Here is a 57,258-nt window from a genome sequence, read left to right as displayed (position 1 = left end):
TTGCCACGGCTTCGGACCGCAGGCGCCGCGCGACATCTCGATGACCCGCGGCAGCAACGGGCGGATCTTCAACATGGCCCCGCCCGCCTCCGAGCTGAACCTCTGCAACATCCACACCCATACCAATGCCGAACATTCCGGCCCCGGCTTCTCGATCAGCGCGGGCACGGGCGAACATGGCGGCTTCAGGTGCAACGAGACCGCCAGCCTGACCGAACAGGAGCTGAAAGACCCAGCTGCCGGGCAAGGCGCCTTCCACGGCGCGAAGCCGGGCGACACCATCGAGGTCCACTGGGTCTACAGCTCGTGCGACGTGGCCCCGGGCAAGGGGCTGGGCTCGTGCATGTCGGAAACCTGCCAGAACCCGCAACTGCGGGTCGAGGCGCAGGTCTTCCTTCTGGTCAACGATCACAATGCGCTCGACTTCAAGGACTTCATCTATCGCGGCACCCAGGTGAACGGGCTGCACCAGCCGCGCGCCCTGCCCCAGGGCACCGGCACGCCGGTCCTCTACGCCGGTTCGACCACCGGCCCGAAATACACCGAAGCCACCTGTTCGCCGCTGCAGGTGACCTGGTCGGTGCGCCCGTCCTGCGCCAAGCTCGATATCAATTCGCTTTACGAATGGGCCGCCGTTGGCAACGTCTTCCAAGAGGATCACAGCCACGGCGTGCGTCCGCTCGTGACCGCCGAAGAACTCTTGTCGCCGATCCGCTGACCGCCCCCGCCGGGGGCCGGTTCCGGCGGGATTGCCACGGCGCATGGGGTCGCATATTGAGACCCCATGAGCACCCATGACCGCCTTCTCATCGTCGATTTCGGAAGCCAGGTGACGCAGCTGATCGCGCGCCGCCTGCGCGAGCTGAACGTCTATTGCGAAATCCATCCCTACCAGAATGTCACCGACGCCTTCCTGGCCGACTTCGCGCCCAAGGCGGTGATCTTCTCGGGCGGGCCTGCCTCCGTGCTGGACGGAGGTTCGCCGCGTCCGCCCGAGAGCGTCTTCGCCCTTGGCGTGCCGATCCTCGGCATCTGCTACGGCCAGCAGGTGATGATGCAGATGCTGGGCGGCCGGGTCGAACGGGGCCATGGCACCGCCGAATTCGGCCGCGCCTATGTCACCCCCTCGGCCGAGCGGATCGACCTGCTGTCGGGCTGGTTCGCCCAAGACCGCGAACAGGTCTGGATGAGCCATGGCGACCATGTGGCCGAAATCGCGCCGGGATTCACCGTCTACGGCACCTCGCCCAACGCGCCCTTCGCCATCACCGCGGACCTCTCGCGCAACTTCTTCGCCGTACAGTTCCACCCCGAGGTGCACCACACGCCGAACGGCAAGACGCTTTACGAGAATTTCGTGCGCCTTGCGGGCTTCACCGGCGACTGGACCATGGGTGCCTATCGCGAAGAGGCGATCCGCAAGATCCGCGAGCAGGTGGGCGATGCCAAGGTCATCTGCGGACTTTCGGGCGGCGTCGACAGCTCGGTGGCGGCGGTGCTGATCCACGAGGCGATCGGCGATCAGCTGACCTGCGTCTTTGTCGATCACGGGCTTCTGCGGCTGAACGAGGCCGAAGAAGTCGTGGCAATGTTCCGCGACAACTACAACATCCCGCTGATCCATGCCGATGAATCGGACCTGTTCCTGGGCGCGCTCGAAGGCGTCAGCGACCCCGAGGTCAAGCGCAAGACCATCGGCAAGCTCTTCATCGACGTCTTCCAGAAGCACGCGGCCGAGGTCGGCGGGGCCGAATTCCTGGCCCAGGGCACGCTTTACCCCGACGTGATCGAATCCGTCAGCTTCTCGGGCGGGCCATCGGTCACCATCAAGTCCCACCACAATGTGGGCGGTCTGCCCGAGAAGATGGGCCTCAAGCTGGTCGAGCCGCTGCGCGAGCTCTTCAAGGACGAGGTCCGGGCGCTGGGCCACGAACTGGGCCTGCCCGCCAGCTTCATCGGCCGCCACCCCTTCCCCGGTCCGGGCCTCGCGATCCGCTGCCCCGGCGAGATCAGCCGCGAAAAGCTGGAGATCCTGCGCAAGGCCGATGCCGTCTATATCGACCAGATCCGCCGCCACGGGCTGTACGACGAGATCTGGCAGGCCTTCGTCGCGATCCTGCCGGTGCGTACCGTGGGCGTGATGGGCGACGGGCGCACCTATGACTATGCCTGCGCGCTGCGCGCCGTGACCTCGGTCGACGGCATGACGGCGGACTATTATCCCTTCACCCACGATTTCCTGGGCGAAACCGCGACGCGGATCATCAACGAGGTCAAGGGCATCAACCGGGTGACCTACGACATCACCTCGAAGCCCCCGGGCACCATCGAATGGGAGTGACCGTCACCGGTTGGATCGAGGCCCCGCCCGAACGCCGTGCGCAGCTGCGCGCGGCCGCCGCCGAGCATCTGCGCCTGACCCGCGCCGAGCCCGGCTGCGTGCGGTTCGAGATGCACGAAGATCCCGACCGGCCGGGACGGTTCCTGCCGGACGAGGAATTCACCGATGCCGCGGCCTTCGACGCCCACCGCGCCCGCAAGGCGGGCACCGCCCGTGACAGTGCCGCCGACGGCCCCCCCAGAGACCTGAAGATCGCGGGTCTGCCCGAATGAGCGCGCCGTCATGACCCCTGTGCTCCGGGCGGCCCTGTGGATGACCGGAGCGATCACCGCCTTCTCCTCGATGGCGGTTGCGGGGCGAATGGTCTCGGTCGAGCTCGATACCTTCGAGCTGATGCTCTACCGCTCGCTGATCGGCCTCGGGCTGGTGCTGGCGGTCGGCGGGACCTTGGGGCGGCTGGGCGAGATTTCGCGCCGCCAGCTCGGTTTGCATGCGCTGCGCAATGTCTGCCATTTCACCGGACAGAACCTGTGGTTCCTGGCGCTGGGCCTGATCCCGATGGCACAGGTCTTCGCCCTGGAATTCACCTCGCCGATCTGGGTCGCGCTGCTGGCCCCCGCCATTCTGGGCGAGAGGCTGACCCCGACCCGGGCGCTGGCGGCCTTCATCGGCTTTCTCGGCATTCTCCTCGTGGCCCGGCCGAACCCGGCCGCGCTGGAACCCGGGGCGATGGCCGCCGCGGCCGCCGCGATCTGCTTTGCCGGATCGGCGCTGTTCACCAAACGGCTGACGCGCAGCCAGTCGATCGTCTCGATCCTCTTCTGGCTGACGGCCATGCAGACCGTGCTCGGCCTTGCCTGCGCGGGCATCGACGGCCAGATCGCCTGGCCCTCGCCCGCCGCCTGGGTCCCGCTGACCGTGATCGGGCTGGCCGGGCTCACCGCGCATTTCTGCCTGACCAGTGCGCTGGCGGTCGCGCCCGCCAGCATCGTCATGCCGCTCGATTTCCTGCGCCTGCCCGTGATCGCGCTGGTCGGCATGATGCTTTACGACGAACCCCTCGATCCGTTGGTCCTTGTCGGTGCGGCAATTATTCTCGGGGCCAATTTCCTCAATTTGCGCGGAGAAGTGGGACGCCCGCGACACGCTGGTCAGGAAAACCGGATGGCCCCCCGGCGAACGTCGCGTTAGCAATTGACCGGTGAAGCCCGCGCCCGCTAGCCTTTTGTAAAAGTCAAAAAGTGGGAGGAAAGAATGAAATATGCCGTTGGGGCGGCCGTTTTGGCTGCTGTTACGACAGGCCCGGCCTTTGCGGGCGGGATCGAGAGATCGGTCCCCTCGGTCGGGATCCTTTTCGAACAGGGCACCTATGTCGAACTGGGCTTCAGCCGGTTCAGTCCGGATGTGAGCGGCAAGTCGCGGAGCGCCCCCGGGCTTGGCTCTGGCGACATGGCGCCGGGCTATAACAGCTATGCGCTGGCCTTCAAACAGGACCTTGGCGAGTCCGTCGATGTCGCGCTGATCCTCGACGAACCGATCGGTGCGGATGTCGCCTATCCGAGCGGAACGAACTATCCCTATGGCGTGCCCTCCCCAGGCCTCGCGAATGCCCGTGCCGACATCAACTCAACCGGCTTGACGGCACTTCTGCGGTATGAACTGCCGTCGAATATCAGCCTGATCGGCGGGGTGAGGGCTCTGAAGACATCGGGCACGGTCGCGCTTCCGGGCATCGGCAGCTATTCGATGACCTCCTCGACCGAGACGGATTTCGGCTATGTTCTCGGCATTGCCTGGGAAAAACCCGAAATCGCGGCGCGCGTCGCCCTGACCTACAATTCCTCGATAACCCACGACTTCAATACTTGGGAGGAAAGCCTCGTCAACCCGGGCGGGTCGGCCACCAAGCTCGAGACCGAAATCCCGCAATCGCTGATGCTGGAATTTCAGACCGGCGTTGCGGCCGATACGCTTCTGTTCGGCTCGATCCGCTGGGTCGACTGGACCGCCTTCGAGATCGATCCCACGGTTTATGGCCAGATCCCGGGGATCACCGACGCGCTGGTCTCCTACAGTAACGACGTTATCACCTACAACCTCGGGCTCGGACGCAAGTTCAACGACAACTGGTCCGGTGCGATCCTGGTGGGCTATGAAAAGCACGAGGGCGATGAGGTCGGAAACCTCGGCCCGACCGACGGCTTCCGGTCGATCGGGCTGGCTGCGACCTATACCCGGGGCGCGATGGAGGTTACCGGCGGCGTCCGCTATGTTGAAATCGGCGACGCCACGACCTCGCTCGGCAAGTTCGACGGCAATGATGGCCTCGGCTTCGGGGTTCGGGTCGGCTACCGGTTCTAGGCTGCGCCGCGGCGCAACAGCGACGCCCCGGCCCCGGCCGGGGCGTTCGCGTTTCGCGGGCGGCGATTGGGTTTGACCGCCCCGCAGCGGCGGGATAGGACGCGGCGCGGATCGAAGGGGTGGTCGGATGATCTATGAGACGTCAGAAGCCTGGCGGCAGGCCAAAACCCGGCAGGTATTGCTGTTCGGCATGTCGGGGCTGGGCAAGACCCATGTGTCGAACATGCTGCGCGCCGAGGGCGGCTGGTTCCATTACTCGGTCGATTACCGCATCGGCACCCGCTACATGGGCGAATTCATCGCCGACAATTTCAAGCGCGAGGCCATGAAGGTGCCGCTGCTGCGCGAGCTTCTGCGCACCGACAGCGTGTTCATCGCCTCGAACATCACCTTCGACAATCTCGCGCCGCTCTCGACCTATCTGGGCAAACCCGGCGCGCGCGACAGGGGCGGGCTGCCCTTCGACGAATACATGAACCGCCAGGCCCAGCACCGCGAGGCGGAAATCTCGGCTCTGCTCGACACCCCGCGCTTCATCGACCGCGCGGCCCAGCTTTACGGCTATTCCGATTTCGTCTGCGATTCCGGCGGCTCGATCTGCGAGGTCGTGGACCCCGAGAACCCCGAGGACCCGGTGCTGTCAGCGCTGTCCTCGCATCTGCTGCTGGTCTGGATCGAGGGCAGCGACGCCCATACCGCCGAACTGGTGCGCCGCTTCGACCGCGCGCCGAAGCCGATGTATTACCAGCCCGAATTCCTGCATGCCGCCTGGGCCGATTATCTGTCCCAGACCGGCCTGACCGAAGACGCTGTCGATCCCGACGCCTTCGTGCGCTGGACCTATGCGCGCGCGCTGGCCCACCGCCAGCCGCGCTATGCCGCGATGGCGCGGAACTGGGGCGTCAAGGTCAGTGCCGAAGAGGTCGCGAAACTGCGCAGCCCCGAGGATTTCGCCGACCTCATCGCCCGGGCTATCGACACAGCGCCAGCGCGCCGCTGATCGCCGGGCCCGCGCCAGCCAGCCCGAACCGGCCCAGCGTGTAGCCCGCCCCGTTGCGGATCTCGAGGCTTCGCCCGCGCATCAGCGCTCCCAACAGGGGCGCCCCGGGCGGAAGGCTCGCCAGCGCGCTGAGATCGCCCGCCCCGGTGAAGCTGACCGGAAATCCCTGCCCGTCCACGGCCAGCATCAGCATGTTCGGCCCCGGGCTGCCCTCGACGCCTGCCAGTTGCAGGATGCGCTGGCCGCCCGGCGCGCAGAAGAGATAGAACAGCACATCCGGATCGGCCTCGGAGCGGGTCCCGGCGAAGGCCCCGCGTCCGTCCGCTGTCGGACCGCTGGCCCAGGGGACCGGCGCGGGCGCAGCTTCCGAGGGACATCTTTGCGCCACGCAGGCGGCATAGGCCGGAGTGTCGGCCGGGCCGAAGGCCGAGAGACAGCTCCAGATGCACCGCTGCAACTCCCATTCGGGACCCTCCTGGGCTGCGGCCGGGCGCGGCATCCCCGCCGCCAGCATCCCGGCACAGGCCAGAATCGGCAGCACTCTTCGTGATCTCGGCCTTGTCCCGCGCACGCTTTCCCCTCCGGTTTCGCCGATTGTTCCATGTGATGAAACCGTGCAGGGTCCCTTCTGTCAATTGACCCGCCTCTCCCTTGAGAGACGGCCCCAACTGACCTATGTTCACGCGCCGTTCGAGTGGAGATGTCCGATGCCCATCAAGATCCCGACCGACCTTCCCGCCTTCGACGTTCTGGCGCGCGAGGGGGTCATGGTGATGGGCGAGGATGCGGCGCTGCGTCAGGACATCCGGCCCCTGAAGATCGCGCTTCTGAACCTGATGCCGAAGAAGATCCAGACCGAGACGCAATTCGCCCGGCTGATCGGCGCGACGCCCCTGCAGATCGAATTCAGCCTCGTGCGGATGACCGAGCACAAGACCAAGAACACCGCCGCCGAGCATATGGAGACCTTCTACCGCCCCTTTGCCGAAGTGGCGGACAGCGGCGAGAAATTCGACGGGCTTCTGATCACCGGCGCCCCGATCGAGCATCTGCCTTTCACCGAAGTCACCTATTGGAACGAGCTTACCCAGGTCTTCGACTGGACCCAAAGCCATGTGCATTCGACCTTCGGCATCTGCTGGGGCGGCATGGCGATGATCTATCATTTTCATGGCGTCCAGAAGCACATGCTGCCAAGGAAGGCCTTCGGCTGCTTCCGGCACAGCAACCTTGCCCCCGCCTCGCAATATCTGCGCGGTTTTTCCGACGATTGCGTGATCCCGGTCAGCCGCTGGACCGAAATGCGCCAGGACGAGATCGACGCGGCCCCCGGGCTGGTCACACTGCTGGGAAGCGACGAAAGCGGCCCCTGCCTGGTCGAGGACGCCGCGCATCGCGCTCTCTATATCTTCAACCATTTCGAATATGACAGCGACACGCTGAAACAGGAATACGACCGCGACGTGGCCAACGGTACCCCGATCAACGTCCCGCAGAACTATTATCCGGGCGACGACCCCGCCCTGCCGCCGCAGAACCGCTGGCGCAGCCACGCGCATCTGCTTTACGGCAACTGGATCAACCAGATCTACCAGACCACCCCCTTCGACCAGACCCTGATCGGAACCCGCTGAGCATGCCCGAGGACTACGCCCCCACCGGACGGATGATCGAGATCGACGGGCTTCAGGTCCATGCCCATCAGGAGGGCGCCGGGCCCGACGTGATCCTGCTGCATGGCGCGGGCGGCAATACCCGCGACTTCACCTTCGACCTGCTCGGGCGACTGTCGGGCCAGTTCCGCGTGACCGCCTTCGACCGGCCGGGGCTCGGCCATACCGACCCGCTGCACCCGAATGGCGAAAGCCCCGCCGAACAGGCCGCCGTGCTCGAGGCCGCCAGCCTCCGGCTGGGGCTTGGCCCGGCGGTGCTGGTCGGCCATTCCTTCGGGGGGGCCGTGGCGCTTGCCTGGGCGCTCGACCATCCGGCGCGGGCGGCAGCCATCGTGTCGCTCGCGGGCGCTGCGATGCCCTGGCCCGGCGGGCTCGGCCCCTATTACGAACTGGTCTCGTCGGATTTCGGGTCGATGTTCATGGTGCCGCTGATCTCGGCCTTCGTGCCGCGCTTCGTCGCCGACCAGACCATCGCCCGAATCTTCGAACCCGACCCCGTGCCCGACGGCTATGCCGACCATATCGGCATCGCGCTCAGCCTGCGCCCGGACACGCTGCGCGCCAATACCCGGCAGGTGAACGGGCTCAAGCCCCATATCCGCGCCATGGCCGCGCGCTATGGCGAGTTGCGGATGCCGGTCGAGATCCTGCATGGCACCGCCGACCGGATCGTGCCGATCGAGGTCCATTCCCGGCCGCTGGCCGAACGCCTGCCCAACGTCCACCTGACCGAACTCGACGGCGTCGGCCACATGCCCCACCACGCCGATCCCGAGGCCGCTGTCGCGGCGATCCGCCGGGCGGCGACGCGGGCCGGATTGCGTCCCGCCGCCTGATCGCCATACTGCCCGGGACCGTCCCGGAGCATGCGATGACAGATGATCTTCCCTTCGACGGCGCGATCACCCGCTTCTACGAGCACGACGCGCCCCACGAGATCCGCAAGGCCATTGCCGACATCCGCAAGCACGACATCCTGTCCGACAGCTACCCCTATGACCGGCTGCTGGACAAGCACACCTATGCCGAGGATCTTGAGGCGCTGCAGATCGAGCTGGCCAAGCTGCAAGCCGATGTGAAGGCCACCGGCAAGCGCATCGCGGTCCTTTTCGAGGGCCGTGATGCGGCCGGCAAGGGCGGTACCATCAAGCGGTTTCGCGAGAACATGAACCCGCGCGTCGCCCGGCTGGTGGCGCTGCCCGCGCCCTCGGACCGCGAGAAAAGCGAATGGTATTTCCAGCGCTATGTCGAGGAGCTGCCCGCGGGCGGCGAGATCGTGCTGTTCGACCGGTCCTGGTACAATCGCGCCGTGGTCGAGCATGTCTTCGAGTTCTGCACCGACGCCGAGCGCGAACGCTTCTTCGATCAGGTTCCCCGCTTCGAGGAGATGCTGGTCGACGAGGGCGTGCTGCTGGTCAAGATCTGGCTGAACGTGGGCCAGGCCGAGCAGCTGCGCCGCTTTCTGCAGCGCGAAGGCGACCCGCTCAAGCAATGGAAACTGTCCTGGATCGACGTCGAGGGACTTAGGCGCTGGGACGCCTATTCGGCGGCGATCCGCGAGACCTTCATGCGCACCCATACCGGGCCCGCCCCCTGGACGGTGATCCGGTCGGACGACAAGCGCCGGGCGCGGCTGGCCGCGATCCGGCGCGTCCTGTCGCTGGTCGACTACAAGGGCAAGAAGGACAAGATCGTGGGCGACCCCGACCCGCGGGTCTGCGGCGGTCCCGAAATCTGGACGCTCTAGCCCCCGACCCCGGGCCTCAGGCGAACAGCACCAGCGACCGCGCATCCCAGGCGACCCGCGCCTCGGTGCCCCGGTCCAGCACCGGCCGCCCGACGAGGTTCTTCATCGAGATCGTCATCGGCCGGTCGACCCCGTCAAGCCGGACCACGTAATAGGTCATGTCCCCGTAATAGGACAGATCCTCGACCGTCCCGATCGCGACGCGGCGGTCGGTGGTTTCGCCGGGAAACAGAATCGACATGGTCTCTGGGCGGATGCCCACGCTTTGGGTCTGGCCCGGATGCCAGCCGCCGGGCAGCTGGTCGGGGGCGATCACCGCGCGGCCCAATCCGGCCGCCTCGACCTCGATATGGGTCTCGTCGCTGACCGTGGCGGTCGCGGGCAGGAAGTTCATCACCCCGATGAATTCGCCCACCTGACGCGTGTTGGGCCGCCGATACAGCTGTTGCGGGGTGTCGAGCTGGGCAATCTGGCCCTCGAACATCACCGCGATCCGGTCGGACATGATCAGCGCCTCTTCCTGGTCGTGGGTGACCAGAATGAAGGTGATGCCCACCTGCCGCTGCAACCGCCGCAGCTCGGTCTGCATCTGTTCGCGCATCTTCTTGTCCAGCGCCGACAACGGCTCGTCCAGCAGCAGCACCTTGGGTTCCAGGATCAGCGCGCGGGCCAGGGCGACGCGCTGGCGCTGGCCGCCCGACAGCGCATGGGCGGCGCGAGCGCCATAGCCCCTGAGCCCCACCATCTCCAGCGCCTCGGCCACCTTGCGGGCCTTCTCGTCGCGGCTCAGCGGCTCGCGCCGGAGACCGAAGCCCACATTCTCGGCCACCGTCAGATGCGGGAAGATCGCGTAGGACTGAAACACCATGTTGGTGGGCCGCACATTCGCCGGCACCCGTTTCATGTCCTTGCCGTCGATCATCAGCCGGCCGCCCGACAGTTCCTCGAAGCCTGCGATGGTGCGCAGAAGCGTGGTCTTGCCACAGCCCGACGGCCCCAGCAGGGAAAAGAACTCGCCCTGCCGGATCTCGGCACTGATCCCCCTCAGCGCGTAATACTCGCCGTAGTATTTCTCGACATTCTCGAGCGCGATGATGGGGCGTTCGACGCCCAGCGTGTCTTTCACAGGAAACCTCCGGCGTCGGCCTGTCCGGTGCGCGCGACGCCCCGGCGGCGGAAATATTCGGCAATGGCAAGCAGGATCACCGAGGCCAGCACCAGGATCGTGCCCAGCGCCATGATCACGGGGATCTTCTGCGGAAAGCGGAGCTGGCCCCAGATATAGACCGGCAGGGTCGGGTTGGTCCCGGTCAGGAAGAAGGCGATGATGAACTCGTCCAGCGAGATCGTGAAGGCGATCAACAGCGACGAGATGATGCCCGGCATCACCAGCGGCAGCGTGATGAGCCGGAAGCTGGACCAGCGGGTTTCACCCAGATCGATGGCGGCCTCTTCCAGCGAGACGTCGAGGCTTTGAAAGGCCGAGTTCAGGATCGCGATGGAAAACGGCGTGCACATCAGCACATGGCCCAGCACCACCGTCCAGGACCCGAGCGGCAGGCCGAGTTGCAGCAGCACCACCAGCAGCGAGACCGCCACGATGATTTCTGGCAGCACCAGCGGCAGCATGATCAGCCCCAGAATGCCCTTCTTGCCCGGAAAGGCAAAGCGCGTGCCCGCCCGGGCGGCACAGATCCCCAGACAGGTGGCGATCAGTGCCGAGGACACCGCGATGATCAGGCTGTTCAGCACCGCCGCATGCAGCGCCGGGATGGTCAGAAGCTCCTTGAACCATTCCAGCGTGAAGCCCTTCAGCGGAAAGGCGATCACCGTGCCGTCGTTGAAGGCAAAGATCGGCAAGAGCGCGATCGGCGCATAGAGGAAGATCAGATAGAGGATGGCGTAAAGCCTGAGGCTCTTCATTTCTGCCCCTTCAGGTACCGGCGATTGAGGAACAGAAAGACCAGCGAGACCGCCGTGACCATGGCCATCGCCAGCACCGCCAGCGCCGCCCCCATCGGCGCGTTGTTCAGCTTCAGGAACTGGGTCTGGATCATGTTGGCGATCATCAGCCCGTTCGGCCCGCCGACGAGGCGCGGCGTGACATAATCGCCGATAGTCGGGATGAAGACGATCAGCACGGCCGCCACGACCCCCGGCATCGCCAGCGGCAGCGTCACCCTCAGGAAGGTCATGACCCGGCTTTCGCCCAGGTCGCGGCTGGCCTCCAGCAGCGAGCGGTCGATCTTTTCAAGCGCCACATAGATCGGCAGGATCGCGAAGGGCGCATAGGCATGGGCCAGCGTGATCACCACCGCATTGGCGTTGTAGAGAATGAAGCTCAGCGGCTCGTCGATGATCCCGAGCCCGGTCAGCGTGGTGTTCAGCACGCCGTTATAGCCAAGGATCACCTTCCACAGAAAGACCCGCATCAGGTAGGACGACCAGAACGGGATGGTGATCAGAAAGATCCACATCGACTTTCTGGACGGCGGCACGCTGAACGAGATGAAATAGGCGATGGGAAAGGCGGTCAGCACCGTCGCCGCCGTCACCGCCAGCGAGATCACCAGCGAGCGCAGCAGAAGCTCGCCATAAAGCGGATCCGACAACGCCTCGCGATAGTTCTTCAGCGTCAGCGTGGTATCGAGCGTCAGGTAGTCCTGCGTCCAGAAGCTGAACAGCACGATGGCCGCCAGCGGCGCGGCCAGCAGCAGCAGCGCGTAAAGGAAAGGCGGCGCCACCAGGAAATACCCCTGGGACGCCTCGCTTCGGCCCAACCGGGGCCAAGCCTTGATCTTGATATTGATCTTGATCTTGATCATCGGAATCGCGCCACTCCCCGTTTCGGACGCGATCATGGAAACAGACGCCGCCCTGTGCAAGGGCACCCGGGCCGTCCCGGGCAAGTTCCTTGGGCACCTGCCCGAAATTTCGGCAGAACCCCGCGGATGCCCGGTGCGGCCCGGTTCGGGCCGGGCCTAACCCATCGCCCGCAAGCGCTTGATCAGGCTCGAGGTATCCCAGCGCGCCCCGCCCAGCTTCTGTACGTCCTTGTAGAACTGGTCGACCAGCGCGGTGACCGGCAGACTGGCGCCGGTCCGGTCGGCGGTGGCCAGACAGATGCCCAGATCCTTGCGCATCCAGTCGACCGCAAAGCCATGGTCGAACTCGTCGTCCAGCATGGTCTGATAGCGGTTCATCATCTGCCAGCTGCCGGCCGCGCCGCCGCCGATCACCTCGACCACCGCGCGTCCGTCAAGCCCGGCCTTCTCGGCGAAATGCAGCCCCTCGGACAGGCCCTGCACCAGCCCCGCGATGCAGATCTGGTTGACCATCTTGGTCAGCTGCCCGGCACCGGTGCCGCCCATCCGCTTGGACAGCTTGGCATAGGCGCCCATCACCGGCTCAGCCGCCGCATAGGCCGCCTCGGGGCCGCCGCACATGATCACCAGCTGGCCGTTCTGCGCGCCCGCCTGCCCGCCCGAGACCGGCGCATCGACGAAGGCAATGCCCCGCGTCTCGGCCAGCGCCGCCATCTCTTCGGTGACCATCGACGACACCGTGGTGTGATCGACAAAGACCGCGCCCGAAGCCATGCCGGCAAAGGCCCCGGTGTCGCCGTCGCAGACCGCGCGCAGATCGTCGTCATTGCCGACGCAGGCCATCACGAATTCGGCCCCCTCGGCCGCAGCGGCAGGCGTCGGCGCGGCGCGGCCGCCATGCTCGGCCACCCAGGCCTCGGCCTTGGCGGCGGTGCGGTTGTAAACGGAGACCTCATGGCCCGCGGCGGCAAGATGCCCCGCCATCGGATAGCCCATCACCCCAAGCCCCAGAAACGCAACCCGTGCCATGCGGCTCCTCCCCTCGTTGCATGAAACGCCATTTGCCCTTACCTAACGGCCTCATCCGAGGCGTCAACAACGGGTGCGCCATGCCCAATCTCTTCCGCTGGCTGTTGCGGATCTTCACCGCCGTCGTGGTTCTGGCCGGTCTGGGGATCGGCGGCGCCTATTACCTCGCCGCGCGGTCCCTGCCCGAGTATAGCGGGACGCACGAGGTCACGGGGCTGAGCGCCCCGGTCGAGATCGTGCGCGACCACACCAGTGTGCCGCATATCTTCGGCAAGACCGACGAGGACGTGTTCTTCGGACTGGGCTATGCCCATGCCCAGGACCGGCTCTGGCAGATGACGGTGCTGCGCCGGACGGTGCAGGGGCGGCTGTCCGAACTGTTCGGCGCCCGGACGCTGAAGATCGACGAACTGATGCGGCGGCTCGACCTCTACGGGCTCGCGCAGAAATCGGTTGCGGCCCAGGACCCGCAGACCCGCGCCGCGCTCGAGGCCTATTCGCGGGGCGTCAACGCCTGGATCGAGACCGTCAACACCGAGGCGCGCGGCCGCGGCGCGCCGGAATTCTTCCTGTTCCGGCCGGAAGTCGCCTATTGGCAGCCGGCCGATTCGATTGCGCTCGTCAAGCTGATGGGGGTGCGCTTGTCCTCCCATCTCGACGCCGAGGTGCTGCGCGCGCGCGTTTCGCTGCTGCTCGAGCCCGGGCGGGTGATGGACCTGCTGCCCGACGCGCCCGGGCCGGGGCTTGCCGCCCTGCCCGACTATGCCGAGCTTGCCCCCGGGGTCGTGCCCTCCTCGGCGCCGCTCGCGCGCTATGCCGAAGGCCAGCTGTCGCCCTTCCTCGGACCGGATCTCGCGGGCGCCTCGAACGCCTGGGCGGCGGCGCCGAAACGCTCGGCCGCGGGCGGCACGCTGCTGGCCAACGACCCGCATCTGGGCTTGGCCGCGCCCTCGATCTGGTACCTCGCGCGGCTGGAACTTTCGACCGGAGGCGTGATCGGTGGCACCATCCCCGGGATTCCGACGATCCTTTCGGGCCGCTCGGCCAAGCTGGGCTGGGGGCTCACCACCTCCTATCTCGACGATCAGGACGTGTTCCTCGAACAGCTGAACCCCGACGATCCCGAGGAATACCGCACCCCCGACGGCTTTCGCCCCTTCGAGACCCGGCGCAGCATCATCAAGGTCGCCGATGCCGAACCGGTCACGATCACGCTGCGCTGGACCGAGAACGGGCCGGTGCTGCCCGGCACCCATTACGATCTGGCCTCGATCACCCCGCCCGGCCATGTCGCGGCGGTGAGCTGGACGCTCTTGAACGGCGCCGACACCTCGATGAGCGCGGCGATGCGGGTCATGCGGTCGCAGACTGTCGACGAGGCGATCGAGGCCGGGCGGTTCTTCGTCGCGCCTTCGCTGAACCTGACACTGGTCGACGAGGACAATATCGCGCTGCAGATGATCGGGGCGATGCCGCGCCGCACCGCCGCCAACCAGAGCCAGGGCCGCCTGCCCCAGCCCGGCTGGAAGGAGGAAAACCGCTGGCAGGGCTGGCTGAACTATGCCGCCAATCCCAGCTTCAGAGACCCGGCAGGCGGTATCCTCGGCAACACCAACAACAAGCTCGTCGACCGGCCCTTCCCGCTTCATGTCAGTTTCGACTGGGGCGACACCCAGCGGATCCAGCGCTGGAAGCGGCTGATGGAGACCCGCAAGGTCCATACCCGCGAAAGCTTCATCGAGGCCCAGCTGGACACCGTGTCCTTCACAGCGCGCTCGCTTCTGCCGCTGGTGGGCAGGGATCTGTGGTTCACCGGCGAGCCCGCACCCGCGGGCAGCCCGGAACGGCGGCGCCACCGGGCGCTGGAACTGCTGGCGGGCTGGAACGGCGAGATGAACGAACACCTGCCGGAACCGCTGATCTATGCGGCCTGGATGCGGTTCTTGCAGCGCGACCTGATCGAGGACGACCTGGGCCCGCTTGCACGCGAAATCACCCATGTCGAGCCGCTGTTCATCGAGCGGGTGTTCCGCGACATCGACGGCGCCTCGGTCTGGTGCGACATCCGCCAGTCGGCCGCGCAGGAGACCTGCACCGAGATTGCCCGCAAGTCGCTGGACGAGGCGCTTCTGTATCTGTCGGAAACCTACGGCGGCTCGCTCGAATCGCTGCGCTGGGGGCAGGCGCATCAGGCCTGGCACGATCATCCGGTGCTGGGCGAGACGCCGCTTCTGAAATGGATCGTGAACATCCGCCAGCCGACCTCGGGCGGCGACAACACGCTGAACCGGGGCCTGACCAAGGGGACCGACCCGTTCCCCTTCGCCAATGTCCATGGCGCAGGCTATCGCGGGGTCTATGATTTCGCCGATCCCGACAGCTCGGTCTTCATTATCTCGACCGGGCAATCGGGCCATCCGCTCAGCCGCCATTACGACGATCTGGGCGAGTTGTGGCGCCGGGGCGAGTACATCCCGATGTCGCTCGACCCCGATCTGGCCCGCGCTGCGGCGGTGGGTATCACCGATCTGGTGCCGAAAGCCGAGTGACCCTGTGTCCTCCGTCGCCGCGCACTCACCACCGCAGGGGGGCGGCCCGGCTTTTGGCACGTGACGAAGGGTTCGAGCCCGCCACCGGCTCCAGGACCCGGTGGCGGGCTCTCTCCCGGATCGGGGCGCGACACACGGTCCAGCGGGGTATTTCGGGGTCCGCGCGGCGCCATCCGGCGCGGGGCAAGGGCGGCACATCCGGCGTTCGCCGGCCCCAAGGCGACGGCGCAGGCCCGCGAAGCCGGCTCGCCCGCGTGCCTCAGGACATCGCCCCCGGAACGCGGCGACCTGCAGCCGCCTCAGCCGTCCTTCGGAGGACGGGGGTGCGCCGGGGCGATGCGGGTCATCGCATCCTCGAACTGGGCCCAGGTCATCGTCGCACGGTTGCCCGCAACGCCATGGTAGTAGGACCGGCCGCTGGCGGTCGGCAGACCGGCCCAGATCTGCGCCAGATTGTGCATGAAATCCTTGCGCTTCAGATCGCCCGCGCCGAAGGCGCTGAGCCCGGCCTCTTCCAGCAGCAGATCGGCCAGCCGATCCTGAACCGGCGCCGAGAACTGGGTGCGCTCGCTCAGCCCCAGTTCGGCCACCAGACGGCGCAGCGTCTCGGGGATGAACTGATAGCGGCCGATGGCATGGGGCTGACCGGGGGTGTCGGCGATCCATTTGTAGATCTGGCCGATGGTCAGTTGCGTGGGCCGCCCCGGCGGCAGGATCTTCGCGCCGTGCTGAACCGCGTCATAGCCCATACGCCCGGCCTCGGCCCGGCCGATCAGAAGCCGGATGCCTTCGGCCAGCGCCGCAGTCGTGCCACCCGGACGGAGCGGCGTAAAGACCGACACCGGGCCAGACGGCGCCGCCCGTTGCGGCCGGTCGGGAGAGGGGGCGAACAGGCTCGACCCCTCGCGTCCGGCGAAAAGACTGGCGCCGGACGGACCCGGCCCCGAGGCAGGCATCTGGGTCAGCAACGGCCCAGAAGCACCGCCCGCTGCGCCAAGAAACCCGCCCCCCGCAATCAGCGAGACCGGCTCGGCCAGCGCGGGGCGCAGGACAGAGGCCAGGGCAAGCCCGAGTCCGAGGATAAGGGCAAGGGCCAGTTCGACAGCCAGCATCGGCACGCGGTTTCGCGGGGGCATCGGCACCTCGTTCTGAGTGCGTGAATTGCCCGCGACCCTGCCAGCCAGAAGTTCAGATTTCGTTGCTGGCGGCCCGAACCGCCCGGCGCCTCAGAGGCTGCGAAACCGCTGTTCCTGCCGCGCCGTCCAGTTGACGGTCAGGGTCGAGCCGTCATCGTCGGGCGCCTCGCCCTCGACCACGCCCTGATCGTAAAGCCAGGCACGGCGGCGTCCATCGCCATGATCGAGATACAGCTCGCGCCGCTGCCGGGTTTCGTCGAGAATCCCGGTCACCGCCGCCAGCAGCGGCTCGATCCCCTGCCCGGTCCAGGCCGAGATTGCCTCGACCCGCTCGTGCCGCGCCGCGGCCGCCTCGACCGCCGCGCGCCGGTCTGGATCCAGCAGGTCGGTCTTGTTCCAGACCTCGATCTGCGGCGTCTCGCGCGCCACACCGAGATCCGCAAGGATCGTGCGCACGTCCTCGGCCTGGGCCTCGCTGTCGGGATGGGCGATGTCGCGGACATGCAGGACCAGATCGGCCTCCAGCACCTCTTCGAGCGTCGCGCGGAAGGCCGCGACCAGCTGCGTCGGCAGATCCGAGATGAACCCCACCGTGTCCGACAGGATCACCTTGAGCCCCGTCGGCAGCGCAACGGCCCGCATCGTCGGGTCGAGCGTGGCGAACAGCATGTCCTTGGCCAGCACCTCGGCCCCGGTCAACCGGTTGAACAGCGTCGACTTGCCGGCGTTGGTATAGCCCACCAGCGCCACGATCGGGAACGGCACCTTGCGCCGGGCGGCGCGGTGCAGATCGCGGGTCTTGACGACCTTCGACAGCTGCCGCCGGATCCGGGTGATCGCCTCGTCGATGGCGCGGCGGTCGGCCTCGATCTGGGTCTCGCCGGGCCCGCCGACGAATCCCAGACCGCCCCGCTGGCGTTCGAGGTGGGTCCAGGCCCGCACCAGCCGCGTGCGCTGATAGCTGAGCGCGGCCAGCTCGACCTGCAGCACGCCCTCGCGGGTCCGCGCCCGGTCGGCGAAGATCTCGAGGATCAGCCCGGTCCGGTCAAGGATCTTGACCTTCCAGGCCTTTTCCAGATTGCGCTGCTGCACCGGGCTGACCGGCCCGTCGATCAGCACCAGCTCGACCTCGGCCCCGGTCAGCCTCTCTTTCAACTCGTCGATCTTGCCCGACCCGAACAGATAGCCCGCCCGGGGCCTCGCCAGCGGCACGACCTCGGCGCCCGCGACCTCAAGCCCGGGCAAGGCCCCGGCCAGCGCCACGGCCTCCTCAAGCGCGGGGCCAGACGCCCGGCGCTCGCGGTCGGACGATATGTCCGGATGCAACACCCAGGCGCGGGTGATGCGAGGCGCGGACCCTGCCGGTTCGGCCGGGCTCAATCCTCACCTTCGTAAAGGTTGATCGGCTGCGAGGGCATGATGGTCGAGATTGCATGCTTGTAGACCAGCTGGGACTGCCCGTCCCGGCGCAACAGCACGCAGAAATTGTCGAACCAGGTGATCACGCCCTGCAGCTTGACCCCGTTGATCAGAAAGATCGTGACCGGGACCTTCGTCTTGCGAACATGGTTAAGAAACGCGTCTTGCAGGTTTTGCTTATCGGCAGCCATTTTTTCTTTGCCTTGTTGTCTATTCTGCCCCTCGGCGGACAGCCGTCTCCCTCTGGGGGCGAGTATGAAGCGAGGTTTACTCAGATTCCAGCCCTGTTCAACGTGTTCCACAGGTGAATTTTGCATCGCCCCGAGGATCACTTGCGCCAGAATTCGGGATTCAGCAGCGCAATGATCGCCAGCGTCTCGAGCCGCCCGAGGATCATCGCGCTTGCCAGGACCATCTTCGCGGCATCGCCGAGCGCCGAATAGGACAGCGGCGGGTCGGTCGCGGCGGCGGTCAGCGGGCCGGTCGTGGTCAGCGCCGCGACCGTCAGCACCATCGAGGCCTCGAAATCGAGCCCCAGAAACCCCAGCGCGACCATGACCACCGCCACCGACAGCGCGAAGAGCATGAAGAAGACAAAGGCGATCTGCGCGCCCTGACGGCGGATGCGGCGGGCGAAGGCGCCCGCGCCCCCGACCGAGGACGGATGCACCAGCTTTTCCATCTCGCGGATGCCGTGCTTGTAAAGCGCGTAGATCCGCAAAAGCTTGACGCCCCCCGCCGTGGTCGCGACGCCGCCGCCGAAAACCGCAAGCCCCACAAGAATCAACCCCGGCGTCGCCAGCCCGGACCATTGCCGGGCGTCGATCCATTCGACCGAGGCAAAGCCGGTGGTGGTCAGGTAAGATGTCACCGTGAAAATCGCGCCCCAGAGCGCGCCAAGCGCCGCCAGCCCGTTTTCCTCGGCGGCGACCTCATAGGCGCCGACCCAGTGCCGGGCGAACAGGAAGACCGTCACCACCCAGGCGATGCCGACCCCCATCCGCAATTCCAGATCGTCCTTCAGCCGGCGCCAGCTTTCGGGGCGGAAATCGAACATGAACATCTGCCGCGAAATCGCGAAGAGCATGAAGCCCCACAGCATGATCTCGCCCGCGATGCCGCTTTGACCGCCCGCAACCCCGCCGACCGGCGAGATCCCGGAGGTCGAGAGCACCGACATCGCATGGCAGGCCGCCACCAGCGGCCCCTCGCCCGCCACCAGCATCAGCACCCAGAGGCAGGCGGTCAGACCGACATAGACCGGCGCCAGCTGCTCGGCGAAACGCATCAGCCGTTCGCGCGGATCGTGGGCCGGGTGAACCGCGCCGCGCTCGGGGCCGACACGACCGGCGATGCTGCCCGCTCCGGCCGTCACCTCGAAGCCGCCGAGGTTCATCGGCGCCAGGATCGCGATGGCGGTCACCCAGACGAAGAACCCGCCCAGCCAGCCGACCAGCGCGCGCCACAGATGCACGCCCGCGGTCAACCGTTCGGGACTGTCGAACAGCGTCGCCCCGGTCGTGGTCAGGCACGAGATCATCTCGAAATAGGCGTTGAGAAAGCTCGTGTCGCGCACCGCCTCGGAAAACGGCACCGCCAGCATCACCGGCAACAGCGCATAGAAGCCCAGCATCGCCAGCAGATGGCTGCGGGCCTGGTTGCGGACCGGCCGGTTGATGGTCGACAGGCCGATCAGCACGGTCAGGACGGAAAACAGCAGCCCGGAATTGAAGAAGGCCCGCGCCGTCGTCCAGTCGCGTTCGGCCAGCGCAAGGCCCACCGGCGGAAACATCGCCAGCGCCCCGATCCCCATCAGGATCACCAGGAAGGGAAGATCGGCCAGCCGTCGCATGGCTCAGAAGAAGTCGATGGACACCTGCAGCAGGCGCTCCACCTCGGGGACATCGGCACTGAGGGCGAAGATGACCACCATGTCGCCCTCCTCGATCCGGGTATCGCCGCGCGGCAGGATCACCTTGCCGGCCTTCATCACCGCGCCGACCAGCGCGCCTTCGGGAAAGTCGATATCCTGCACCCGCTTGCCCGACATGGGCGAGGTCGACAGCACCTGCGCCTCCAGCACCTCGGCCTCGGCATCGCCGATCGAATAGACCCCCCGCACCCGGCCATGGCGCACATGGCGCAGGATGGAGCTGACGGTGGTGGCGCGCGGGTTGATATAGGCGTCGACCTCTAGCGCGCCCATCAGCGACACGAGCGAGGGATCGTTGACCAGACAGATCGCCATCGGACAGCCCGCCATCTTGGCGCGCACCGCGGCCAGCAGGTTGGTCTTGTCGTCGTCGGTCACCGCCAGCACCGCGTCGGCGCGCTCGATATTGGCTTCGGCCAGCAGGTTGATGTCGAGCCCGTCGCCGTTCAGCACGATGGTCCGTTCCAGCGCATCGGCCGCGATCTCGGCCTGGCGGCGGTCCTTCTCGATCACCTTGGCGCGGATCCGGTCCTCATGCGCCTCCAGAGCCTTGGCCACCGACAACCCGACATTGCCGCCGCCGATGATGACCACGCGCTCCTGTTTCTTGGTCGACTTGCCGAAGATCTCCAGCGTCCGGTTCACGTCGTCGACATGGGAGAAGACATAGATCTGGTCGTCGGGGAACAGCTGGTCGCCCGGCTCGGGCGCGAACAGCGTGCCCTCGCGGCGCACCCCCACCACCAGCGCGCGCAGCGTCGAGAACAGGTCGGTCAGCTGGCGCAGCGGCGTGCGCAGGACCGGGCAATCCTCATCGAGCGCGATCCCCAGAAGCTGCGCCTTGCCATGCAGGAAGCTTTCCGTGTCGAAGGCGGCAGGCGCTGCCAGACGCTGCAGCGCGGCCTCGGCCACCTCGCGTTCGGGGCTGATCACCACGTCGATGGGCATGTGATCGCGGCGGTAGAGATCGGAATAGATCGCGGTCAGGTAGGACTGCGCCCGAAGCCGCGCGATCTTGCGCGGCACGGCAAAGATCGAATGGGCCACCTGACAGGTCACCATGTTGACCTCGTCGGACTGGGTGGCGGCGATGATCATGTCGGCATCGCGCGCGCCCGCGCGTTCCAGCACGTCCGGATAAGAGGCATGGCCCGCGATGCCCTGCACGTCCAGCGCGTCGGTGGCGCGCCGGATCAGGTCCGCGTTCATGTCGACGATGGTGACGTCGTTCTTCTCGCCCGAGAGGTGGCGGGCGATCTGCCAGCCGACCTGGCCCGCGCCGCAGATGATGACCTTCATGCGCCCCGTATCCGTCAGGCAAATCTGGCTCAATCCATCGCAGAAGCGGCCCGGAGGGTCAATCGGCGGCGGAGGGCTCCTCTTCCTCCTCCAGATGCGCGATCCGGCCGCCCGCCCGTGCCGTCGTCACCACGCCCAGCGACTTGAGCTTGCGGTGCAGCGCCGAGCGTTCCATGCCGACGAAATTGGCGGTCCGCGAGATGTTGCCGCCAAAGCGGTTGATCTGGGTCAGCAGGTATTCGCGTTCGAACAGCTCGCGCGCCTCGCGCAGCGGCAGCGTCGCCAGCGCGCCCGCCAGCACGATCCGCCCCTCCTCGGCCGGCCCCTCGGCCTGCATCGGCAGCTCGGCCGCAAGGATCGGGTCCGTGCCCTCGCCGAGGATCAGCACCCGTTCGATCACGTTCTTCAGCTGGCGCACGTTGCCGGGCCAGGACATGGTCTGCAACAGCGCCTCGGCCTCGTCCCCCAGCGCGCGCAGCGGCAGACCCTGCAACCGGTTGAAGGTGGCGATGAAATGGCGCGCCAGTTCGGGGATGTCCTCGCGGCGTTCGTCCAGCGAGGGCACGTCGATCGGCACCACGTTCAGCCGGTGATAAAGCTCCTCGCGGAAGGTGCCGCCCTGGATCCCGGCGGTCAGATCGCGCGTGGTCGAGGAAATCACCCTTATGTCGACCCGCACCTTGTCGGTGCCGCCCGCGCGCTGGAACTGCTGGTCGACCAGCACCCGCAGGATCTTCGACTGGGTGCCCAGCGGCATGTCGGCCACCTCGTCGAAATAAAGGATACCGCCATGGGCCTGTTCCAGCAGACCCTTTTCGACCCCGCGCGCAGCGCTTTCGCGCCCGAACAGCACCTCTTCCATCCGCTCGGGCTCGATCGAGGCGGAATTGACCACGACAAACGGCCCCGAGGCGCGGCCGGAATTGGCATGGATATAGCGCGCCGCGACTTCCTTGCCGCAGCCGGACGGCCCCTTCAGCATCACCCGCCCGTTCGACCGGGTGACCTTGTCCAGCTGCGATTTCAAGGTCTTGAAGGCCGGACTTTCGCCGATCATCTCGGCCTGGACCACATCCTTGCGGCGCAGCTCCTGGTTTTCGCGCCTCAGCCGCGACGCTTCCATCGCCCTGCGAATGACGACCAGCAACTGGTCGATATTGAACGGTTTTTCGATGAAGTCATAGGCGCCCTGCTTGATCGCCGCGACCGCGATCTCGATATTGCCATGGCCCGAGATGATGACGATCGGAATGTCGGGGTTGTCGCGCTTGACCTTCGACAGGATGTCGATCCCGTCCATGGTGCTGTCCTTCAGCCAGATATCGAGGATCATCAGCGCCGGAGCGGCAGCGTTGATCTCGGCCATGCAGGCATCGGAATTGGCGGCCAGCCGCGTCGTGTAGCCCTCGTCCTGCAGAATGTCCGAGATAAGCTCGCGAATGTCGCGCTCGTCGTCGACGATGAGGATGTCACCCATGTCCTACTCCCCGGTTGCCGCTGTTTCTGGTGTCGTGTCGCGGGTCGCGCCCCGTGCCATGCCCTCTGCCGGATCGACCGGCAGTGTGATTTGGGCCAGAGCGCCGCAATGGGCGCCCTCGGCGAAAGGCTCGGCGTCGCGCAGGTCGAGCCGCCCGCCATGTTCCTCGATGATCTTCTTGACGATGGGCAGGCCCAGCCCGGTGCCGTGATCGCGCGTGGTCACATAGGGCTCGAAAAGCCGCGCCCGGTCCTGCGGCAGGCCGACGCCATTGTCGGCAATCCGGATCGTCGCGCTGCCCTCTTCGACGTCAAGCCGCACCCGGATCTCGGGGGCATAGCCTTCGGGCTCGCCCTTTGTCCGAAGACTGTCAATGGCTTCGCCCGCGTTCTTCATGATGTTCGTCAGCGCCTGAGAAATCATGGTCGCGTCCAGTTCCGCCGGAACCGGCGTCCGGGGGATCTCGGCCGTGAAGGCCACGCCGGGCTGGCCTGCCTCCTGCAACAGCACCGCGTCGCGCAGAAGGGCCGCCAGATCGACCGGCTTGCGGTCGGGCTCGGGCATCCGGGCGAATTTGGAAAACTCATCAACGATGCGCCGCAAGTCATTGGTTTGCCGCACGATCACGTCGGTCATCTGGTCCAGCGCCTCGGCCTGATCGCCGACCGCAGCGCGGAACTTGCGCTTGATCCGCTCGGCCGACAGCTGGATCGGCGTCAGCGGGTTCTTGATCTCATGCGCGATCCGGCGCGCGACGTCGCCCCAGGCCGCCATCCGCTGCGCCGTCACCAGATCGGTCACGTCGTCGAAGGCCACCACAAAGCCCTCGGCCCCGCCATCGGAGCGCTTGCGCATGGCCATCCTGACCAAAAGATGTTCCATGTTGCCGCCGCGCAGCAGCCGGATCTCTTCCTGGGCGGTGCCCCGGCGGCTGGCTTTCAGCTTTTCCAGAAGCTCGGCGAATTCGGGAACCGCGACACACAGCTCCTGCCCCTCGGCCTCGGCCGCGTCGAGCCGCAGAAGCAGCAGCGCAGAGCGGTTCATCACCTCGACCCGCCCCTCGGCATCCAGCCCCATCACCCCCGCCGTGACCGAGGACAGCACGGAATCGAACAGCCGCCGCCGCTTTTCGATCTGGCGGGTATTGTCGAGAAGCGCGTCGCGTTGCAGCTTAAGCTGCCGAATCATCTGGTTGAACATCCGCCCCAGCATCGCGATCTCGTCATCGCCGGTCTCTTCGGGCACCCGCACGTCCAGATCACCCGCCCCCACCCGCTGGGCCGCACCCGCAAGCCGACCCACGGGCCGCGACAGGCGTTCGGCGAACCACAGGCCCAGCCAGACCGCGGCAAGGATCAGGATGACCGCGAAGCCCAGATAGAGCAGCCCGAATTCGAACAGCACCCGCCCGCGTTCCTGTTCGAGCTGCTGATACAGCCGGACCGATTGCTGGGTGTCGTCCAGCAGGTTCAGGATGTCGCCATCGACCGTGCGCGAGATGTAGAGATAACGGTCGAGATAGCCGTCGAGCTTTTGCAGCGCGCGGAACTCGTTGTTGTCCCAGTCCTGAATGACCACCGTCTCGCCCGCTCCGGCGCGAGCGATCGCGTCGGGGCCGGGACGTTCGTAGTTGAACAGGTAGGACCGCTCGCCCCGCGCCCGGATCTCGGCCGAGCCGTCGATCACATAGGCTTCCTTCAGCCCGCGCTGCACCCGGGCCTGGGCCTGGGTCAGAAGCTGGCGCATGTCGCCGTCCGACAGGAACACGGTCGCCTGCCGCGCCACCGCCAGATAGCCCGCAAGCGTATGCGCATCGGCCACCAGGTCGCGGCGGTGTTCGTCCTCATAGGCCTCGGCCGCGGCCAGCGAGGCCCCGACCACGTTGCGCACCCGTTCCGAGAACCAGCCCTCAAGCCCGATATTGATGGTGAGCCCGGCAAAGATCGCAACCGACACCGTGGGGATCAGCGCGATCAGCGCGAACACCCCGGTCAGCCTCAGATGCAGCCGCGAACCCGCCGAATGACGCCGCCGCGCCGCCACCATCCGCGCGATGCGCTGCACCACCAGCGATGCGACGACCAGCGCATAGACAAGATCGACCAGCAGGACGATCCTCAGACCGTGCGACGAGGCGCCCTGATCCAGAGGCCCCAGCATCAGGAAAGTGAAGATCGCCAGAAGCGGGCCAAGGACCACGACGCTCAGCGTGGCGGCATTGGTCGCCTGACGCGATCTGCGCAGGCGCAAGAACCGTTCCAAGGCCAGCAGGCCCTTGGCATGTGTCACCGCTCGCCTCGCGTCGCTGCACCGCCCGAAGACGGTCCTGACCTCATGGCTGGGCCGCCGGTGTTATGTCCGGTCGGCCACGCCTTGTTGCCAATTTACATCAACTTCCGGCGCCGTGTCACGCGAATATCGAGATCGGTGATCTTCTTTCGCAAGGTATTGCGGTTGATCCCCAGAAGATCGGCACATTTGGCCTGATTGCCGCCGGTCGCATCCAGCGCAATCTCGATCAGCGGCATCTCGACCTCGCGCAGGATGCGGGCATAAAGCCCGGGCGGCGGCAACACGCCGCCATGCAGGTCGAAATAGCGCCTCAGATGCTTGGCGACCGAGGCCGACAGCTTTTCGCCATCCCCGCCCCCGACCAGCGGCTCGATCTCGGGCTGGTTGCCCAGAACCGCCTCGACCTCGGCGCGGGCGATGACCTCTTCCGAGCTTGTCACCACCAGACGGCGGATGGTGTGTTCCAGCTGCCGCACGTTGCCGGGCCAGCTATAGGCGCGGATCAGGTCCATCGCATCCTCGGCCAGACGCCGGGTCGCGGTGCCGTCGCGGTCGGTCCGGCCCAGAAAATGCTCGGCCAGCAGCGGAATATCGTCGACCCGCTCGCGCAGCGAGGGCACCGCCACGGTGACGCCGCCCAGCCGGTAGAACAGGTCCTGCCGGAACAGCCCCGCCTCCATCCGGCCCATCAGATCGGTCTGGCTGGTGGCCATGATGCGCGGCGCGCTGTCGCCGAAGCTGTCCAGCATCCGCACGATCCGACCCTGCGCCTCTTCGGTCAGGTCGGCCACCTCGTCGAACAGGATCGAGCCGCCGCGCGCCCGCGCGACCAGAGCCGAGGGACCGTCGACGCCCTCCATGTCGGCGGCGGTCGCGATCACGAAGGGCAGCGAGCGGCGGTCGGAAAAGTCGTGGATCGCACGGGCGATCAGCGATTTGCCGGTGCCGGATTCGCCGGTGATCAGCACCGGCAGATCGGCATTCATCACCCGCGCCACCAGCCGGTACAGCGCCTGCATCTGCGGCGTGCGACCGACCAGCGGCAGGTCGTCCTGGGTATCGCCCCCGGTCGGCGGCGCCATCTCGCGCGGACGGCCGACCCGACGCTTGGTCTCCAGCGCGCGGGCCGCCCGCTTCATCAGGTCGGGCAGGTCGAAGGGCTTGGGCAGGTAATCATAGGCCTCGGCCTCGGCCGCCTGGATCGCGGTCATGATGGTGTTCTGGGCCGAAATCACGATCACCGGCAGGCCGGGCCGCTCCTGCCCGATCTTCGGCAGCATCTCGAGCCCGTTGCCATCGGGCATGATCACGTCCGAGATCACCAGATCGCCCTTTCCCTCGCCGACCCAGCGCATCAGCGTGGTCAGGGACGAGGTGGCATGCACCTTGCAGCCCGCCCGGGTCAGGGCCTGGGTCAAAACGGTGCGGATCGTGCGGTCGTCATCGGCGACAAGTACGGTTCCGTCCATCAGCTCTCATCCTCTTCGGGTTTCGGGGCGACCGGCAGCGAGACGCGGAACACGGTGCGCCCGGGCACCGAGTCGACCGCGATCCAGCCGCCATGGTCGCCGATGATCTTCGAGACCAGCGCAAGCCCCAGCCCGGTGCCGTTCTCGCGGCCCGAAACGAAGGGCTCGAAGATATCGGCGGCGATCTCGGGGGGCAGGCCCGGCCCGTCATCGGTGATTTCCACCTGCAGCGGCACGGGCACGCCGGACCCGTCGGGGTGGCGCAGCCTCAGCGACAGGTCGTAGAAGCTGCGCAGCCGGATCGTGCCGCCGCGCGGACCGGCCGCCTGGGCGGCATTGGTGATGAGGTTGGTGAAGACCTGCATCAGCTGGTCGGGATCGGCCCAGGTTGGCGGCAGCGACGGGTCGTATTCCTCGACGATCTTCATGTTGGCCGCGAACCCCACCGCCGCCGAGCGACGGACCCGGTCCAGCACGTCATGGATATTGACCGCCTTGCAGGCCGGCGGGCGCAGATTGCCGAACTGCTCGACCTGATCGAGCAGCTTCACGATCCGGCGGCTCTCCTCGACGATGAGGTCGGTCATTTCCAGATCGCCATTCGTCAGGTTCATCGACAGAAGCTGCGCCGCCCCGGTGATGCCCGCGAGCGGGTTCTTGATTTCATGGGCCAGCATTTCGGCCATGCCGATCGCCGACTTGGCCGCCGATTTCACCGAATGCGCCCGCCCGAGCCGCCCGGCAATCTCGCGCGGACTGACCAGCAGCAAAAGGTGTTCCTCACCGTCGTTCATCGGCGCCACCTGCACGTTGCACAGCACCGGCGGCTTGTTGCCCGCGCTGACATCGACATCGTTGATGAACAGCGGCGCGCGATTGGCGCGGACCCGGGCAAAGGCCTCGTCAAGCGGCGCATCGACCGCCAGCCGGTCGAAGACCGGCACGCCGCTGAGGGCCTTGATCGTGGCGTTGACGAACAGCTCCGAGGCCGGGTTGATCGCGGCGATCCTGTCGCCCGCATCCAGCAGGAAGGCCGGGATCGGCAGCGCGGTCCAGATCGCGTCCTGATCGAGCGTCATGCCGCGGCCCTCCCTTCGGAAGCCAGCGCCTCGGGCAGAAGCGCCAGCACCGCCGCCCCGGCCGGCGCCGTCAGCACCCGGCGGCGCAGGGGCGCGGGCGTGCCTGCGCGGTCCATGTACCAGCCCAGATGCTTGCGCGCGACGCGCCCGCCCAGATCCGCGCCGTAAAATCCCAGCATGTCCTCGTAATGACGCGCGACCATGTCGGTCAGCGCGGCGCCCTCGGGCACCTTGGGCGCCGGGCGCCCCGCGATCCGGGCGCCGATCTCGGCCAGCAGCCAGGGCCGCCCCTGCGCGCCGCGCCCGACCATCACCCCGTCGGCACCCGACTGATCGAGCGCCGCGGCCGCGGTCTCGCCGCAGACGATGTCGCCATTGGCCACCACCGGCACGGTGACCGCCTCCTTGACCTCGCGGATCGCGCGCCAGTCGGCCCGGCCCTTGTAGAACTGACAGCGGGTGCGGCCATGGATGGTGATCATCCGCACCCCCGCCGCCTCGGCCCGGCGCGCCAGCGCGGGCGCGTTGCGCAGATCGTCATCCCAGCCGAGCCGGGTCTTCAGCGTGACCGGCACCGACACCGCCTTCACAACCGCCTCGATCAGCCGCAACGCCCGGTCGGGATCGCGCATCAGTGCCGAGCCCGACAGCCCGCCGACCACCTTCTTGGCCGGACAGCCCATGTTGATGTCGATGATCCTGGCCCCCTGCTCTTCCACCATCCGCGCCGCCCGCGCCATCCACTCCGCATCCCGTCCGGCCAGCTGGACCGCCGTCGCCTCTTCGCCAAAGCCCAGCGCCGCCCGTTCGCGCACCCCCGGCTTGGCCTGCACCATTTCCTGGCTTGCGACCATCTCGGACACCACCAGGCCTGCGCCGAAGGACGCAACCAGCCGTCGAAACGGCAAGTCCGTGATTCCCGCCATCGGAGCAAGGAGAACCGGAGGATCCAGCGCGATATCTGCCACGCGAATGGCCAATTGATTAATCCTTGTGCAGTCGAGTTTGATCTACCGCCCCTGCCCGGCAATGGCAATCGCCCTGACACTCTTTGTCTGCCCGGAAACGATCTTTGCACAAGAATTGGGCAGACCTGCCCGCCAGTTTGCCCCATTGCCCCGCAGCGGCGCCCCGCCTAAAACCCCGACGGGCAGCAGGGGGGCGACACATGACTGTCACGGCGATCATCGTGGCCGCGGGCCGCGGCACCCGGGTGGGGGGCGACAAGCCCAAGCAATATCAGGATCTTGCCGGGCGCGCCGTTCTGACCCGCACGATCGAGGCCTTTGCCGCCCATCCCCGGATCGGCGCCATTGTGGCGGTGCTGCACCCCGAGGACGGCGCGCTGTTCGACTTGGCCCTGGCCGACAGCGCCGCCGGGGTCGCGACCGTGCCGGGGGGCGCCAGCCGCGACGCCTCGGTGATGGCGGGCCTCAAGGCCGCGCCCGAGGGCACGACGCGCGTGCTGATCCATGACGGCGCCCGGCCGATGGTCTCGGCCGCGCTGATCGACCGGGTGATCGACGCGCTCGACGACAGCCCCGGCGCCGCCCCCGCCCTGGCCGTCACCGATGCGCTCTGGAAGGGCCGGGACGGCAAGGTCGCGGCCCCGCATCCGCGCGAGGGGCTTTACCGCGCGCAGACGCCGCAAGGGTTTCACCTGCGCGCCATCCTCGCCGCCCATCAGGCCCATCCGGGCGGGGCGGCCGACGATGTCGAGGTGGCGCTGGCGGCAGGCCTTGACGTGGCCATCGTCGAGGGCGACGAAGACAATCTCAAGATCACCCACAAGGTGGATTTCGCCCGCGCCGAGCGGGTCCTGCGGGAGAGAAACATGGACATTCGCACCGGAAACGGGTTCGACGTGCACGCCTTCTGCGAGGGCGACGGGGTGATCCTCTGCGGCATCAAGGTGCCGCATGACAAGGCGCTGAAAGGCCATTCCGACGCCGATGTCGGGATGCACACCGTCACCGACGCCATCTATGGCGCGCTGGCCGAAGGCGATATCGGCCAGCATTTCCCGCCCTCCGATCCGCAATGGAAGGGCGCGGCCAGCGAGATCTTCCTGAAACACGCGGTCGCGCTGGCGGCCGAGCGCGGTTTCCGCATCGCCAATGTCGATCTGACGCTGATCTGCGAGCGGCCCAAGATCGGCCCCGTCGCGGGCGCGATGCGGACCGAGATGGCGCGGCTGATGGGGATGGACGAGGCCCGCGTCAGCGTCAAGGCGACGACCTCGGAGCGGCTGGGCTTCACCGGGCGCGAGGAAGGGATCGCGGCGCTGGCCACCGTGACGCTGGTGGCGCCATGAGCCTCGCCACCCAGATCGCCACCGTCTTCGGCACAGGCCGGATGCGCCCGGCGCCGGGCACCTGGGGCTCGCTGGCGGCGATGCCCGCCTTCTGGGCGCTCGACGTGACCGGCGGGGTCTTCCTGACCGCCTTCGCGACGCTTGCGGTGATCCCGCTCGGCATCTGGGCGGTGCGCGAGGCGGCGGCGGGCGCCCCCGACCCGGACCGCTCGGAATACGTGATCGACGAGGTCGCGGGGATGTGGATCGCGCTGCTGCCGGTCTCGATCGGAGCGGCCGCGGCCGGGGTCGATGCGACCGCGCTGTATCCGGGCTGGATCGCGGCCTTTCTGGGCTTCCGGCTGTTCGACATCTGGAAACCCGGCCCCATCGGCCGCGCCGACCGGATGAAGACGCCGATCGGGGTCATGCTCGACGACGTGCTGGCGGGCGTCGCCACGGCGGTGCTGGTGCTTGCGCTGGCCGCACTCTCGCATATCTTCCTGATGTGACCGAAACAGCCGACCCCCTCGTCTCCGGGGCCCGTGCCGCGGGCCTCGTGATCGCCACCGCCGAAAGCTGCACCGGCGGGATGATCTCGGCTGCCATCACCGACATTCCGGGCTCGTCCGCCGTCTTCGACCGGGGCTTCGTGACCTATTCGAACGCCGCCAAGCAGGCCATGCTGGGGGTTCTGGCCGAAACGCTGGACGCCCATGGCGCGGTCTCGGAAGAGGTCGCGGCCGAAATGGCCGCCGGAGCGCTGGCCCGGTCAGAGGCCGATCTGGCCGTTGCCGTCACCGGCATCGCGGGCCCCGGCGGGTCCGAGTTCAAGCCCGAAGGCCGGGTCTGTTTCGGGCTCGCCCGGCGCGGCGCGGAAACCCGCACCGAGACCGTCGAATTCGGCGCGCTCGGGCGCGACCGGGTGCGGGCCGCGACCCGCGATCATGCCCTGGCGCTTCTGCTGGGGGCGCTCGGCGCGCCGCGAACCTAGGGCCTCAGGGCCGCGTGCCGTAAAGCGCACGCGCCCGATCCTCGAAGGCGCGCACGATCCGCAGCATCGCCTCGTTGAAGACCGCGCCGATCACGCCCTGCAGCACCCGGTTCCTGAATTCGAAATCGACGAAGAACTCGACCTTGCAGCGGCCCTCGGCCACGTCCTCGAACTGCCAGTGCGATTTCAGATAGCGAAACGGCCCGTCGAGATATTCGGTATCGATCCGCATGCGCCCGGGCCAGAGCGTCACCCGGCTGCCGAAGCGTTCGCGGAACACCTTGAACGAGATCACCAGATCGGCCTCCATCAGCTCGCGGTCGCCGTAATCGGTGCGCGAGCGGATTCGGGCCGCCGCGGTCCAGGGCAGGAATTGCGGATAGGACCCGACATCGGCCACCAGATCGTACATCTGCTGGGCGGTGTATGGCATCTCGCGGTTTTCCGAATGGCGCGGCATGGGTTCCGGTTCGCTGCTGACAATGGGACGCCATGTCTGCTAGAAACCCGGCAAAATCAAGGGGGACCCATGGTCGAGAGACCATATGTCATAGACGAGTTGCTGTCGGCCAAGACCATCGCGGCCCGCGTCGAATCGCTGGCCGGAGAGATCACCGCGCATTTCGCCGATACCGAAAAGCTGGTCGTCGTCGGCCTGTTGCGGGGCTCGTTCATCTTCATCGCCGATCTGGTGCGCGAGCTGAACCTGCCGGTCGAGGTCGATTTCATCGAAACCTCGTCCTATGGCAATTCCACGACCTCGTCGCGCGAGGTGCGGATCCTGAAGGACCTGCGCGGCCAGATCGAGGGCCGCGACGTGCTGGTGGTCGAGGATATCGTCGATACCGGCCACACGCTGAAACACGTGCTGCACCTTCTGGGCGGACGCAAGCCCGCGCGGCTGGAATGCTGCGCGCTGCTCGACAAGCCGTCGCGGCGCGAGGTCGACGTGCGCGCGCGCTGGGTCGGCTTCGAGATCCCCGACCGCTTCGTGGTGGGCTTCGGCATCGACTATGCCCAGCGCAACCGCAACCTGCCCTATATCGGCGCGGTGCGGTTCACCGGCTGAGCCCCGTCAGACCCCTTCGGCGACGCCCGCGGCCTGGGTGCGGATACGCTCGACCATGGCCCGCAGCCCGTTCGAGCGTTGCGAGGACAGGTGCTCGTCGAGGCCCAGCCGCGCCAGCTGGGCGCCTGCGTCGGTCTCAAGCACCTGAACCACGGTCAGCCCGTCGTAAAGCGCCCGCAGCACCGCGATCAGCCCCTTGACGATCATCGCGTCGCTGTCGCCCTTGAAGTGATAGATCGCCTCGGGCCCGGCGCCCTCGACATCGGCCATCAGCCAGACCTGGCTGGCGCAGCCGTCGACCTTGGTCGCCGGGACCTTGAACGCCTCGGACAGCGGCTCCATCGCCTTGCCCATCTCGATCACATGGCGATAGCGGTCCTCCCAGTCCTCCAGGAACTCGAAAGTGTCCACGATCTCCTCGAAGGCCTCACTTGCCACGTCGTTTCTCCTTGCCTGACCGGTCCTGACTAGCCCCGGCCCGGCCAAAGGTCCAGCTTCGGGGCCGGACCGGCTTTTCAACGGCGCCGGTTTCGGCTAACCGATTGGACGAAGCAACCGGGGGCCTGCCCATGAAATCATCGCTTTCGGCCGTGCTCTGCGCGGCGCTCGCCCTCTCCGCCTGCGGGACCGTGCGCGAGTCGCGGATCAACCCGTTCAACTGGTTCCGCAGCTCGACCGAGGCCGAGACCACCGAAACGCAGGTCCGGACGGCCAAGGACGAGGACCCGCGCGCGCTGGTCGATCAGGTGGTCGAGATGAGCGTCGACCGCGCGCCGGGCGGCGCCATCGTGACCGCGACCGGTCTGCCGGTCCGTCAGGGGTTCTGGAATGCCGAACTGGTGCGGGCCGAAACCGATGCCGACGCCCCGACCGACACGCTGGTCTACGACTTCCGCATCGCAAGCCCCGGCACCGCGACTCCGGTCGGCACCGAACCGTCGCGACTGGTTACCGCCGCGCTGTTCCTGTCGGATCAGGATCTCGAAGGCATCCGCACCATTATGGTGCGCGGCGCCCAGAACCAGCGCCAGGCCCGCCGCTAAGGCGACAGACCGCGACACCGGGGCCTCAGGCATGATTGCAACGCGGTCCCGCGCGGTGACGCGGGGCTCCGCAAAGAAACCGACCAGACAGTCACGGTGACGGAGAAAACCATGAAGATCGGGCTCGTTTCACTCGTCCTCTGCGGCACGACCGTTCTTGCGGCCTGCCAGCCCAACGACACGACCCTGACGACCGCAGCCGGCATGTCGGCCGGGTCGCAGGCGCGGCTCATCGAAACCGAAACGCCCCCCGAATACATCCCTTGCAGCGAGCTGGAACGGAAGCTCGCCGTCAGCGATGCGAAGGTGAGGGCGTTCAGCTCCCGCAACACGTCGAGCGAGGCGATCTATTGGCGCGACCGGAACAAGCGCCTCATCGCCCGCGCCTACGAATGCCAGCGGCCCAGGTGAGCCCCGCGGACGGGGCCGTCCCGCTCTTGGGCTAGAGCGGGACCACCACCACGTTGCTGCCCTTGGCGGCCAGAGCGATCTTGCCCGCGCAAAGTTGCAGCGCGTCATCGCCGAAGACCTCGGCCCGCCAGCCGCGCAGCGCCGGGCCGTCGCGCCGCCCGGCGGCGATGGCGTCAAGCTCGGAGGCGGTCGCGATCAGCTTCTGCGCCACCCCGGCCTCTTCCGACTTGGCCTTCAGCAGCACCCGCAGAAGATCGGCCAGCGCCGGGTTCACCTGCAGCTTGTCGTCGGCGTCGGGCATTGTCGGATAGTCGGCCTGGGGCGTCTCGGCGGCCGCGGCGATGGCCGCGATGATGCCTTCGGCAATCTCGCCCCGCCGCGCCTCGCGCAGCAACAGCCGCGAGCGCGACAGATCCTCGAAGCTTTGCGGCTTGGTCGAGGCCAGCTCCAGCAGCGCGTCGTCCTTGTAGACCCGGTTGCGCGGGATGTTGCGGGCCTGGGCATAGGTTTCGCGGAACCGCGCCAGTTCCTTGACCGCCACGAGGAACTTGCCCGAATGGGTGCGGGTCTTGACCCGGCGCCAGGCCTCCTCGGGGTGGACGATATAGGTCGCGGGGTCGGTCAGGACGCTCAGCTCTTCCTGCAGCCACTTGGCCCGGCCGGTCTTTTCCAGCTCGGCCGCGAGATATTCGTAGATCACCCGCAGATGGGTGACATCGGCCAGCGCATAGGATTTCTGCGCGTCCGACAGCGGCCGGCGCGACCAGTCGGTAAAGCGCGAGGTCTTGTCGAGATTCGCCCGGGCGATCTTGCGGACCAGGGTCTCGTAGCCCACCTGTTCGCCGAAGCCGCAGACCATGGCCGCGACCTGGGTGTCGAAAAGGGGTTCGGGGAAGACCTTGCCTTCGGTGAAGAAGATCTCCAGATCCTGCCGGGCGGCGTGGAACACCTTGACCACGGAGGGATTGCGGAAAAGCCCGTAAAGCGGCTCGAGCGAGAGATCGCCCGCCAGCGGGTCAACCAGCACGGCCGCGCCCTCGGTGCCGTCGCGCGCGGGCAGCGCCAGCTGCACCAGGCAGAGCTTGGCGTAATAGGTGCGCTCGCGCAGGAATTCGGTGTCGATGGTGATATAGGGGGCGCTCGCGGCCTCCTCGCAGAAGGCGGCCAGCGCCTCGGTCGTGGTCAGTGTCTTCATCTCAGCCCGCATTAAACCGATAGCACCTCGCAAGAACCCCGACCCGTTCGTGATAGTGAAACCGCCAGAGAATGGAAAGGCCGCATCGCCTTGACTGTCCGCCTCCGCAGCATTGCCCGCGTGTCCCGGTCGGGGTCAGGACAGCAGAACCGGCGTCCGGTCGCCCGCCGCAAAGCGGCGCAGGACCGCCGGATACAGCGCGTGTTCCTGCACCAGCACCCGCGCGGCCAGCGTGTCGGCGGTGTCGTTCGCCAGCACCGGCACCCGCGCCTGGCCGAGGATCGGCCCGCCATCGAGCTCGGCCGTCACCTCGTGGACGGTACAGCCCGCCTCGGCATCGCCCGCCTCGAGCGCGCGCGCATGGGTGTGAAGCCCGCGATAGTTGGGCAGCAGCGAGGGGTGGATGTTCAGCATCCTTCCGGCCCAGGCCTCGGTGAACCCCGGCGTCAGCACCCGCATGAACCCGGCAAGGCACAGGATGTCGGGACGCGCCTCGGCCAGCCGGTCCATCAAGGCCGCCTCGAAGGCCGCGCGGTCCTTGCCGAAGGGGCGATGATCGACCGCCGCGACCGGAATGCCCAGCGCCCGCGCCCGGTCGAGCCCCTTGGCCGCCGGATCGTTCGACAGCACCAGAACGGGGCGCGCCGGATGATCGCCGGTCATGCTTTCGGCAAGCGCCACCATGTTCGACCCCGACCCCGAGATCAGGATCGCGACGCGCTTGGGGTCGGTCACAGCAGGCGTCCCTCGTAGGCGACCCCCTGCCCCGGCCCGACCCGGCCGATCCGGGCCACGGTCTCGCCCGCCTCGGCCAGAAGCGCCGTCAGCGCCTCGGCCCGGTCCTCGGCCACGACCAGCACCATGCCGATCCCGGCATTGAAGGTCTTCAGCAGTTCGGCCTCGGCCAGCCCGGCGGTCTCGGCCAGCCAGCGGAACACGGGCGGCAGATCCCAGGCCCCCAGATCGACCGTCGCGCCCAGGCCCTCGGGCAGCACGCGCGGCAGGTTCTCGGTCAGCCCGCCGCCGGTGATATGGGCAAGCCCGTGCACGCCGCCCGCCCGGATCGCGGCCAGCGCCGGTTTGACGTACAGCCGGGTCGGCGCCAGCAGCGCCGCCCCCAGCGGACCGTCGGCGAAGGGCGCGGGCGCGTCCCAGCCCAGCCCCGCGACCTCGACCACCTTGCGGACCAGCGAATAGCCGTTCGAATGCACCCCGTCCGAGGCCAGCCCCAGAAGCACGTCGCCCTCGGCCACATTGGCGGGCAAATCGTGGCCGCGTTCCATCGCGCCGACGGCAAAGCCCGCCAGATCGAAATCGCCGCCATGATACATGCCCGGCATCTCGGCGGTCTCGCCCCCGATCAGCGCACAGCCAGACCGCAGACAGCCCTCGGCGATGCCCTCGATCACCCGCGCGGCCTCGTCGATCTCAAGCTTGCCGGTCGCAAAATAGTCCAGGAAGAACAGCGGCTCGGCGCCCTGGCAGACCAGATCGTTGACGCACATGGCGACAAGGTCGATCCCCACGCCGTCAAGGTGGCCGGTGTCGATGGCGATCCGAAGCTTGGTGCCCACCCCGTCGGTCGCGGCGACCAGCACCGGGTCGAGATAGCCCGCGGCCTTCAGATCGAACAGCGCGCCGAACCCGCCCAGCCCGGCGACGGTCCCGGCCCGCCCGGTCCGCTTGGCGGCCGGCTTGATCCGCTCGACGAGCGCATTGCCTGCGTCGATATCCACGCCCGCCTCGGCATAGGTCAGGCCGTTTTTCCGCTCGCTCATGGGGCTCTCCCGTCTGGTTGGCTGCGCTTTAGCGCAACACCCGCACGAAGGAAAGCCGGAGCCGCGGCCGCGCGGAAAGAGAAACCCCGCCACGGCACGGGGGCCGGGCGGGGTCCGATGAAGTCAGGCGATCCGGGGTGCCGGATCCAGGCGGCGTCAGGCCTGCGACAGGCGCTGGGCCACGTTTTCCCAGTTGACCAGCTTGTCGAGGAAGTTGGTCAGATAGGCCGGGCGCTTGTTGCGGAAGTCGATGTAGTAGGAATGTTCCCACACGTCGCAGCCCAGAAGCGCGGTCTGCCCGAAGCACAGCGGGTTCACGCCGTTTTCGGTCTTGGTGACCTTCAGTGTGCCGTCGGTATCGACCACCAGCCAGGCCCAGCCGGACCCGAACTGACCGGCCCCGGCGGCGGCGAAGTCTTCCTTGAATTTCTCGACCGAGCCGAAGGCGTCCTTGACGCGCGATTCAAGCTCGGAGGGCATGGCCACCGGCTTCGGCGACATCATTTCCCAGAACTGGGTGTGGTTCCAGTGCTGCGAGGCGTTGTTGAAGATGCCCGACTGGGCCACCGCACCGTTTTGATAGGTGCCCTTGACGATCTCTTCGACCGATTTCGAGGCCCATTCGGTGCCCTCGATCAGCTTGTTGCCGTTGTCGACATAGGCCTTGTGGTGAATGTCGTGGTGATATTCCAGCGTCTCCTTGGACATGCCGCTATCGGCCAGAGCATCATGGGCATAGGGAAGAGCGGGAAGTTCGAAAGCCATCAAAAGACCTCCTTTTTCGTTAACGAACTGCGTCACTTTGGCCTAGATGGAGAGCGCAAAGCCAGATCGTCAACCCCCTCTGCCGAAATAGTCCGCAGAGGGCGCCGCCGTCGCGGCGGCAAGCAGGTCCCGGACATATACGGCCACCGAGCGGAAACAGATCACCCCGAAACGGTCGTTGCTTTCGCACCAGATGGCGGCGGGCACCTGCGCCAGGCGGGTCCGCCGGAAACCGCCGGGCCGGAACGCCGCTGGCGCCATGTCAGCGGGCGTCAGCCGGGCCATAACCTCGCGCCCGCCCGTGCCGTAAAGCCGGAAGACCGCGCGCGCGTCCGACAAGTCGGCAACCGTGGCATGCCGGGCCTTCAGCGCGCGGCCAAGGGTTCCCATCGTGCGCGACACCTCGGCATAGGGCACGAACAGCAGCAATTCGTCCGGCGCCATCCAGGCCAGCCCCCGGTCGCCCTCGATGGTGCCCTCAAGCGGCCCCGGCAGGTCGATGCCGGTCACCCCGGTCGCGGCATTGCGGATCTTCGCGTCCGCAAGATCGCCCTTGAGCGCGATCATGCCCTGCAGCGGCCCCTCCTCGATCCGGGCCAGCCCGTCGCCGCGGAAGCCACCCAAAGCCGAAACCGATGCGGTCACTGGTTCAGACATTCTGTTTCTCCCCTTCCGGGTCGTAGAAGACCGGGCTGACGATCCGGGCGTCGCGCGTGCTGCCATCGGCGCAGGTGAAGGCGATCACCTCGCCCATCCGGTCGGGTCCGTGCAGGACCAGCCCCATGGCGATGCCCCGCTTCAGCGTCGGCGAGTGGTAGGTCGAGGTCACGCGGCCCTGCGTGTTGCGCTGGCCATTGGCATTGCGCCCCGGCGCCGCGGCATAGACCCCGTCGGGCAGGACCGACCCGTCGAGCGTTTCCAGCCCGACAAGCTTCCAGCGGGTCGGGTCGGTCATGTGGCTGCGCGCCTGCGCGCGCTTGCCGATGAAGTCGTCCTTCTTCTTCGACACCGCCCAGTCGAGCCCCAGATCCTGCGGGATCACCGTGCCGTCGCTTTCGTCGCCGATCATGATGAAGCCCTTCTCGGCCCGCAGCACATGTAGCGCCTCGGTGCCATAGGGCGCGATGCCCAGATCGGCCCCGGCGGCAAGGCAGGCATCCCAGAGGGCCCGCCCCTGCCCGGCCCGCACCGCGATCTCGAAGCTCAGCTCGCCCGAGAAGGAAATCCGGTAGACCCGCACCGGGAAACCGCCAAGCTCGCCCTCGGTCCAGGCCATGAAGGGCAGCGCCTCCTTCGCCAGATCCATCCCGCCGAGACGATCCAGCACCTCGCGCGCCTTCGGACCCGCGACGGCAATCTGGGCGAATTGTTCGGTCTGGTTCACCACATGGACCTTCAGATCCCACCATTCGGTCTGCAGCCATTCCTCCATGTGCTGGTGCACATGCTCGGCCCCGCCCGAGGTGGTGTGGCACAGGAAGCTGTCCTCGGACAGCCGCGCCACCACGCCGTCATCCATCAGGAAGCCGTTTTCCGAACACATCAGCCCATAGCGGCAGCGCCCGACCTTCAGGGTCGACATCATGTTCGTGTAAACCCTGTCGAGGAAGACGCCCGCATCGGGCCCCTTGACGAGGATCTTGCCCAGCGTCGAGGCATCCAGCAGCCCCACCGCCTCGCGCACCGCCAGAACCTCGCGCCGGATCGCGGCGCCGTGGCTTTCGCCCTTGCGGGGGTAGCAATAGGGGCGGCGCCAGTGGCCGACAGGTTCGAAATGGGCGCCTTTCTCCTCATGCCAGTCCTGCATCGGCGTGCGCCGCAACGGCTGGAACGTCTCGCCGATGCCCGGGCCCGCGATGGCGCCGAAAGTGAGCGGCGTGTAGGGCGGCCGGAAGGTCGTGGTGCCGACCGCCGGGATCTCGGTGCCCAGGGCGTCGGCCAGGATCGCCAGACCGTTGACGTTGGACAGCTTGCCCTGATCCGTCGCCATCCCCAGCGTGGTGTAGCGCTTGGTATGTTCGACGCTTTCATAGCCCTCGCGGGCGGCCAGCTGGACGTCCGAGACCTTCACGTCGTTCTGGTAGTCGAGGAACATCTTCATCCGCAGTTCGGGCCCCGCCCGACGCGGCAGGATCCAGGCGGGCTCGACCGGTTTCTGCTCGGGCGCCGAGGCCACCGCGTCGACTGGTTCGGCGTCAAACCCCGCGGCCAGCGCGGCGGCCGCCCCGGCGCGGCCCGCATCGAGCTGACAGCGCTTGGCCAGCAGCGCGCCGTTGGCGGCACCCGCGGCATGGACGAAGGTTTTCCCGTCATGGGATTTCGGCGCGCGGTCGGCATCGGGGCGGAAGCTGGACTGCTTGGCGTCCCAGAAAAGCTTGCCCCCCGCATGGGACCACAGATGGACGGCGGGCGACCAGCCGCCCGACATCGCCACCGCGTCGCAGGCGATGCGGTCGGTCGGATAGCCCTTGCCATCGACCGGGCCGATCCCGACCGAGCGGACGCGCTTGCCGCCCGCGACATCGACCACGGTCATGCCGGTCCGGACCTCGATCCCGGCCTTGCGCGCGATCTTGGGCAGCGGCCCCTCGGCGCTGGCGCGGGTGTCGAGGATCGCAGGCACCCGAAGCCCCACCTCCAGCAGGCACAGCGCGGTACGATAGGCGTCGTCATTGTTGGTCAGCACGACCGTGCGGCGGCCGGGCGCGACCGCCCAGTTCTCGACGTAGTCGCGCACCGCCGAGGCCAGCATCACGCCCGGCACGTCATTGCCCGGGAAGGCCAGCGGCCGTTCCAGCGCCCCCGCCGCGACGATCACCTGCCGGGTGCGGATCTTCCACAGCCGGTGACGCGGGCCGCCCGCGTCCGGCGCGTGGTCGGTCAGCCGCTCATGGGCCAGCGCAAAGCCGTGATCGTAGACACCGACGCCCTGACAGCGCAGCCGGAGCGTCACGTTCTCCATGCCCGACAGCGTCTCGACCGTCCGCGCGACCCAGGCCTCGGCCGGGTGCCCCTCGATCTCGACCCCGTCGACGGGCGCGCGACCGCCCCAATGGGCGGTCTGCTCGACGACCAGAACCCGCGCGCCCGCCCGGCCCGCGACCAGCGCCGCCTGCAGACCCGCGACCCCGCCGCCGACGATCAGCACATCGATATGGACATGGAAATGTTCATAGCTGTCGGGATCTTGCTCGGACGGCGCCCGGCCAAGACCGGCCGATTGCCGGATCAGCGGTTCGTAGATGTGTTCCCAGAACGCCGCGGGCTTGAGGAAGGTCTTGTAGTAGAACCCCGCGGGCAGAAAGCGCGCCAGCTTGCTGTTGATCGCGCCGATATCGAAGGCAAGCGAGGGAAAGCGGTTCTGGCTTTCCGCCACCAGCCCGTCGAACAGCTCGGTCGTGGTGGTGCGCTGGTTTGGCTCGAACCGGCCCCGGGTGCCAAGCCCCACAAGGGCATTCGGCTCTTCTGCGCCCGAGGCGACGATGCCGCGCGGGCGGTGATACTTGAAGGACCGGCCGACCAGCATCCGGTCGTTGGCCAGCAGCGCCGAGGCCAGCGTATCGCCCGCGAACCCGTCGCAGTCGGCCCCGTCGAAGGTAAAGCCCAGACGCGCGCCGCGATCGATCAGGCGGCCGCCCGAAGACAGACGAAAGCTCATGCCCGGCCCTCCCAGGCAAAGCCCGGCACCCGGGCGGCAATCTTGTCGAGAAGCTGGCGCGGCGGCTCGGAGGTCTGGGCGGGATAGGTGCCGTAGACTTCCAGCGTCACCGTGTTGCGCGCGGCATGAAACCACTTGCCGCAGCCATGGGCATGGCGCCAGCGTTCGAAATGCACGCCCTTGGGGTTCTTGCGATGGAAGAGATAGGCTTCGAACGCCTCGGCGTCCGCGCCCGGGCCGACGCGCGCGATATGCGCCTCGCCGCCCGGTGCAAGTTCGGTTTCCTCTGCGGCGGCGCCGCAGCAGGGACAAGTCAGGACAAGCATCGCGCCCCCTCGGTCCGGTTCAGTGACTGGCGGACAGGGGCGCGGTGACGGGCCCCCGGATTATTCGTCGGGAAGCGGGAAGACCTGGGCCTGTTGCGGGCCGGTTCCGGCATAGTAGACATGGGCACCGACGACGCCGAGGAAGAGCGGGAAAAGCACCCCTCCCACCAGACCGATCCACTTGGCAGCGGATGCGGGCACCAGTTCGTCGTAGCTCGAGTTATTCTCAGACATGCGCGGCTCTCCGAATTGCTTTTGGCGCAACTTATGCAAACCGCGGGATGGGTCAAGACGACCAAAGGACCAGAACGCCCGTCTGCGACACCGCGGCTCAGCTGCGCAGAGCCTAGTGCGCGACCGTTACCGGCCTGTAAAGGCTGACCGGGCCGGGAGACCGGCGCACCTCGGCCTGTCGCGGCCGACGGGGCGTCCGGCTGGCACGCGGCGGGATCTGCGGCAGGCATCAGTGGGCCACCCCGGCGGCAACGCTTTCATCGACGAACCGGCCCGCGCCGAAGCGGTCGAGCCCGAATTCCGCCGCCAGCGGCCCCGGTTCGCCCTTGGCCACGAGCTCGGCCATCGCCCAGCCCGAGCCGGGGATCGCCTTGAACCCGCCAGTGCCCCAGCCGCAATTGATGAAGCAGTTGCCAAGCGGGGTTTTCGACAGGATCGGCGAGCGGTCGCCGGTCATGTCGACGATGCCGCCCCACTGGCGCAGCATCTTCAGCCGCGAGATGATCGGAAAGGTCTCGATCAGGGCGCGGATGGTGTCCTCGACATGCTGGAAACTGCCGCGCTGGGTGTAGTTGTTGAACCCGTCGGCGCCGCCCCCGATCACCAGTTCGCCCTTGTCGGACTGGCTCATGTAGCCATGCACGGTGTTGGCCATGACGACGGTGTCGATCACCGGCTTGATGGGCTCCGACACCAGCGCCTGCAGCGCCACCGACTCGATCGGCAGGCGGAACCCGGCCATCTCGGCCAGAACGCCCGAATGCCCCGCCACCACGATGGCCAGCTTGCCGCAGCCGATCGCACCCTTCGTGGTCTCGATCCCGGTGACCTTGCCCGCCTTCTGCCGGACCGCCGTGACCTCGCATTGCTGGATGATGTCGATCCCCATCGCCGAACAGGCGCGGGCATAGCCCCAGGCGACCGCATCGTGACGCGCGGTCCCGCCGCGCTTTTGCCAGAGCGCGCCCAGAACCGGATAGCGCGGCCCGTCGATATTGATGATCGGCACGATCTCCTTCACGCGCTTCGCATCGACATATTCGGTGTCGATCCCCTGCAGCACGTTGGCCGCCGCCGTCCGTTTCCAGCCGCGCGCCTCGTGTTCGGACTGGGCCAGCATCAGGCAGCCGCGCGGGCTGAACATCACATTGTAGTTCAGGTCCTGGCTGAGCCCGTCATACAGCGACCGCGCCTTCTCGAAGATCGCGGCCGAGGGGTCCTGCAGGTAGTTCGAGCGGATGATGGTGGTGTTCCGGCCGGTATTGCCACCGCCCAGCCAGCCCTTCTCGATCACTGCGACATTTCGCACGCCATGGTTCTTGCCCAGATAATAGGCGGTGGCGAGGCCGTGCCCGCCCGCGCCCACCACGATCACGTCGTAGCGGGCCTTGGGTTCGGGCGAGGCCCAGGCCTTTTCCCAGCCCTCGTGGTAGCTGGCGGCCTCACGGGCAATGGCGAATGCGGAATAGCGTTTCATGGCCACGGGCGAATCCCCTTGGGTTTGCGGGCTCTTTGGCTCCGTTTAAGCACCCTGCTCCGGCGCCCCCCTGCCCGCCAGCGGCATGCCATCAAAAGAACGCGACACTGGCGCCGACGGCAAGGGGTCGGGCCGCTTTGGTCTTTCGAAACCGGGCCAAGCATACTAGATCGGCTGGGGCAGGCAGAGAGGGGGCCCCTATCCCATGACCTTTATCGTCGTCGCCATCGGCATGGCCGCCGTGATCGCCGCGGTTCTGACGCTGACGCTGATCCGGGGCCGCCGCGGCGACGAACCGGCCGCCGCCTACGACCTGCGCGTCTATCGCGAACAGCTCGACGAGGTCGAGCGCGACCTCGCGCGCGGCGTGATCGCCGAGGACGAGGCCGCGCGCATCCGCACCGAGGTGTCGCGCCGGGTGCTGGAGGCCGACCGCAAGCTCGCGCGTCAGGCCGCGACCGGCCAGGCCCCGAAGGCGCTGAGCCTCGTGGCAGGCATCGCGGTGCTGGCCTTTCTGCTGGGCGGCGCCTGGATCACCTACAGCTATAATGGCATGCCGGGCTATGCCGACCAGCCGCTCGATCTGCGCAAGGCCGAGGCCGCCGACTACCGCGAAACCCGGATGCGTCAGGCCGAGGCCGAGGCCAAGGCCCCGCCGATGCCCGGCCTGCCCACCCCCGATGCCGAACATCTGAAACTGGTCGAAAAGCTGCGCCAGGTGGTGGCCGAGCGCGGCGACGATCTGCAGGGGCTGGACCTGCTGGCCCATAACGAGGCGGCGCTGGGCAACTTCAAGGCGGCCTACGAGGCCCAGGCGAAGGTGATCGCCCTGAAAGGCGCCCAAGCCACCGCCAACGACTATGCGACCCAGGCCGACATGATGGTGCTGGCCAGTTCGGGCTATGTCTCGCCCGAGGCCGAGGCCGCGCTGGAACAGGCGCTGAACCGCAATCCGCAGAACGGCACGGCGCTGTACTACTGGGGCCTCATGCACATCCAGACCGGGCGGCCCGACATCGCCTTCCGGGTCTGGCGCGAGCTACTGAACGTGTCCAAGGCGGACGACCCCTGGCTGCCCATCGTGCGCGAGCAGATGCCGAACCTCGCCTGGTATGCGGGCGACGAACGCTATCAGTTGCCGCCCATGCCCGCCGCCGGAGGCGCGCCCGGCCCCAGCGCCGAGGACATGGCCGCGGCCGAAGACATGACCCCCGAGGCCCGGCAGGAGATGATCCGCGGCATGGTCGCCCGACTGTCGGCGCGGCTCGCGGATCAGGGCGGCAGCCCCGAGGAATGGGCGCGTCTGATCGGCGCGCTCGGCGTGCTTGGCGACCGCGAGCAGGCGGGCGCGATCTGGGCCGAGGCACAGCAGACCTTCGCCGCCCAGCCCGACGCGCTGGCCACCATCCGGCAAGCCGCGCAATCGGCGGGGGTGGCCGAGTGAGCGTGCATGACTCCCCCGAGGAGTTCGCGGCGGCGCTGCCCCGGCCCGCCGCGCTGATCGGGCTCGATTTCGGCGAAAAGACCATCGGCGTCGCGGTATCGGACCCGTTCTGGACCGTGGCGAGCCCGCTCGAGACGATCCGGCGCAAGAAGTTCACCCTCGATGCCGGGCGGGTGCTGGACATCGCGCAGGGGCGCGCCGTGGGCGGGATCGTGCTGGGCCTGCCGCGCAACATGGACGGGACCGAGGGCGCGCGCTGCCAGTCGACCCGCGCCTTCGCGCGCAACCTGTCGCGGATCACGGACCTGCCCATCGGCTTCTGGGACGAACGGTTGTCGACCGTCGCGGCCGAACGCGCGCTGCTTGAGGCCGACACCTCGCGCCGGCGCCGGGCCGAGGTCATTGACCATGTGGCCGCGGGATATATCCTTCAGGGACTGCTGGACAGATTACGGAACCTGACTGCCGCGCCATGACCGACGCCGACGCCCCGATCGAGACGCCCTGCATCCGCACCTGCCGCGTCGACCCGGACAGCCGTCTTTGCATCGGCTGCCTGCGCAGCATGGACGAAATCGGCAGGTGGGGCAGCATGAGCCCCGCCGAGCGCCGCCGGATCATGGCTGACCTGCCCGCGCGCCGCGGCCGGATCAGCCCCGACGCCGAAGCAGGTCTTCCGCGCCGGAAACGCGGCTGAACGCAGCGGGCGCCCCGCCCTCTGTCAGTCTCCGGTCAGTGTAAGCAGCAAAGCAAAACCGACTTTTGCGTCGCTTCTCCGCCCCGGTTCACGGCGCTCCGCATGAAGGACAGACAGGGGACAAGCTGTCATTCGTGAAAAATGCAGCGAACGCCAGGAACGAGCCCCACGTTGACCCTGGTTCCAGGCGTGGATACTGATTGGGAGGGCCGCAAACTTCACATCCGAAGGCGGCGTCGCGGTTGCGTGTCGAAGGGATTTCGAGTGGACAGTCTGGCGACTGGACAGTGTCTGTGCGGCGCTGTGACATTTCGCATATCGGGAGAGTTCGAGAGCTTCTTCCTCTGCCACTGCACGCGCTGTCGCAGGGATAGCGGCTCGGCCCATTCGGCAAACCTGTTTTCGTCGACGGCGAAGATCACCTGGTTGTCGGGAGAGGCAAATATCAGGACCTTCCGGCTTTCCGGGTCGAGACACGTAAAGTGCTTTTGCACGATCTGTGGCTCCGCGCTGCCGTTTTCTCAACCGGACGACGGTGTGCTGGTCGTGCCAGCAGGGTCGCTTGATGGCGCGCTCGGCAGGCGGCCCGACGCGCATATCTGCTTCTCCGTTCGCGCGGATTGGGACGACGACTTGGCGTCCCTTAGTCGGTTCGACGAGTTTCCCGCTTAACCTGCCAATCTCCCGGCACGTCCGCTTTGTCCCGCAATGCTGACCGCCACGGTGATCGCCGCGACGGTCTGGTCTGGGTCGCAGTTGCCAGGCACGGCCCAGCGGCAGGATTCAGAAAATTCGCGGGGCGGTGTCGGAAATGCGCGGCATTCGACAGTCAGTCTTCGGTCAGTCCTCGGCCTGGGCCTCGGCCCGGGTCTTGCCCGACACTTTCAACGCCAGCGTGGCGGCCATGAACTGGTCCAGATCGCCGTCCAGCACCCCTTGCGTGTCCGAGGTCTCGACCCCGGTGCGCAGGTCCTTCACCATCTGATAGGGCTGCAGCACGTAGGACCGGATCTGGTTGCCCCAGCCCGCATCGCCCTTGGCCTCGTGCTGGGCGTTGATCTCGGCGTTGCGCTTGTCGAGTTCAAGCTGGTACAGGCGCGATTTCAGGGCCTTCATGGCAATGTCGCGGTTCTGGTGCTGGGATTTTTCCGAACTGGTCACGACGATGCCGGTCGGCATGTGGGTGATCCGCACCGCCGAGTCGGTCGTGTTCACGTGCTGTCCGCCGGCGCCCGAGGACCGGTAGGTGTCGATGCGGATGTCGTTCGGGCTGACCTCGATCTCGATATTGTCATCGACCACCGGATAGACCCAGACCGACGAGAACGAGGTATGCCGCCGCGCCGCCGAATCGTAGGGCGAAATCCGCACCAGGCGGTGCACGCCCGATTCCGATTTCAGCCAGCCATAGGCATTGCGGCCGGTGATCTTGTAGGTGGCGGACTTGATGCCCGCCTCCTCGCCCGCGCTTTCCGACTGCAGTTCGACGTCATAGCCATGCTTCTCGGCCCAGCGGACATACATCCGCGCCAGCATCGAGGCCCAGTCGCAGCTTTCGGTCCCGCCCGCGCCCGAGTTGATCTCGAGGAAGGTGTCGTTGGCATCGGCCTCGCCGTCCAGCAGCGCCTCAAGCTCTTTCGCCTCGGCCTTCTCGCGCAGCGCCTTCAGCGCCGCCTCGGCCTCCTTGACGACCTCCTGGTCGCCCTCGGCCTCGCCCAGCTCGATCAGCTCGACATTGTCCTCAAGCTCCTGGCGGATGCCCTTGTAGGTGTCGATGGCATCGACCAGCGCCTGCCGCTCGCGCATCAGCTTCTGCGCCCGGTCGGGGTCGTTCCACAGCTCGGGGTCCTCGGCCATGGCATTGAATTCTTCCAGCCGGTGCTGGGCGGTCTCCCAGTCCAGACGCTGGGCCAGAAGCCCCAGCGACCTGCGGATGTCCTCGACGGTATTCTGCGCCTCTGCACGCATCGGGCGAAGCCTCGCTGATAATGTGTCAGGTGGGGGTCATATCCCGAGGGGCCGGGACGGGCAAGCGGGCGAGACCGGAAAGCGGCCCCCGACCGCCCGCCGTTTCGTCAGTAAAGCCCGCCCGAGGACAGCGTTCCGAAACTGGCCTTCGGCCCCACCACCGCCTTGCGCCCGGTCGAGGTGGTGACCTCTTCCGAGGGGACGTCTTCGCCGGTGTCCTGCTCGCCCCGGCCGAAAAGCGGCAGGTTCGAGCCCATGGCGAAGCCCCCGTCGATCATGGCCCCGATGCCGAAGATCGGCTCTTCGCCCGCACGGAAGTACTCGGCCACCACATTCTCGCCCGACGCGTCATCTGCCAGGCGCTCGCCGGAATAGCGGTCGATCTTGATGAACTGCCCGCCCGGCGGCACCTTGAACGGCCCGCCGCCATATTTGGCGGTGGCGACCTTCATGAACTCGTTGAAGACCGGCGCGCACATGGATCCGCCAAAGGCGCCGCCCCCCAGACTGCGCGGCCGGTCAAAGCCCATGTAACAGCCCGCCACGATGTTCGAGGTGAAGCCCAGGAACCACACATCGCGCGCGTCATTGGTGGTGCCGGTCTTGCCGGCGGTCGGCACGCCCAGATTGACGCGCCCCGCCGCCGTGCCCCTCTCGACCACGCCCCGCATCATCGAGGTCAGCTGATAGGCGGTGATCGCGTTCATCACCCGCTCGCGGTCCGAGACCACGGTCGGCCCCTGCCCCTCGGGGATCGACAGGGTGCCGCAATCGGTGCAGACCCGGTCGTCATGGCGGTAGATGGTGCGGCCCTGACGGTCCTGCACCCGGTCGACCAGCGTGGGCTCGACCCGTTCGCCGCCATTGGCGAACATCGCATAGGCCGCCACCATCCGGTACAGCGTGGTCTCCTGGCTGCCCAGCGCATTGGCCAGATAGGGTTCGAGCCGGTCATAGACCCCGAATTTCTCGGCATAGCGGGCGACGGTGTCCATCCCGACCTCGCGCGCCAGCCGCACCGTCATCAGGTTTCGCGACTGCTCGATCCCGGTGCGCAGCGGCGTCGGACCGTAGAACTTGTTCGAAGAGTTCTTGGGCCGCCAGATCGTGCCACCGCCGGTATCGACCTCGATCGGCGCGTCGATGATGATCGTCGCGGGCGTGAACCCGCTGTCGAGCGCGGCGGCATAGACGAAGGGCTTGAAGGAGGAACCAGGCTGGCGCGTCGCCTGGGTCGCGCGGTTGAACACCGAGGCCTGGTACGAGAACCCGCCCTGCATCGCCAGCACCCGGCCGGTATTGACGTCCATCGCGACGAAGCCGCCCTGGATCTCGGGCACCTGGCGCAGCGTCCAGCGGATAAAGCCGCCATTGTCGCCGGTCATGCGCCGCACCAGCACCACATCGCCGACCTTGAAATTGGCGCGGAAATCGCCGCGCAGCCAGCCGATATCCTTGCGCGGCACCACCTGGGGCTCGGCCTCGGTCGCCTCGACGCCCTCGATCCCCAGCCGCATCTGCTGGTCCTCGATCTTCAGCACCACCGCCGGATGCCACGGCCCGTCAAGCCGGATGTCGCGCGGCACAACGGTCGCCGCCAGCGCGGCGCGCCAGTGCTCTTCGGTATCGAGCTCGGCCGGGTCGATGGCCTTGCCTGTGCCGCGCCAGACGCCACGATCGCGGTCGTATTTCTCAAGCCCCCGGCGCAGCGCCTGCGCCGCCTCGTCCTGCAATTCGGGGTCGAGCGTCGCGCGGATCGTCAGGCCGCCGCCAAAGAATTCCTCCTGACCGAAATCCTGGCTCAGCTGGCGCCGGATCTCGTCGGTGAAATAGTCGCGCGGCGGCAGGCTGGAACTGAAGGGCGGATAGTCACCGTTCTGCACCGTCATAAGCGGCGCGGCCCGAGCCGCCTCATAGGTGGCGTCGTCGAGATAGCCGTTATCGTGCATCTCGTGCAGCACGTAGTCGCGCCGGGCCACCGCGGCGTCATGGTTGCGCACCGGATGATAGTTCGAGGGCGCCTTGGGCAGCGCCGCCAGATAGGCGGCTTCTTCGGGTTTCATCTCTCTCAGCGTCTTGTCGAAATAGGTCTGCGCCGCGGCCGCCACGCCATAGGAGTTCTGTCCGAGGAAAATCTCGTTGAGATACAGCTCGAGGATCTTGTCCTTCGACAGCGTCTCTTCGATGCGGGTGGCAAGGATCAGCTCCTTGATCTTGCGTTCCCCGGTCCGTTCGCCGCCCAGAAGGAAGTTCTTCATCACCTGCTGGGTGATGGTCGAGGCGCCCCGCACGTTCCGGCCCCGGCTTTTCACGGCATCGAACAACGCCGCCGCCATGCCGCGCGCGTCATAGCCGTGATGGGTATAGAAGTTCTTGTCCTCGGCCGAGATGAAGGCCGCCTTGACCAGATCGGGAATTTCCTCGGCGGGCACGAACAGCCGGCGCTCTTCCGCGAATTCGTCGATCAGCCGCCCCTCGCCCGAATAGATCCGGCTGATGGTCTTGGGCTGGTAGCTGGCCAGATCCTCGTGATCGGGCAGATCGCGCGCATACATCCAGAAGACGGCGCCGATCATCAGGACGGCGGCCGCGACGCCCAGCGTCGCGAAAGAAAAGAGCGCCCCGATAAGGGACAGGAAGAACCGGATCACCCGCGCGTGCCTCTGTGCCGTTATCCGCTCTCTATAGGGCTTCGGACCGGGCGGGTCAAAAGCAAGAGCCCCGGATCGGCGCCGCGCGGCCGGTCCCCGAGGTCACATCGGCGGGAGGTCGGGCCCCCGCCCCGCCGCTCAGGGACGGGCGCGCACGGCCATCGTGTCGCTGGCGGTCTGGCCCGCGCCATCGGTGACGGTAACGCCGATTTCGTAGGTGCGGTTTTGCTCCAGCACGATCCCGACCCGGGGGCCGCTCAGGTCGGACCGCGCCAGCCCGTCGACCGTCCAGCGCGGCGCACAGCAGCCGATGCCCTCCTCGACATCGACGGCGCGGGCCTCGACGTCCAGCCTGCTGCCCATCTGCACCGCGGGCATGCCAAGACCCGGGCGCGGGCGCACGATCTCGACCAGCGGCGGGAAATCGGTTCCCGAAAAGCGCGCGGCCAGCGCCTGCCGGACCGGACGCTCGGCGTTCAGGAACCGGCCGAGCCGCGGATCGGGCGCCTGCCCGGGCGGCAGGTCGGTGGCCCCGGACCAGGCGCCCTTCAGCAGAAGGCCGCGCAGCGCATCCGCGCCCAGCCCCGGATCGGCCGCAGCGATCAGCGCGGCCACCCCCGCCACCAGCGGCGCCGCGACGGAACTGCCCGAAACCGCCTGCGTCCAGCCCTGCGCGGGCGGCGACGTGCCCGCGCCCGGATCGGCCCCGGCCAGGATCGCCACCCCGGGCGCGTAGATGTCGATGCTGTCGCCGTCCTGCCCCGGCGTGCCGGGCAAAGCGCCCGCAGCCGAGAACCCGGCGATCCGCACATCGTCCTAGCCCAGCGCGCCGACGCAGACCACACCCGTCAGTTCGCAAGGAACGCGCCGGGCGGTTTCATGGCACGCGCCCGCCCCGCCCTCGACACAGCGCACCGCGTCGATATCGGCCCGGTCATTGCCCGCCGCCGCGACCGCCAGCGTTCCGGCCCGGTCGAGCGCCGCGATCCCCAGATCGAGCGCCACCGTCGACCAGGCCCAGAGATCGGGCACGGTGGCGGCAAAGCTCATGTTCACCACGCGGGGCACGGCCGCTGCACCGGGCGCGGTCCTGTCCGCGATCCAGGCCAGAAGGGACCAGCTTTCGAACCCGTCGAGGGTCTGCAGTTCGACCGGGCCCGCCACCGGCCCTGCCGGACCGGCCACGGCGCGCATGTTGCCGATCGGCGCCGCCATGATCTCGGCCACATGCGAGCCATGCCAGGGACAGGCCGCGCCCCCCGCGCAGGCCCGGCCGCCGGGCCTGCCCGCCGCGGCGCCCCGCGGATCGGGCATCGAAAGATCGAGCGCGTCGTGAAACCCCTGATCGATCACCGCGAGCGGAATCCGGCTGGCGGCCGTCGCACGGCCGGTATCGTCCGGAAGACCCGCCGCCTTCAGCAGATGCCAGGCGCCGGTCACCCCGATCCGCGCCGCGCCCTCGCCGTTGAGATAGGGCAGATCGAACGGGTTGACGAAGCCCGCCCCGGCGGGGGTGACGCCCTCCAGCAGGATCTCGTTGTCAAGCGCCACCGGCTCGAAGATCCAGTTCAGCCCGACCGAGACCTCGCCCGCCAGCTGCAGCGCGAGCGCGGCGGTCAGCGTGTCCCGCGCAGCCTCGGAGGACACCTCGTAGACCCGGGTGAACCGGTGGGGGGACGCCGCCTCGACCCGGTCGAAGACCGCATCATCGGGCGGCCGCCGGGGGTCGTGCCGCACCCGCAGGACGCTGAGCGTGCGGCCCTCGGGCGTGCCCGCGGTCAGCCGCAAGGGCGCGCCGATCGGGGTCCCGATCCGCGCCGCCACCGCCTTGGCCTCGGTCGGGCTATCCGCCACGAGGATCAGCTCGCCCGTCACGAAGCCCGCCTCGGCCGTGCCGCTGCGGACCACCCCGGCCGCGCGCAGCGGCCCCGGCCGCAGGTCCTCGGCCCGCCGTTCAAGCGCCGGTTCCACGCGAAGCGCGGGCCGCGGGACGGGCCGCGTCCGGTCGTCGGGTTCAGGACGGGCGATGCTGAACTTCTCGATGAGCACGGCGGGATCGAGCCGCCCCGGATCGTCGCCCTGCGCCGCGGCCGACCCGGCCAGACACACGGCAAACGCAGGCAGAAAATGCCTCATGGCCAAACCCTCGTACTATTCGAAACCGTCTAAAATCGGATGCAAGGATCAGCGCGCGAGGCCGCCGCTGTCAAGCGCCAGCCAAGGCGTCAACGCCCCAGCGCAGCCCCCATCCCCGGCTCGGGAAAGCAGGTCGCGGGGCGGCCCGCGCTTTCCTGCCAGCGGCCGATCTCGCGCCGGGTCTTGAACCCCGGCAGCCCGTCGACCCCGCCGACATCGCGCCCGCGCGCCTCAAGCGCGCGCTGGATCGTGGCGATCTCGGCCCGGTCCAGCCGGCCCAGGGCCGCCCAGCGCGCGGAAAAACCGCCCGAGCCAAAGCCGATCCGGTCGCCCAGATGGCCCACGTAAAGCGCGTAAAGGTCGCTCATGTTATAGGCCTTGAGCACGTAGAAATTGGGCGTGACCAGAAAGGCCGGGCCATGCCGCCCGGCGGGCATCATCAGAAAGCCCTCACCCCGGCGCTCGTGCTCGGGGAAGGGGCGGCCCGACACGCGGGACACGCCCAAAGCCTGCCAGTCGGCGATGCTTTGGCCCCGGTCGGGCCCTTCCAGCGTGCAGGACACCGACGCAGGCACCCGCACCTCGAAGCCCCAGTCGCGCCCGGCCTGCCAGCCATGCCGGGCCAGATACGTCGCGATCGAGGCGACCGTATCGGGGCCCGAGCGCCAGATATCGGCGCGCCCGTCGCCATCGCCATCCGTGGCATGGGCCAGATAGGACGAGGGCATGAATTGCGGCTGACCCATCGCCCCCGCCCAGCTGCTTTTCATCTGTTCAAGCGGCACCGGCCGGGCCTGGGCAATTTTCAGCGCGGCCACGAGTTCGTCCGCGAAATAGTCGGCGCGGGTCGACATGAAGCCCTTGGTGCCGAGGACGCGAAAGAGGTCATGGCGGATCGGCGCGCGTCCATAGGCGCTTTCCCGGCTCCAGATCGCCAGCACGATCCGGCCGGGCACACCGGTCACGCGTTCGGCAGCCGTCAGCGCCCCGGCCTGGCGCACCGCCATCTGCCGCCCGGTGGTCGCCGCGCTCCGCAACCCGCCCTCGTCGAAATAGGCGGCGGGCGCGCCGAATTCGGCCTGGCGCTGCGGTCCGGGTGCAGCGGCCTGACCCGGCGGCACCAGATCGGGCAGATCCCAGTCCAGCCGCACCCCGGAAAACGCCGTCTCGAAGGTGGTGCGCGACACGCCCTCGGCCCGGGCGCGCGGCCAGATCCGGGTGTCGAGCCAGGTGCGGAACTGCCGCTCGACCGCCGCCCGGTCGACCGGTTGCGCCACCGCCGCAAAAGGCATGGCCATCAGCATCAGCACCAGAAGGACGGTTCGGATCACGGCGGGCATCGGGTCTCCTGTCCCCGGCCTAGCGGCGCAACAGCGCGGCCTCGGCGGCATCGGTTTCGGCCCAGGCGCGCAGGGCCTCGACTATCCCGGCCGCCGCCCGCGCGCGCCAGTCGGGCGAGGTCAGGTTCTCGCGGTCATCGCGCGAGGACAGGAACCCCATCTCGATCAGCACCGACGGGATGTCGGGCGCCTTCAGCACCGAAAACGCCGCCGACATGTGCGGCGTCTTGTAAAGCTGGCCGACATGGGCGCCGAGCCCGGCGACGATGGCCTCGGCCAGCCGTTCCGACCGGGGCTGGGTATCGGTGCGCGCGAGGTCCATCAGAACGCCCGCGATGACGTCGTCCTTGTCGCTGAGATCGACCCCGGCCAGCAGCGCGTCGCGGTCGTGGCGTTCGGCCAGTTGCGCCGAAGCCCTGTCGGTCGCGGTGTCCGACAGGGTGTAGACCGTGGCGCCCGAGGCATAGCCATCGGCCAGCGCATCGGCATGCAGCGACAGGAACAGATCGGCGCGGGCGGCGCGGGCGATGTCGATCCGGGTTTCCAGCGGCACGAAGACATCCTCGGCGCGGGTCAGCACCGGGTCGAACCCGGCCCGGGCCAGCGCCTCGGCCAGTTCCTTGCCGAAGCTCAGCATCAGGCTCGCCTCGCTGATCCCGGCGCGCTCGGCCCCCGGATCGATGCCGCCATGGCCGGGATCGATGACCACCCGCAACGGGCGGCTGCCATCGTTGCGGCGGGGCGGCGGCGGCAGCGGCTCGGGCGCGGGCAGGCCCCAAAGCGCGGTCTGGGCGGGCGGGCCGGCCAAAGCCGCCCGCGCGCGATCGGCCGGGCCAAGCTGCACCGTCAGGCGGGCCCGGCCCGAGACCGGATCGCGCGGCATCTCGGCCGAGCTCAGCGCCATCGGCGCCGCGAGGTCCAGCACCAGCCGCGACCAGCCCGGGCGGATCGTGCCCGCCCGCGCCGCCCTGACCCGGTCGCTGCCGGTCAGCGCGGCGGTGCTGATCCCGCGCCAGTCGACCTCGCGGAAATCGACGACAAGCCGCGGCGGCGCCTCGAGCGTGAAGACCCGGTAGGGCACCGGCTGGCTGAGATCGAGCCGAAGCGCAACGCCCCCGCCCGGCAGATCGTCAAGTGCAGAGGCCGCAAGATCGGGCCGCACCAGCGCCGACAGCGGCTCGGCCGCCGCGGGACCGGCGACCCCCAGCCAAAGCGCGGCCAGCGCGCGAAAAACCAATGAAATTGCCATCATAGCTGCCCGATCGCCCCGGTCTTTTCGGGCAGCATAGCGCATGCGGGCAGAGTTCGCCACGCTTGCGGCGCGGGGCTCAGAACCCGGCGGCCTTGCGCAGCATATTGCCCGCGACGAGGATCAGGAAGACCGCGAAGACCCGTTTCAGCGGCTTGGGGTCCATCGCATGGGCCATCCTAACGCCCAGCGGCGTCGTGATCAGCGTCATCGCGATGACGACCAGAAAGGCCGGGATGTTGACCGCGCCCAGCGTGAAGGGCGGCCGCGCGCCGTCGGGGATCTGGACGAAGAAGAACCCAAGAACCGAGGGCACCGCGATCAGCACGCCAAAGCCCGAGGCCGTCGCCACCGCGCGATGGATCGGCGCGCCATGAAGCGTCATCAGCGGGACCCCGAAGCTGCCGCCGCCAATTCCCATCAGCACCGACAGGAAGCCCACGACCGGGGACAGAACCGCCCGCTTGAAGCCTTTGGGCATGGTGTCGCCAAGCCGCCAGTCGCTGCGCCCAAGCGCCATGTAAAGCCCGACCGCCATCGCGAGCCCGCCAAAAATCCCTTGCAGCACCACCGACCGCAGCGAAGCCGCGACGAGCACCCCGATCACCGCGCCAGCCGCGATGCCGGGCGCCCAGCCCTTCAGCACCTGCCAGTCGACCGCATCCTTCTTGGCATGGGACAGCACCGACCGCGTCGAGGTCACGATGATCGTGGCCAGAGAGGTCGCCAGGCAGATCTGCATCAGATAGGCGCTGTCATAGCCAAGGCTGTGGAAGGCATAGAAGAAGGCGGTCACCAGGACGATGCCGCCGCCGACCCCAAGAAGCCCGGCCAGTACGCCCGCGATCGCGCCGATTGCCAGCAACAGGACCAGCATGGCCAAAAGCGTCAGTGTGTCGGGCATCGCGCGCCTCCTTCGTCTTGCGGCCCGTGCTTATCCGAGCCCGGACGGAAGGGCCAGCCCGCTCCGACCGCATCGCGCCTGGATCGAAACTGGCCGGGCGTTCTGGACGGGCGAAACCGCTTGGGCGCCATCGAGCCCCGGTCGGGCCGTTATCCGAAGGCACTGCGACGGGACGTTCGGACCCGGGCGGCCGGGAGGGGAAACGCGGCGCGCCCGGGCACCCGGGATCGCCTTATGGACCATGCCTGTTTGGCGCGGGATGAAAGCTCCCTGCGACCGCGGCGAGCGTTCCTGCTCGGATCGATCCGGGCTTCGGGAGGGATCATTTCCGCCGCTTTGGTGTCCGGGCCGACGGTCGCCCGCGACGGACGCTCTTTTCGGACCGCCGAGGAACGACCCGGGCGGCCGGAGACTCCAGACAGGCGCCATGAACCGGGATGGCCGGAGAGACTCATGTCATCGGCAAAACCGCCATCGGCCGACGGCGAGGCCGATTTCCTGGGTGTTCAGTCCCGGCATCTCGTGGATCGGGTCGAGGCTGAATCTGTCCGGCTCTGATGTCCGGAGCCTGCAGATGTATTCGCAGGGCGTGAGCCCGTCGATGGCCTTGAGGCGGCGCGCGAAGCTGAAAGCTGCCATGCTGCCAAGAAGTCCGCGAGGTGCGTCCGCAGCTGGTCGTGGCTGTCGTAGTGGAAACGTTTGACGTTCAGCGGGAAGACGCGCCACTGGTGCCTCTCCTGATCCGCTTCACCCTCCCTGATCGCGCGGTGCATCCGTTCGACCTGTCCGCCGCCCGGGGAAAACAGTCCCCCCGGACTGTTTTCCGATCCTCCGAACTCCCGGGATGGTTGGGGGTGGTCCGCCGGTACTCGATCCCGTTTGCCTCGCAGATCATGTCAAAGCGCATCGGCCGCGAAGACGCGGTATTCCGGTTATTCCGGTTCCGGGGCTGCTCGGCGAACTGAATGCCCCTCGCCATTGTCTCTCAAACCAATGGCGCTCCAATGGCTCGATCGGTGAGGACGGTGTGGACCTGATAGGGCACGGCTTCGAGCATGTGTTGCAGGACCTCCCGGGCCGTCTTACCGTCCGCTTTCTCGACGAGCTGGGTCACGGCAAACTTGCGCGTGCGGTCGATGCCTGCGAACAGCAAGGGCTTTCCTTCAGCTGTCTGCGCCTCGGCGATGTCGATGGGGATCGAGCCTGCGCGGTCGCCATCGGTTCGAGACCCGCTGGCGAGGGCCGACAGGGCAGCGTTTGAACGCCGACCGCTTCGGCTTGTCGCCCTCGACGTCCGGCAGGCGCGAGAGGCATTCGCCATCGGGCTTGCACCAATGGCGCCGCAATGGCTCAGCGCTGCAGGCAGCACTGCGGTGCAGAGCGTGTCAGATGCGGGATGGACGGCTGCAGGGCATGGAGGCCGTCGTCCAGCGGCAGCAGCGTGCGGCGCCGAAACGCGACGACGGCCGCCTCCTCGGCCTCAGTGAGGACCGTCGAACGTGGCTCCTTAGGGCCGGTCTTGCGATCATCGACCGTCTGCTGTTCGCGCCGCTTCGCAACCGTCTTGGGGGTCGTCGGGAAAACGATTCACCGGATCGTTTTCCGATCCGCCCCACTCCGCAGGTCCCGGCTCCGCCATCGCCCTCGCAGCGGTCGTCATCTACTGGTTATGAATCCTAACCCTAGCTGTTCGATCCCTGGTTTTGATGGTGTGGTCCTTTCGAAGGAATGGAGGGATGCCCTGTGGGGAAAGTTCGTCACGGAAGCGCCGCGACCACGTACGCCGCCAGAGCAGGGATACAGCGATCGCAAGCGTCGCTCGCGACGCTGAGAGGAACACCTTGGGACAGCGATCGTAGCGTGTCGCCACGCGCCGCCAGTCCTTGAGCCTGCCGAACATGGTCTCGATGCGGTTGCGACGCTTGTATCGGCGTCTGTCGTATTTGACCGGGGTCTTGCGTTGCTTTCTGCCGGGGGTGACGGGCGACAGGATTTGA

51 protein-coding genes and 5 pseudogenes (1 of these 56 only partly in view) are annotated in these 57,258 nt (G+C 67.7%); 20 read left to right on the top strand and 36 right to left on the bottom strand.

Going from position 1 to position 57,258, the window contains the following annotated elements:
• From EV657_RS17850 to EV657_RS17825, 6 genes are all read left to right on the top strand, one after another.
• Window positions 1-718, top strand: partial view of a delta-class carbonic anhydrase gene (locus tag EV657_RS17850; protein ID WP_243837720.1) — the 3' portion only. 338 nt of this gene lie to the left of the window's left edge; the window shows 718 of its 1,056 coding nt (coding positions 339-1,056); its start codon lies off the left edge, out of view; it ends in the stop codon at window positions 716-718.
• A gap of 66 nt (window positions 719-784) precedes the next feature.
• The gene (guaA, locus tag EV657_RS17845) at window positions 785-2,341 is read left to right on the top strand and encodes a glutamine-hydrolyzing GMP synthase (protein ID WP_134079165.1); all 1,557 of its coding nucleotides are present in this window, start codon (window positions 785-787) and stop codon (window positions 2,339-2,341) included.
• Window positions 2,338-2,613, top strand: a complete 276-nt coding sequence (locus EV657_RS17840) for a putative quinol monooxygenase (RefSeq protein WP_243837718.1) — start codon at window positions 2,338-2,340, stop codon at window positions 2,611-2,613. Before guaA ends, EV657_RS17840 begins: the two co-directional genes overlap by 4 nt.
• A gap of 10 nt (window positions 2,614-2,623) precedes the next feature.
• Entirely contained in the window at window positions 2,624-3,532 is a 909-nt protein-coding gene (locus EV657_RS17835; protein ID WP_134079162.1) for a DMT family transporter, read from the top strand.
• Between the two features lie 63 nt (window positions 3,533-3,595).
• Window positions 3,596-4,702, top strand: a complete 1,107-nt coding sequence (locus EV657_RS17830; RefSeq protein ID WP_134079160.1) for a hypothetical protein — start codon at window positions 3,596-3,598, stop codon at window positions 4,700-4,702.
• Between the two features lie 127 nt (window positions 4,703-4,829).
• Window positions 4,830-5,702, top strand: a complete 873-nt coding sequence (locus EV657_RS17825; protein ID WP_113668620.1) for an ATPase — start codon at window positions 4,830-4,832, stop codon at window positions 5,700-5,702.
• Here EV657_RS17825 and EV657_RS17820 read toward each other — a convergent pair.
• Window positions 5,674-6,243 (bottom strand): carbohydrate kinase family protein, encoded by a 570-nt coding sequence (locus EV657_RS17820; protein ID WP_075785823.1) that lies wholly within the window; start codon window positions 6,241-6,243, stop codon window positions 5,674-5,676. The two genes, EV657_RS17825 and EV657_RS17820, sit on opposite strands and share 29 nt — an antisense overlap.
• 166 nt (window positions 6,244-6,409) lie before the next feature.
• Here EV657_RS17820 and metA point away from each other — a divergent pair, with 166 nt between their 5' ends.
• Genes metA through ppk2 form a run of 3 tightly spaced genes read left to right on the top strand, consistent with a single transcriptional unit; the run spans window position 6,410 to window position 9,122 of the window.
• Complete coding sequence (metA, locus tag EV657_RS17815) at window positions 6,410-7,336, top strand: homoserine O-acetyltransferase MetA (protein WP_075785822.1); 927 nt, start codon at window positions 6,410-6,412, stop codon at window positions 7,334-7,336.
• A 2-nt stretch (window positions 7,337-7,338) separates the two neighbouring features.
• Entirely contained in the window at window positions 7,339-8,211 is an 873-nt protein-coding gene (locus EV657_RS17810) for an alpha/beta fold hydrolase (RefSeq protein ID WP_113668618.1), read from the top strand.
• A gap of 35 nt (window positions 8,212-8,246) precedes the next feature.
• Complete coding sequence (gene ppk2, locus EV657_RS17805; protein ID WP_134079159.1) at window positions 8,247-9,122, top strand: polyphosphate kinase 2; 876 nt, start codon at window positions 8,247-8,249, stop codon at window positions 9,120-9,122.
• 16 nt (window positions 9,123-9,138) lie between these two features.
• Here the strand turns inward: ppk2 and EV657_RS17800 are convergent, their stop codons facing one another.
• From EV657_RS17800 to EV657_RS17785, 4 genes are all read right to left on the bottom strand, one after another.
• Window positions 9,139-10,248, bottom strand: a complete 1,110-nt coding sequence (locus tag EV657_RS17800; protein ID WP_243627672.1) for an ABC transporter ATP-binding protein — start codon at window positions 10,246-10,248, stop codon at window positions 9,139-9,141.
• The gene (locus EV657_RS17795) at window positions 10,245-11,045 is read right to left on the bottom strand and encodes an ABC transporter permease (protein ID WP_108022969.1); all 801 of its coding nucleotides are present in this window, start codon (window positions 11,043-11,045) and stop codon (window positions 10,245-10,247) included. The genes EV657_RS17800 and EV657_RS17795 overlap by 4 nt, the downstream gene beginning before the upstream one ends.
• The gene (locus EV657_RS17790) at window positions 11,042-11,947 is read right to left on the bottom strand and encodes an ABC transporter permease (RefSeq protein WP_134079157.1); all 906 of its coding nucleotides are present in this window, start codon (window positions 11,945-11,947) and stop codon (window positions 11,042-11,044) included. The genes EV657_RS17795 and EV657_RS17790 overlap by 4 nt, the downstream gene beginning before the upstream one ends.
• A gap of 156 nt (window positions 11,948-12,103) precedes the next feature.
• Complete coding sequence (locus tag EV657_RS17785; protein WP_134079156.1) at window positions 12,104-12,976, bottom strand: NAD(P)-dependent oxidoreductase; 873 nt, start codon at window positions 12,974-12,976, stop codon at window positions 12,104-12,106.
• Window positions 12,977-13,056: 80 nt separating this feature from the next.
• Here EV657_RS17785 and EV657_RS17780 point away from each other — a divergent pair, with 80 nt between their 5' ends.
• The gene (locus EV657_RS17780; RefSeq protein WP_075785815.1) at window positions 13,057-15,525 is read left to right on the top strand and encodes a penicillin acylase family protein; all 2,469 of its coding nucleotides are present in this window, start codon (window positions 13,057-13,059) and stop codon (window positions 15,523-15,525) included.
• A gap of 299 nt (window positions 15,526-15,824) precedes the next feature.
• Here EV657_RS17780 and EV657_RS17775 read toward each other — a convergent pair whose 3' ends face one another.
• The 11 genes and pseudogenes from EV657_RS17775 to dusB all read right to left on the bottom strand — a co-directional run bounded on the left by EV657_RS17775 (window position 15,825) and on the right by dusB (window position 28,603).
• Window positions 15,825-16,661 (bottom strand): lysozyme family protein, encoded by an 837-nt coding sequence (locus tag EV657_RS17775; protein ID WP_243837716.1) that lies wholly within the window; start codon window positions 16,659-16,661, stop codon window positions 15,825-15,827.
• Window positions 16,662-16,751: 90 nt separating this feature from the next.
• Window positions 16,752-18,005: a GTPase HflX gene (gene hflX / locus EV657_RS17770; RefSeq protein ID WP_134079174.1), complete on the bottom strand. Its 1,254-nt coding sequence runs from the start codon at window positions 18,003-18,005 to the stop codon at window positions 16,752-16,754.
• 32 nt (window positions 18,006-18,037) lie between these two features.
• Window positions 18,038-18,271 carry an RNA chaperone Hfq gene (gene hfq / locus EV657_RS17765; protein WP_042461931.1) on the bottom strand — a complete coding sequence of 78 codons (234 nt, stop codon included), beginning with the start codon at window positions 18,269-18,271 and terminating at the stop codon, window positions 18,038-18,040.
• 137 nt (window positions 18,272-18,408) lie between these two features.
• Window positions 18,409-19,932, bottom strand: a complete 1,524-nt coding sequence (locus tag EV657_RS17760) for a TrkH family potassium uptake protein (protein ID WP_134079154.1) — start codon at window positions 19,930-19,932, stop codon at window positions 18,409-18,411.
• 3 nt (window positions 19,933-19,935) lie between these two features.
• Entirely contained in the window at window positions 19,936-21,312 is a 1,377-nt protein-coding gene (gene trkA, locus EV657_RS17755; RefSeq protein WP_075785812.1) for a Trk system potassium transporter TrkA, read from the bottom strand.
• 58 nt (window positions 21,313-21,370) lie between these two features.
• Window positions 21,371-22,789 (bottom strand): nitrogen assimilation response regulator NtrX, encoded by a 1,419-nt coding sequence (gene ntrX / locus EV657_RS17750; RefSeq protein ID WP_075785811.1) that lies wholly within the window; start codon window positions 22,787-22,789, stop codon window positions 21,371-21,373.
• 3 nt (window positions 22,790-22,792) lie between these two features.
• Window positions 22,793-23,539 (bottom strand): annotated as a pseudogene (locus tag EV657_RS22780) (sensor histidine kinase); the annotation flags it as partial.
• 99 nt (window positions 23,540-23,638) lie between these two features.
• Window positions 23,639-24,949: pseudogene (locus EV657_RS22775) on the bottom strand (sensor histidine kinase NtrY-like); the annotation flags it as partial.
• Between the two features lie 224 nt (window positions 24,950-25,173).
• Window positions 25,174-26,550: a response regulator gene (locus tag EV657_RS17740; protein WP_075785809.1), complete on the bottom strand. Its 1,377-nt coding sequence runs from the start codon at window positions 26,548-26,550 to the stop codon at window positions 25,174-25,176.
• Window positions 26,550-27,629: a two-component system sensor histidine kinase NtrB gene (locus EV657_RS17735; protein WP_134079153.1), complete on the bottom strand. Its 1,080-nt coding sequence runs from the start codon at window positions 27,627-27,629 to the stop codon at window positions 26,550-26,552. The genes EV657_RS17740 and EV657_RS17735 overlap by 1 nt, the downstream gene beginning before the upstream one ends.
• A complete protein-coding gene (dusB, locus tag EV657_RS17730) occupies window positions 27,626-28,603 on the bottom strand; it encodes a tRNA dihydrouridine synthase DusB (RefSeq protein ID WP_425057269.1) in 978 nt (325 codons plus the stop codon). Before dusB ends, EV657_RS17735 begins: the two co-directional genes overlap by 4 nt.
• A 194-nt stretch (window positions 28,604-28,797) precedes the next feature.
• On the opposite strand from dusB, the gene EV657_RS17725 reads away from it, so the two are divergent.
• The 3 genes from EV657_RS17725 to EV657_RS17715 are packed head-to-tail and all read left to right on the top strand — an operon-like array spanning window position 28,798 to window position 30,916.
• Complete coding sequence (locus tag EV657_RS17725; protein WP_134079150.1) at window positions 28,798-29,943, top strand: bifunctional 2-C-methyl-D-erythritol 4-phosphate cytidylyltransferase/2-C-methyl-D-erythritol 2,4-cyclodiphosphate synthase; 1,146 nt, start codon at window positions 28,798-28,800, stop codon at window positions 29,941-29,943.
• Window positions 29,940-30,434, top strand: coding sequence for a phosphatidylglycerophosphatase A family protein (locus tag EV657_RS17720; RefSeq protein WP_134079148.1), 495 nt, complete (start codon window positions 29,940-29,942; stop codon window positions 30,432-30,434). The genes EV657_RS17725 and EV657_RS17720 overlap by 4 nt, the downstream gene beginning before the upstream one ends.
• The gene (locus EV657_RS17715; RefSeq protein ID WP_113668608.1) at window positions 30,431-30,916 is read left to right on the top strand and encodes a CinA family protein; all 486 of its coding nucleotides are present in this window, start codon (window positions 30,431-30,433) and stop codon (window positions 30,914-30,916) included. Before EV657_RS17720 ends, EV657_RS17715 begins: the two co-directional genes overlap by 4 nt.
• Window positions 30,917-30,920: 4 nt before the next feature.
• On the opposite strand, the gene EV657_RS17710 is transcribed toward EV657_RS17715, so the two are convergent.
• A complete protein-coding gene (locus EV657_RS17710; RefSeq protein ID WP_108022946.1) occupies window positions 30,921-31,376 on the bottom strand; it encodes a type II toxin-antitoxin system RatA family toxin in 456 nt (151 codons plus the stop codon).
• A 69-nt stretch (window positions 31,377-31,445) separates the two neighbouring features.
• Between EV657_RS17710 and hpt the strand changes: the two genes are divergently transcribed.
• Window positions 31,446-31,985 (top strand): hypoxanthine phosphoribosyltransferase, encoded by a 540-nt coding sequence (gene hpt, locus EV657_RS17705; protein ID WP_134079147.1) that lies wholly within the window; start codon window positions 31,446-31,448, stop codon window positions 31,983-31,985.
• Window positions 31,986-31,991: 6 nt separating this feature from the next.
• Here hpt and EV657_RS17700 read toward each other — a convergent pair whose 3' ends face one another.
• Window positions 31,992-32,423: a SufE family protein gene (locus EV657_RS17700; RefSeq protein ID WP_075785801.1), complete on the bottom strand. Its 432-nt coding sequence runs from the start codon at window positions 32,421-32,423 to the stop codon at window positions 31,992-31,994.
• A gap of 131 nt (window positions 32,424-32,554) precedes the next feature.
• Between EV657_RS17700 and EV657_RS17695 the strand changes: the two genes are divergently transcribed.
• Both EV657_RS17695 and EV657_RS17690 read left to right on the top strand, forming a co-directional pair.
• Window positions 32,555-33,028 carry a hypothetical protein gene (locus EV657_RS17695; protein ID WP_075785800.1) on the top strand — a complete coding sequence of 158 codons (474 nt, stop codon included), beginning with the start codon at window positions 32,555-32,557 and terminating at the stop codon, window positions 33,026-33,028.
• A gap of 111 nt (window positions 33,029-33,139) precedes the next feature.
• Complete coding sequence (locus tag EV657_RS17690) at window positions 33,140-33,439, top strand: hypothetical protein (protein ID WP_113668607.1); 300 nt, start codon at window positions 33,140-33,142, stop codon at window positions 33,437-33,439.
• A gap of 31 nt (window positions 33,440-33,470) precedes the next feature.
• Here the strand turns inward: EV657_RS17690 and rnd are convergent, their stop codons facing one another.
• The 9 genes from rnd to EV657_RS17650 form a co-directional block, all read right to left on the bottom strand.
• Window positions 33,471-34,634 (bottom strand): ribonuclease D, encoded by a 1,164-nt coding sequence (gene rnd, locus EV657_RS17685; protein ID WP_075785798.1) that lies wholly within the window; start codon window positions 34,632-34,634, stop codon window positions 33,471-33,473.
• 135 nt (window positions 34,635-34,769) lie between these two features.
• Window positions 34,770-35,369 carry a phosphoribosylglycinamide formyltransferase gene (gene purN, locus EV657_RS17680; protein ID WP_134079145.1) on the bottom strand — a complete coding sequence of 200 codons (600 nt, stop codon included), beginning with the start codon at window positions 35,367-35,369 and terminating at the stop codon, window positions 34,770-34,772.
• A complete protein-coding gene (gene purM / locus EV657_RS17675) occupies window positions 35,366-36,412 on the bottom strand; it encodes a phosphoribosylformylglycinamidine cyclo-ligase (protein WP_113668605.1) in 1,047 nt (348 codons plus the stop codon). The genes purN and purM overlap by 4 nt, the downstream gene beginning before the upstream one ends.
• 156 nt (window positions 36,413-36,568) lie before the next feature.
• Window positions 36,569-37,177, bottom strand: coding sequence for a superoxide dismutase (locus EV657_RS17670; RefSeq protein ID WP_113668604.1), 609 nt, complete (start codon window positions 37,175-37,177; stop codon window positions 36,569-36,571).
• Between the two features lie 69 nt (window positions 37,178-37,246).
• Window positions 37,247-37,834 (bottom strand): sarcosine oxidase subunit gamma, encoded by a 588-nt coding sequence (locus EV657_RS17665; protein ID WP_134079143.1) that lies wholly within the window; start codon window positions 37,832-37,834, stop codon window positions 37,247-37,249.
• Entirely contained in the window at window positions 37,827-40,835 is a 3,009-nt protein-coding gene (locus EV657_RS17660; protein WP_134079142.1) for a sarcosine oxidase subunit alpha family protein, read from the bottom strand. Before EV657_RS17660 ends, EV657_RS17665 begins: the two co-directional genes overlap by 8 nt.
• Entirely contained in the window at window positions 40,832-41,161 is a 330-nt protein-coding gene (locus EV657_RS17655) for a sarcosine oxidase subunit delta (protein ID WP_134079140.1), read from the bottom strand. Before EV657_RS17655 ends, EV657_RS17660 begins: the two co-directional genes overlap by 4 nt.
• A 60-nt stretch (window positions 41,162-41,221) precedes the next feature.
• Window positions 41,222-41,395 (bottom strand): hypothetical protein, encoded by a 174-nt coding sequence (locus EV657_RS21670; RefSeq protein ID WP_165828033.1) that lies wholly within the window; start codon window positions 41,393-41,395, stop codon window positions 41,222-41,224.
• 229 nt (window positions 41,396-41,624) lie between these two features.
• A complete protein-coding gene (locus EV657_RS17650) occupies window positions 41,625-42,872 on the bottom strand; it encodes a sarcosine oxidase subunit beta family protein (RefSeq protein WP_113668601.1) in 1,248 nt (415 codons plus the stop codon).
• Window positions 42,873-43,077: 205 nt separating this feature from the next.
• On the opposite strand from EV657_RS17650, the gene ccmI reads away from it, so the two are divergent.
• From ccmI to EV657_RS22770, 4 genes are all read left to right on the top strand, one after another.
• Complete coding sequence (gene ccmI / locus EV657_RS17645; RefSeq protein ID WP_134079139.1) at window positions 43,078-44,316, top strand: c-type cytochrome biogenesis protein CcmI; 1,239 nt, start codon at window positions 43,078-43,080, stop codon at window positions 44,314-44,316.
• A 2-nt stretch (window positions 44,317-44,318) separates the two neighbouring features.
• Window positions 44,319-44,792 (top strand): Holliday junction resolvase RuvX, encoded by a 474-nt coding sequence (gene ruvX / locus EV657_RS17640; protein ID WP_075785789.1) that lies wholly within the window; start codon window positions 44,319-44,321, stop codon window positions 44,790-44,792.
• Complete coding sequence (locus EV657_RS17635; protein WP_134079137.1) at window positions 44,789-45,013, top strand: DUF1289 domain-containing protein; 225 nt, start codon at window positions 44,789-44,791, stop codon at window positions 45,011-45,013. Before ruvX ends, EV657_RS17635 begins: the two co-directional genes overlap by 4 nt.
• 141 nt (window positions 45,014-45,154) lie before the next feature.
• Window positions 45,155-45,685: a GFA family protein gene (locus EV657_RS22770; protein WP_081382111.1), complete on the top strand. Its 531-nt coding sequence runs from the start codon at window positions 45,155-45,157 to the stop codon at window positions 45,683-45,685.
• A 168-nt stretch (window positions 45,686-45,853) separates the two neighbouring features.
• On the opposite strand, the gene prfB is transcribed toward EV657_RS22770, so the two are convergent.
• The 9 genes and pseudogenes from prfB to EV657_RS17580 all read right to left on the bottom strand — a co-directional run.
• Entirely contained in the window at window positions 45,854-46,981 is a 1,128-nt protein-coding gene (gene prfB / locus EV657_RS17625) for a peptide chain release factor 2 (protein WP_075785786.1), read from the bottom strand.
• Window positions 46,982-47,088: 107 nt separating this feature from the next.
• The gene (locus tag EV657_RS17620) at window positions 47,089-49,632 is read right to left on the bottom strand and encodes a penicillin-binding protein 1A (RefSeq protein ID WP_134079135.1); all 2,544 of its coding nucleotides are present in this window, start codon (window positions 49,630-49,632) and stop codon (window positions 47,089-47,091) included.
• A gap of 138 nt (window positions 49,633-49,770) precedes the next feature.
• Window positions 49,771-51,768 (bottom strand): annotated as a pseudogene (locus EV657_RS22625) (S8 family serine peptidase).
• Window positions 51,769-51,857: 89 nt separating this feature from the next.
• Entirely contained in the window at window positions 51,858-53,108 is a 1,251-nt protein-coding gene (locus EV657_RS17605) for a lytic murein transglycosylase (protein ID WP_134079130.1), read from the bottom strand.
• 19 nt (window positions 53,109-53,127) lie between these two features.
• Window positions 53,128-54,357, bottom strand: coding sequence for an N-acetylmuramoyl-L-alanine amidase (locus EV657_RS17600; protein ID WP_134079129.1), 1,230 nt, complete (start codon window positions 54,355-54,357; stop codon window positions 53,128-53,130).
• 79 nt (window positions 54,358-54,436) lie between these two features.
• Complete coding sequence (locus tag EV657_RS17595; protein ID WP_134079127.1) at window positions 54,437-55,261, bottom strand: sulfite exporter TauE/SafE family protein; 825 nt, start codon at window positions 55,259-55,261, stop codon at window positions 54,437-54,439.
• Between the two features lie 456 nt (window positions 55,262-55,717).
• Window positions 55,718-55,900 carry a hypothetical protein gene (locus EV657_RS22330; RefSeq protein ID WP_243837710.1) on the bottom strand — a complete coding sequence of 61 codons (183 nt, stop codon included), beginning with the start codon at window positions 55,898-55,900 and terminating at the stop codon, window positions 55,718-55,720.
• Window positions 55,901-56,366: 466 nt separating this feature from the next.
• Window positions 56,367-56,830 (bottom strand): annotated as a pseudogene (locus EV657_RS22765) (hypothetical protein); the annotation flags it as partial.
• A gap of 229 nt (window positions 56,831-57,059) precedes the next feature.
• Window positions 57,060-57,258 (bottom strand): annotated as a pseudogene (locus tag EV657_RS17580) (transposase); the annotation flags it as partial.

It is taken from the genome of Rhodovulum visakhapatnamense, from assembly GCF_004365965.1.
Lineage (GTDB): Bacteria > Pseudomonadota > Alphaproteobacteria > Rhodobacterales > Rhodobacteraceae > Rhodovulum > Rhodovulum visakhapatnamense.
The sequence above is the reverse complement of the archived record's forward strand: the minus strand, read 5'-3'. Positions and strand labels throughout refer to the sequence as shown.

Coding starts and splice junctions, on each gene's coding strand:
- ppk2 (WP_134079159.1), top strand. CDS start 8,247: ATGACAGATGATCTTCCCTTCGACGGCGCGATCACCCGCTTCTACGAG.
- hpt (WP_134079147.1), top strand. CDS start 31,446: ATGGTCGAGAGACCATATGTCATAGACGAGTTGCTGTCGGCCAAGACC.
- EV657_RS17780 (WP_075785815.1), top strand. CDS start 13,057: ATGCCCAATCTCTTCCGCTGGCTGTTGCGGATCTTCACCGCCGTCGTG.
- purM (WP_113668605.1), bottom strand. CDS start 36,412: ATGAGCGAGCGGAAAAACGGCCTGACCTATGCCGAGGCGGGCGTGGAT.
- EV657_RS17725 (WP_134079150.1), top strand. CDS start 28,798: ATGACTGTCACGGCGATCATCGTGGCCGCGGGCCGCGGCACCCGGGTG.
- EV657_RS17695 (WP_075785800.1), top strand. CDS start 32,555: ATGAAATCATCGCTTTCGGCCGTGCTCTGCGCGGCGCTCGCCCTCTCC.
- EV657_RS17650 (WP_113668601.1), bottom strand. CDS start 42,872: ATGAAACGCTATTCCGCATTCGCCATTGCCCGTGAGGCCGCCAGCTAC.
- EV657_RS17825 (WP_113668620.1), top strand. CDS start 4,830: ATGATCTATGAGACGTCAGAAGCCTGGCGGCAGGCCAAAACCCGGCAG.
- rnd (WP_075785798.1), bottom strand. CDS start 34,634: ATGAAGACACTGACCACGACCGAGGCGCTGGCCGCCTTCTGCGAGGAG.
- EV657_RS17605 (WP_134079130.1), bottom strand. CDS start 53,108: ATGCCCGCCGTGATCCGAACCGTCCTTCTGGTGCTGATGCTGATGGCC.
- EV657_RS17830 (WP_134079160.1), top strand. CDS start 3,596: ATGAAATATGCCGTTGGGGCGGCCGTTTTGGCTGCTGTTACGACAGGC.
- guaA (WP_134079165.1), top strand. CDS start 785: ATGAGCACCCATGACCGCCTTCTCATCGTCGATTTCGGAAGCCAGGTG.
- trkA (WP_075785812.1), bottom strand. CDS start 21,312: ATGAAGGTCATCATCTGCGGCGCGGGCCAGGTCGGCTGGCAGATCGCC.
- EV657_RS17600 (WP_134079129.1), bottom strand. CDS start 54,357: ATGGCAATTTCATTGGTTTTTCGCGCGCTGGCCGCGCTTTGGCTGGGG.
- EV657_RS17670 (WP_113668604.1), bottom strand. CDS start 37,177: ATGGCTTTCGAACTTCCCGCTCTTCCCTATGCCCATGATGCTCTGGCC.
- EV657_RS17655 (WP_134079140.1), bottom strand. CDS start 41,161: ATGCTTGTCCTGACTTGTCCCTGCTGCGGCGCCGCCGCAGAGGAAACC.
- EV657_RS17710 (WP_108022946.1), bottom strand. CDS start 31,376: ATGCCGCGCCATTCGGAAAACCGCGAGATGCCATACACCGCCCAGCAG.
- EV657_RS17720 (WP_134079148.1), top strand. CDS start 29,940: ATGAGCCTCGCCACCCAGATCGCCACCGTCTTCGGCACAGGCCGGATG.
- EV657_RS17665 (WP_134079143.1), bottom strand. CDS start 37,834: ATGTCTGAACCAGTGACCGCATCGGTTTCGGCTTTGGGTGGCTTCCGC.
- EV657_RS17775 (WP_243837716.1), bottom strand. CDS start 16,661: ATGCCCCCGCGAAACCGCGTGCCGATGCTGGCTGTCGAACTGGCCCTT.
- EV657_RS22330 (WP_243837710.1), bottom strand. CDS start 55,900: ATGGCAGCTTTCAGCTTCGCGCGCCGCCTCAAGGCCATCGACGGGCTC.
- EV657_RS17810 (WP_113668618.1), top strand. CDS start 7,339: ATGCCCGAGGACTACGCCCCCACCGGACGGATGATCGAGATCGACGGG.
- EV657_RS17635 (WP_134079137.1), top strand. CDS start 44,789: ATGACCGACGCCGACGCCCCGATCGAGACGCCCTGCATCCGCACCTGC.
- EV657_RS17760 (WP_134079154.1), bottom strand. CDS start 19,932: ATGCGACGGCTGGCCGATCTTCCCTTCCTGGTGATCCTGATGGGGATC.
- hfq (WP_042461931.1), bottom strand. CDS start 18,271: ATGGCTGCCGATAAGCAAAACCTGCAAGACGCGTTTCTTAACCATGTT.
- ccmI (WP_134079139.1), top strand. CDS start 43,078: ATGACCTTTATCGTCGTCGCCATCGGCATGGCCGCCGTGATCGCCGCG.
- EV657_RS17785 (WP_134079156.1), bottom strand. CDS start 12,976: ATGGCACGGGTTGCGTTTCTGGGGCTTGGGGTGATGGGCTATCCGATG.
- metA (WP_075785822.1), top strand. CDS start 6,410: ATGCCCATCAAGATCCCGACCGACCTTCCCGCCTTCGACGTTCTGGCG.
- EV657_RS17595 (WP_134079127.1), bottom strand. CDS start 55,261: ATGCCCGACACACTGACGCTTTTGGCCATGCTGGTCCTGTTGCTGGCA.
- EV657_RS17790 (WP_134079157.1), bottom strand. CDS start 11,947: ATGATCAAGATCAAGATCAATATCAAGATCAAGGCTTGGCCCCGGTTG.
- EV657_RS17690 (WP_113668607.1), top strand. CDS start 33,140: ATGAAGATCGGGCTCGTTTCACTCGTCCTCTGCGGCACGACCGTTCTT.
- EV657_RS17795 (WP_108022969.1), bottom strand. CDS start 11,045: ATGAAGAGCCTCAGGCTTTACGCCATCCTCTATCTGATCTTCCTCTAT.
- EV657_RS21670 (WP_165828033.1), bottom strand. CDS start 41,395: ATGTCTGAGAATAACTCGAGCTACGACGAACTGGTGCCCGCATCCGCT.
- EV657_RS17835 (WP_134079162.1), top strand. CDS start 2,624: ATGACCCCTGTGCTCCGGGCGGCCCTGTGGATGACCGGAGCGATCACC.
- prfB (WP_075785786.1), bottom strand. CDS start 46,981: ATGCGTGCAGAGGCGCAGAATACCGTCGAGGACATCCGCAGGTCGCTG.
- EV657_RS17735 (WP_134079153.1), bottom strand. CDS start 27,629: ATGACGCTCGATCAGGACGCGATCTGGACCGCGCTGCCGATCCCGGCC.
- EV657_RS17740 (WP_075785809.1), bottom strand. CDS start 26,550: ATGGACGGAACCGTACTTGTCGCCGATGACGACCGCACGATCCGCACC.
- EV657_RS17660 (WP_134079142.1), bottom strand. CDS start 40,835: ATGAGCTTTCGTCTGTCTTCGGGCGGCCGCCTGATCGATCGCGGCGCG.
- EV657_RS22770 (WP_081382111.1), top strand. CDS start 45,155: ATGCAGCGAACGCCAGGAACGAGCCCCACGTTGACCCTGGTTCCAGGC.
- ntrX (WP_075785811.1), bottom strand. CDS start 22,789: ATGGGTGACATCCTCATCGTCGACGACGAGCGCGACATTCGCGAGCTT.